Origin of the sequence: Pseudomonas sp. R25(2017), from assembly GCF_002112565.1 — a bacterium.
Taxonomy (GTDB): Bacteria; Pseudomonadota; Gammaproteobacteria; order Pseudomonadales; family Pseudomonadaceae; genus Aquipseudomonas; species Aquipseudomonas ekonensis.
Window position 1 is genome coordinate 57,672 of record NZ_NEHZ01000010.1, and the last position, 56,873, is coordinate 114,544.

The window sequence follows — 56,873 nt, forward strand, 5'->3', positions numbered from 1 at the left end:
CCACAGCAACTCGACCCTCGCCGACAGCAGCGCGACCGGCCAGGACAGCGTCGCCATCGGGCCGTTGGCGAGCGCGACCCTTGCCAACGGTGTGGCGCTGGGCTCCAACTCGTCCGCCACGGGCGCGACGTTGGGCAACGCAGCTTATGGCGTCGGCGGGACGGCGACGGCGGGTGGCGAAGTGAACATCGCCAATGGCGCCGACGGCCGTCGCATCACCGGCCTCGCCGCCGGCTCCAGCGCAACCGATGCCGTCAACGTCAGCCAACTGAACAAGGCCGGGCAGGACACCGCGACCGCGTTGGGCGGCGGCGCAGCGTTGGATGCAAATACCGGAACCTGGACGGCACCAAGCTATTCCACCAACAGCATCAGCGCCACAGGCGCCAACACCGGCCCATTGGTCAGCAACAACGTCGGCGCGGCCCTGAACAACCTCAACACCAGCGTGACCAACACGGCCGCCGTGGCTGTGAAGTACGACGATGCTGCGACCAAGACCCAAGTGACCTTCAACCCGGCCGGCACAGCGGTGAAATTGACCAACGTCGCAGCCGGTGCCCTGAACGCCACCAGCACAGACGCCGTTAACGGCTCGCAACTGTTCGCGACCAACCAGACTGTCGACAGCCTCGTCAACAACGGCGCCGGCATCAAATACTTCCACGGCAACTCGACCCTGGCCGACAGCAGCGCGACCGGCCAGGACAGCGTCGCCATCGGCCCGCTCGCGAGCGCGACGATTGCCAACGGTGTGGCGTTGGGTTCCAACTCGTCCGCCACCGGCGCCACGCTGGGTAACGCCGCTTACGGCGTCGGTGGCACGGCAACCGGCGGGGAAGTGAACATCGCCAACGGCGCCGACGGCCGTCGCATCACCGGCCTCGCCGCCGGCTCCAGCGCCACCGATGCCGTCAACGTCAGCCAACTGAACAAGGCCGGGCAGGACACCGCGACCGCACTGGGCGGCGGCGCAGCGTTGGATGCGAACACCGGTGCATGGACGGCACCGAGCTACTCCACCAACAGCATCAGCGCCACAGGCACCAACACCGGCCCGCTGGTCAGCACCAACGTCGGCGCAGCGCTGACCAACCTCAACACCAGCGTAACCAACACCGCTGCCGTGGCCGTGAAGTACGACGATGCAGCGACCAAGACCCAAGTGACCTTCAACCCGGCCGGCACGGCGGTGAAATTGACCAACGTCGCAGCCGGCGCCCTGAACGCCACCAGCACCGATGCGGTGAACGGCTCGCAGCTGTTCGCAACCAACCAAACCGTCGACAACCTGGTCAACAACGGCGCCGGCATCAAATACTTCCACAGCAACTCGACCCTGGCCGACGCGCAAGCCAACGGCCAGGACAGCGTGGCGATGGGCCCGGGCGCCATCTCCGGCGGCATCAACAGCATTGCGTTAGGCAATGGCGCCACCGCCAGCTTCGCCAACAGCATCGCCTTGGGCGCAGGCTCGTCGGCGACAGGTTCCACGCTGGGCAACGCCGCCTATGGCGTCGGCGGGACGGCGACGGCGGGCGGCGAAGTGAACATCGCCAACGGTGCCGATGGCCGTCGCCTCACCGGCCTTGCCGCCGGCTCCAGCGCCACCGATGCCGTCAACGTCAGCCAACTGAACAAGGCCGGGCAGGACACCGCGACCGCGCTGGGGGGCGGCGCAGCGTTGGATGCGAACACCGGTGCATGGACGGCACCGAGCTACTCCACCAACAGCATCAGCACCACGGGCGCCAACACCGGCCCGCTGGTCAGCAACAACGTCGGCGCAGCGCTGACCAACCTCAACAACAGCCTGACCAACACCGCCGCCGTGGCCGTGAAGTACGACGATGCAGCGACCAAGACCCAAGTGACCTTCAACCCGGCCGGCACGGCGGTGAAATTGACCAACGTCGCAGCCGGCGCCCTGAACGCCACCAGCACCGACGCGGTGAACGGCTCGCAACTGTTCGCGACCAACCAGACCGTCGACAACCTGGTGAACAACGGCGCCGGCATCAAGTACTTCCACAGCAACTCGACCCTGGCCGACGCGCAAGCCAACGGTCAGGACAGCATCGCGATCGGGCCGCAATCCATCGCCGCCGGCGTCAATTCATTCGCGGCCGGTTCCGGCGCCAGCGCGAGCGCGGACGGTGCTCTCGCGCTGGGCCGTCTGAGCCAGGCGCAGGTGGCGGGCGGTATCGCGCTGGGCGAAGGTTCGGTCGCCGACCGGGTCTTGGCACCGACCACCGGCTCGATTGCCGCCGGCGCCGGGACGATCATCTACGACACCTCGGATGCCACCTTGCTGGGCTCGGTGTCGGTGGGCAAGGCCGGCAGCTACCGGCAGATCACCAACGTGGCGGACGCCACCGAAGACCACGACGCCGTGACCCTGCGCCAGCTGACCGGCGCGATGGGCTCGCTGAGTTCGACCGGTACGCTGTACTTCCACGCCAATTCGACCAACCCCACGGACTCGCTCGCCAGCGGCGCGGAATCGGTCGCCGTCGGTCCCGGCACCGTGGTCAACGGTGACAACGGCATCGGGCTCGGCAACCAGGCCAATGTCAGTCAGGCCGCCGCCGGCGGCATCGCCATCGGCCGCAACACGCAGGTGCTGCTGGCGTCCGGCATTGCGGTGGGCAGCGCGGCTCAGGCGGCGGCGGAGCAGGCGGTGGCGCTGGGCGCCGGCGCCAATGCCAGCCATGCCATGAGCGTGGCGTTGGGTTCGAGCTCGCTCACCACGGTCGGTGCCGAGACGGGCTACAGCGCCTATCGGCTGGCCGGCCCGCAGACATCGGTCGGCGAGGTCGGCATCGGCACGGCCCTGGGCAGCCGCAAGATCACCGGGCTGGCGGCCGGCACGCAGGACAACGACGCGGTCAACGTGGCCCAACTCAAAGCGGTCGGCGACCAGGTCGACCAGAACACCACGGACATCACGAACCTGGGCGGACGAGTCGGCGGGCTTGAAACCCTGATCGGCGCGGGAGGCGGCATCAAGTACCTGCACGTCAACTCGACCCGGGCAGACTCCAGCGCCACGGGCACCGACGCCATGGCGTTGGGCGCCCAGGCCCAGGCGTCGGGCACCGGCTCGGTGGCGGCGGGCAGCGGCGCCACGGCGACCGCCGCCGGCAGCGTTGCCCTCGGCAGCGGCGCCAGCGATGGCGGACGCGGTGCCGAAACCTACAGCGGTCAGTATTCCGGGGCGAACAACGTGACGTCGGGCACCGTATCGGTGGGCAATGCCGCGACCGGCGAGACCCGCACGGTCAGCAACGTCGCCGACGGCAAGAACGCCAACGATGCGGTCAACGTGCGCCAACTCGACGGCGCGGTGGCGGAAGCCAAGCAATACACCGACGACTCCATCGCCAACCTGGGGGCCAACGCCGGTCAGCAGGACGGCCGCATCACCTCGGTGGAGGGGGATGTCGCCAACATCAAGAACGGCACCGACGGCATGTTCCAGGTGAGCAACGGCAGTGCGGCAGCCAAACCCAAAGCCACCGGCGCCGATTCTCTCGCCGGGGGCGCGGGGGCGGTGGCGTCCGGCAAGAACAGCGCGGCGGTCGGCACGCGGTCCCAAGCCAGCGGGGAGAACTCGGTGGCACTGGGCAACGGCGCCAAAGCGTCGGCCAGAAATGCCACGGCGCTGGGCGCCAACTCGGTGGCGGACCGCGACAACAGCGTTTCGCTCGGCAGCAGCGGCAACGAGCGCCAGCTCACCAACCTCGCGGCGGGCACCCGCGGCACGGATGCGGTGAACCTCGACCAGCTCAACAGCAGCGTGGCGGACATCACCGCCAATGCCAATGCCTACACCGACTCGCGCTACATGGAACTGAAGAACGACCTCAAGCAGCAGGACGAAATCCTCAGCGCGGGCATCGCCGGTGCGATGGCGATGGCCAGCCTGCCGCAGTCGTATTCGCCGGGTTCCAGCATGACGGTGGCCGCTGCGGGCACTTATCGCGGCCAGTCGTCGCTGGCCTTCGGCGTATCGCATATGTCCGCCAACGGCCGCTGGGTGACGAAGCTGCAGGGCAGCACCGACACCCAGCGCAAGGTCGGGGTGGCGGTGGGCATCGGTTATCAGTGGTGACCCGCAGATGGGTCTTGTGCAGGTCATGATCAAACTCTTGAGGCAACAACCATGAACATGAAATCCGTTTTCGTCGCCATTCTGATCCTGCTCGTGGCCCTGGCCGGCTACGACAAGTTCCTCAGCGGCAAGCCGGCCGACGCGCCGCGCATCTGGTTGCGCACGCCGGCGCTGCCGGTGATCCAGGAGGCGGTCTTCCAGCTGTCGCCCAGGTTCGACGAGCCGCGCCAAACCCTGATGATGGAGCAGCTTTGCGGGCTGGCGCGCGGCGAGGCGAAACAGGAACAGGTCAACGCGTTCCTCACGCAGCAGGGGATCGACGCGCAGACGTTGCCCCGGCAGGGCAGCCCGCTCTCGTTGCTGATCAACGGCGACCGGGCCGGACAGGCCTCGGCTTGCGCGGCGTACCTGGCGACGACGGTGCTGTCGACCGTCAACGTGGCCGAGTTCATGCGCCCCGTCACCGTGCCGGCCGCCAACGGCCAGCCTGAGAAGTCGTCGCTGCAGATAGACAACGCGCTGCTGACCTCGACGCTGGCGGTGAAACTGGCAGTGGCGCGGGCCAATGCCGATGTCTTCGCCTTGATCGCCGTGGAGCTGCAGCGCAGCCCTGGCCTGACGATCCCGCAGTACCGCGAACAGGCCGGGCAGCTGTTTGTCCGCCTGGCCCCGACGTACCTGCAACGCATCAAGGAACAGCTGCCGCCGGCGAACACCCAGTACAAACTGCTGCAGATGGACGACAACCGCTTTGTGTTCAGCAGCTCGGTGGGCAGTGTCTTCGAGTTCGGCCGCAACGGCCTGATCCTGAGTCAGGGCGGCATCGTCTGGTACGGCAAGGGGCGGTTGATGGGGCAGGAATATCCGTTGCAGGTGGAGTGCTTTTCGGCCGCCGTCAAAGGGCTGCTGGCATCGCCCGCGGCACCGCTGACCACCTCGATCCAGTGAGGGAAACATGACCCAGATCAACGATCCAAAGGCAGGTTTTGCGGAGGTGGCGGGTGGCTGAGACAGTCGACAGATTCGTGCTGCGGTTGCCCGAAGGCCTGCGCCAGACGCTGAAACGCATCGCGAAGCAGAACCAGCGGAGCCTGAACGCCGAAATCGTCTCCCGCATGGAACGCTCCCTGGCGGGGCCGCGCGGCCACGATTCCGATGACGAAAAGAGACAGGCTTTGCTTCGTGCATTCTTTGATCACACGGACGAGGTCAATTAGGGAGCAGGGCAGGGACGGGCCCGCTCAAAGCGAGGCCTGATCCAGAAACCTGCTGATCTCGCGCGAGTAGGCGCCGGGGTGCGAGAACCTGAACATGTGGCCGCTGCGCGGCAGGATGACTTCCTGCGAGCCCTGTATGCCCTTGAGCAGGATCCCGGCGGCTTCCTCGCCGATCAGCTTGTCTTCCTCGGGTGTCAGGATCAGCGTGGGCACGTCGATGTTCTTCAGCAGGTCCGTGTAGTTCACCTGTTCGATGGAGCGTATGCGGTTGACGTAAGCCTTGTGGGGGGTCTCCTTGAGGAAGAACGCGCGGCTCTTTCGGGCCGACCAGGGAATCTCCCCCTCCTTGTCGAACGACGACGCCAGTTGGGCGGCGTGTATCCGCAGGGTCGTCTGCCGGTAAAAGGGCCCGGGGAAGAACGGCGCCAACGCCGCCAGCGCCTTGAGCAGGGGCGAGGTGATCGGGCTCTTGGCGAACCCGCCCGACAGCACCAGGCCCTTGAGCCCTTTCGGGCGGCGCGTCGCCACCGCAATCGAGGAGACCGCGCCGTAGGAATCGCCCACCAGCACGTAGCTCTTGAGATCCTTCACCTGGTCGACGATGAAGTCGGCCAGTGTCTCCAGTTCGCGCACGTCGTCCGGCAACCGAAGGGTGCGCATGGGGCGATCCTGCAAGCCGCTCAACTGGTCCAGTTGCCACGGAGCTCCGGCGAAACAAGGGATCATGACCAGGGTAGGCGCGGTGTTCATGGGGCACTCCAGGCGGTTGAATGAACGGCAACCGGACTCTAGGAGAACCGAGGCCTGCGATCCAATGGCATCGGCGCAGCAACTCGATGCACGGGATGCATCACGCCGGCGAGGCTCAACCGGCGGTCAGCAGCTCGGTCAGCCACTCGATGGCCGGCTCGTTGGCGCGCCCTTGCGCCCGAATGACGAACACCTCCCAAGCGGGCAGCGTCGCAGGCAACTCGAACAGGCTCAGTTGCGCCGCCTCCTGCATCTGCAAGGCGACCTGCTCGGCCACCACGGCAATCGACTGCGAAGCACCGACCAAGAAGGGCACCGCCAAAAAGTTCGGGCAGGTGACGCTCACCTGGCGGGTGTGGCCCAGAAGCTCCAACGCCTCGTCGACCGCGCCCCGCGCATCGCCCCGTGGCGAGACCAGGATGTGCGGCAGGCGGACAAAGTCCTCCAGTTCCATCCGCAGCGTCTTGCCGCGCTTGACCAGCGCAGGGTGCCCCTGGCGCGCGATGCCGACGAAGCGCTCCTGACGGACCCGCCGGCAATCGAAGCGCTGCGGACGCTGGGCAAAGGAGCCCGAGCCCAGCACGATGTCGGCCTCGCCGGCGTCCAGCAGGCGCAGGGCGGATTCGGCGTCCGCCGGCCGAAGCTTCAGCACGAGGTGCGGCGCCGCAGCCTGAATCCTCTCCAGGGCCGGGGCGATGACGGTCACGACCGCGTGATCGGTCGCCGCTACGGACAGGGTCGCCTGCAAACGGCCGGGATCGAACGGCCCCCGTGGGCTGGCCACCAGCCTGATCGATTCAAGCACCGCCAGCACCCTCGGCATCAGCTCGATGGTCAGCGGCGTCGGCGCCATGCCGCGGGGGTTGCGGATGAACAGCTGATCGTCAAACGCGCCGCGCAACCTCGACAAGGCGTGGCTGGTGGCGGACTGGGACAGGTTCAACCGTTCGGCTGCGCGGCCCACATGCCTTTCGGCCCACAGCGCCTCCAGCACGACCAGCAGGTTGAGATCGAAACGCGTCAGGTCCAAGGGCTTCATGCGGGGCGTCAACCTCTTCGTTATGGGTTACACGGACGGGGCAGCGACGGGCGCGTGCCGGGCCATCAGCTCGACGGCCCAGTCGATGAACACGCGCAGTTTGGTGCTCACGTGCCGGTTCGGCGGGAACGCTAGGTACAGCGGCATGGGGTCGAGTGTCCAGTCGGTGAACAGCTGGACCAGTTCGCCGCGTGCGTGATGCGCCTGGGACATGTAGTGCGGCAACCACAGCACGCCCATGCCGGCCAGCCCGGCCGCCAGATAGGCATTACCGTCGTCGACCGCCAGCGCGTAGTGGCCGTGCACCTCGACGGACTCGTCGCCACGGCGCAGCGCGTAGGGCACGACCTTGCCCTTGCGGGCCCAGATGAACCCCACGATGCGGTGGCGAGCGTCTTCCAGCTCAAGCGGATGCCCCGGCACGCCGACGCGCTCCAGATAGCCCGGTGCCGCGAACACCCCCAACTGCAGGTCGCCGACCCGCCGGGCAATCAGCGATTGATCGGTGAGTTCGCCGCCGCGTATCACGCAGTCCACGTTTTCATCGATCAGGTCGACGATCCGGTCGCTGACGCCCAAGTCGATCTGGATATCGGGGTACTGCGCGTGGAACTGCGGAAGCGCAGGCACCAGGATCATGCGGGCCAGGGGACTGGGGACGTCGATCCGCAGCCGGCCCCTGGGCGATGCGGAGGCGGTGGACAGGCTGGTTTCGGCGTCGTCCAGGTCGGCCAGCAACCGCACCGCGCGCTCGTAGTAGGCGGCGCCGTCGGCGGTCACGTTGAGCTTGCGCGTGGTGCGGTTGATCAGCCGGACGCGCAGCCGCGCCTCCAACTGCTGAACCAACTGCGTCACGCTGGTCCTGCTCATGTGCAGCGTTTCCGCAGCCTTGGTGAAGCTGCCGGTGTCCACCACGCGCACGAACGCTTGCATCGCATCAAAACGGTCCATGGGGGCTCCGGTGGATTGTTTGGAATCTGAAAACAGTGATGGTCAAGATTGCCCGTTTATCCGCCGAAGGCGCCACCGTAACGTTGCCCCATCGTTGAAAACAGGGTCGCTCAGGCCCTTGATGGAGAAAGTCGATGGCAACACGCAATGTAGTTTTCCCCGCCGGCCGCCAGGCGCTGTACGAGCGCAACCGCTACTCGCCGGCGATCCGCAGCAATGGCTTGCTGTTCGTCTCAGGGCAGGTGGGTAGCCGCGAGGACGGCACGCCGGAACCTGACCTGCAAGCCCAGATCCACCGCGCGTTCGCCAACCTGAATGCGATTCTAGCAGCGGCAGGTTGCACCTTCGACGATGTGATCGACGTGACCGTCTTCATCGTCGACCCCGAACACAAGTTCGAAGCCATCTGGGAAGTCGTGCCCGAGTACTGGGGCCAGGCACCCCATCCGACGCTGACGGCGGTGGGGGTGACGTGGCTTTATGGGTTTGATTTCGAAATCAAGGTGATCGCGAAGTTGCCGGAGGCTTCGACGTAGGCGTGAGGAAGGCGCTACAGTTCGCTCTTTCATAGGGAGTGAAACATGCGAATTCTGTTAGGAGTAGTGGGCGCGCTGTTGTTGACCGGTTGTTCGACGATGGAAGAAAAACGGGCAGAAGGGCCCGCGCGCAGTTTCACGAGCAACAAGGACGCAGCGACCGTCGCCGAATGTTCGCTTTTCGCCTGGCAGAGCCAGAAGTGGGCGGGGGTGATTCATGAGGTCACTATCCAGCCGCTTCAGGGTGGCGGTAAAACGATTGTCAGTGTCGGACAACCAGAGTTCGCTGATTTCATCCCGACGGCCACGGGCTCCGAGGTGAAGGTTTACTTCGTGGCGAACATCTTCGAAACGCGGCGCGACCGGAGGGCTGAGGCGATTCGAGGGTGTTTGTGAGGGGGGCTGAGGAGGGTGACGAGCTTTAGGTTTGCAGATCTGGCTAGGTGAGAGGTTTTCAGAGTGCCAGACATGACAAAGCCCTGAGTGATCAGGGCTTTGTTGTATTGAGGAGGATGGAGGCGAGGGGAGGCGGACTTGTGGGGGGGGGCGGTCTTGGGTCGATCTTGACTGGTAGCAAACGGCCAAAAGCGGTCAATCTTGTGTTTTATAAAGAGAGACAGTCGGTCATCAACGACCTGTAGCACCCTAGGAAATTGCGTTTTCTGCATACGTTCGAGTCGAGTTTTTCTGTTTGATTTTAGGCAGATTTTTTTGACAACCTGCAATTTAAGTCCACTCTTGATATACGAACGAGGCGATGGTTGCTTCACTCGTACAGGAGAGTCTAATGCCATCGTGCATCAGGTGATGTCCGTGGAACAATATATTGAGTACATAATTTACGGTGTCTCGCCCGAAAAGGATTGGACTGATTATGCGGCGACGGTAATTGCCTTAGCGGCGGTTTGCTTTACGATCTACCAAGTTATGCAGCAGCGAAGGCACAATAGATTGATGGTGACTCCAAATCTTGATGGGGTTACTCATGAGGATGTACAACAAAATTCCTATGTGTACACGATAACCAATAATGGCGTGGGGCCGGCGATACTTAAATCGGTTGAGTTGTATTTTGATGATGTTTTGATGGCCCCTGAAAAGTTGATTTCTGACATGGTTGTTGAGATTTTTCCCAGTCTTCCTCGTGGTAATTTTGGTCATCACGTAGTCGCAGTTGGGTCATTTATACCTGTTGGAGCTGTGATAAAAATTGTAACGATAAGCTGTATGGGGGACTTAACACCAGATGAGGTGAAAAAGACGCTGTCGAAGCGCACTAGGCTTGTGCTTCAGTATGAGTCGATCTACAAGGACGTTTTTTATTTTGACTCTAGTGTCGACTGATCTCGTAGTTTGAGTGCGTTTGGTTTTGACTTTAGGCCGACGGATGGATGCTCTAATCTGTAAAGGATGAGGGGGACGGATTTATTTTCTTCACTCCAAACGTCCGTTTCTAGCCGAAAGATGCCATTCACCCCTTACCAACAAACCCCCGAACCGCCCCAACCACCACTCCAGGCGCTTCCTCCATCAACCAATGCCCCGCCCCAGGAACCACCAGTTCCTTCACATCGACAGCGGCATTGCGCATCACAATCGCCTCATTGGCCCCAAACGATTTCTCCCCACCGATGGCCAACACCGGCATCGTCAGTTTCGCCTTCATCACCGGTTCGTTATCGACCGCATCCTGGCGGATGGCGCGGAACTGGGCGAAGGCAGCGTGCATGGTGCCGGGGCGGGCGTACAGTTTGGCGTAGTGCTGGCGAATGCCTTCATCGACCTTGGCCGGGTCGCCGGCGAATTCGTTCCAGAAGCGGTCGAGGTAGATGCGTTCGCGGCCGGCCACCAGGCGCTCGATGTCCGGGCCGCCGAAGTCGAAGTGCCACAACATGGGCGAGCGCACGATGTCGTTCCACGGCGCGATGCCGGGGACGGGGGCGTCCATGACCACCAGTTTGTCGGTCAGTTGCGGGTAACGCGCGGCATAGGCGAAAGCGACCATGGTGCCGATGTCGTGGCCGATGATCACGGCGTTCTTGATGCCGAGCGCGGTCAACACGGCATGCACGTCGCCCGCCTGGGTTTTCTTGTCGTAGCCGCTCTCCGGCATCGACGACAAGCCCAGCCCGCGCAGGTCAGGCACGACGACGGTGTGATCCTTGGCCAGGTCGGCGGCCAGCGGCGCCCACATGTCGCCGGTGTCGCCGAACCCGTGCAGCAGCACAACGGCGGGGCCCTTGCCACCCACACGCACATGGATTTTGGCGCCTTCGACCGCGATGTCCTGCGTCTTGAACGACGCCGGAAACGGCGTCACGTCGGCAAGCGCTGGGAGACTGACGACAGACAGCAGGGATGCGATCAGCAGGGCTCGGATCATCGCGGGTGCTCCAGGTTGGAATGGGAGGAGCGTAGTCCTGTTTACGATAAATGCATGGGTGAGGGGAGTCGTTCGTCAACTGCGGACGAATTGCAGGGCGAGTACGCGGGGTTATGAATTCTGTGTGGATCGCCAGTGCACGAAAGGAGTTCGCGAAGCGATTGCCGATTCGGAGGGCGAATAAAAAGGGCCAGCCTGTTCAGGCCGGCCCTTTCGGTGCGCTAAGGCAGCAGATCAGCGATCGTTCTTGGAGGACGAATCCGCCGCGTTGTCCAGGCCCTTGGTATTGTGGGTTCCCGGTGTGGTATCGGAGATCGCCGTTGCCTTGGAGAGGCCACGGGTATCCTTCGAATGAGCTACGGACGCAGTCGTCGCGCCATGCCCTTTGCTGTCGTTCCTGGCAGTGCCGCTGTGCTTGCCGCTCACGCCGTGGTCGCGGGTGGCCTTGCCAGCATGGTCGATACCTTCGACCTTGCCATTGCGCTTCGCACCACGGATGCCGGAGGTACCGTCGGACGGGGCACTCGTATGGCCAAGAGCGCCTTTGCCCTTGCCGTTGCCGTGACCATTGCCATCGCCGTCACCGCCGCCATTATCGCCGCTGTGGCCGGCACTGTTGCCGCCGCCATGACCACTGCCATTGCCACCACCGCCGTGGCCACCACCATTACCGCCACCGCCACCGCCACCATTGCCCCCGGCATAAACCGAACCAATCGGCGAGAGGTCGGCGGGCAGCAAAGCCGTGGCGCCAAACGCGAAAGCACAGACTGCTGCAACAACCAGGGTTTTCTTCATGATCGATACGCCTCCAGGGGCGGGGGTTGAGATCCCGGTCTGACTGCACTAAAGCCTCTTTGTTCGGGGCTTTCCGACGAAGTGAACTCGCTCAGGTGCCCACTTCGCTACTGCTTACACAGTGTTGACTTGAAAGGGGACGGCTCCATTCTCAGAAAATAGAGCCGTCCCCTTTTTACCCATTACTTTTTTTGGACTGTTCCGCCCGATAGCGTCCTGACTGTCCTTTTACTCCCACGCCCTTTGCTGCGAACATTTTTGCACTGACCCAGCCCTGGATAAGAAAAAGATGGATCTTGCTGTCGAGTTTCCCGAGTTCTTCCTGACCAATTGCACGCTGCGGCGGATTTATCGCAATGACGTCGAGGCGATTTTTGCCGGGCTTTCCAACCCCCAGGTAGTTGCCCACTACGGCGTGTCTTACGACAACCTCGAAGCGACGGACGAGCAGATGCGCTGGTATGACGCGCTGCTGGAAGAGCACCGGGGCATTTGGTGGGGCATTACCTTGCCGGGGCGTAACGAACTGGTGGGCGCCTGCGGTTTCAATGATTGGTCACACTCCGATCGCAGCCTGGAAATCGGCTATTGGCTGATGCCGGAACACTGGGGACGGGGGCTGATGCGAGACTGTCTGTCCACCATCCTCCGCTTTGCTCTGAGTCGCCTCGGCGTACACCGCATCCACGCAGATGTTGAGCCGGAGAACCTCGCCAGCACACGTTTGCTGGAGCGGCTCGGCTTCGTGTTGGAGGGAACCCTGCGGGATGTGGAATACAAGAACGGGCGCTTCCTCAGCCTGCACCAGTACAGCCTGCTGGCCACTGACCCGGCGGGGCGAGCTTTGCTGGAGGACGACACACCGACCCTTCGCCCCTCCCGGGGCGCTGATGCGCGGGCGCTCAGTGCTTTGGCTCAGCGCAGCAAGGCCCATTGGGGATACCCCGAAGCCTGGATGAAGGCATGGGAGGCCGCGCTGACGTTCCACCCCGGGCAAATGACCGGCCACTACGCGGTGCTGGTCGCAGTGGATGGCCGGCTACTGGGCTTTTATGGGCTTGAGAACGGCGAGGACGGCTGGCAGTTGGAACATTGCTGGGTCGACCCGCAGTCTATGGGAGGTGGTCACGGACGGCGCCTGGTGGGGCATGCTCTGGCTGTAGTGCGAGGGCTGGGCGTGAGCACTCTGGCGGTAGAGTCGGATCCGTCGGCTCGGGGCTTCTACGAGCTGCTCGGTGCACGGTATGTGCGCGATGTGCCACGTCCAGTATGTGGCGAGCCCCGGTATCTGCCGATCCTTAAGTGGGAGTTCAGTGACTAGACCTCATTGAAGAGTAACGGGTGCAGGTCGATGGGTTGCTGGCAGGCCACTCGCCGTTTGCTGCACCTTATCAAACACAACCATCGTCTCAACCTCTCTCACCGCCGCGCAGACAACTGCTGCGGCGCCAAAAACGCATCATGGAAATAATTGCGAAACGCATGCATCGCCGGGCTGAACGCCTGTTCGCGGTGCCACGCCAAGCCGACGCTCATCGGGGTGACTTTGTCGGTGATGGTCAGGGTTTCGATGCGTTTGCCTTCCAGCGACCAGGGGCGGTGCACCAGATCCGACAGGATCGCCACGCCGCTGCCGTTGGCGACCATGCTGCGCACGGCTTCCACTGAGCTGGTGCGGACGCGCACGTTGGGTTGTTGGCGGGCATTTTCCCAGTAGCGCATGGCGCTTTGTTCGGCCTCGTCGACGGTCAGCAGAATGAAGGGTTCTTTCGCCACATCGGCCAGGCTGACCGCCGAGCGTTCGCACAGGGGATGGTGGCTGGGCAACCATAACCGGCGTTCGGAATTGAAGAGTGTCTCCGAGACGATGTCCGGGTGGGTGAGGTTGGCGGTGAGCACCACGGCCATGTCAAAGCGGCCTTCGAGCAGGCCTTGTTCGATGGCTTGACGCTCCTGTTCGTGGACTTCGATGGTGACGTCGGGATGCCAGTGTTCCAGCCGTTGCAGATGGTGCGGCAGGAAGTAGCCGAACACCGTGTAGCTCGCTGCCAGGCGCAGCACGCCACTGGCGCGGATGTCCGGCAGCGGGCTGTTCAAGGCGTCGTCGACGCTGCGCAGAATCACGTAGGCCCGGTTCAGAAAGTGCCGCCCGGCGTCGGTCAGGCTCATGCCTTGCGCCGAGCGCTGGAACAGCAACGTGCCGAGTAGGCCTTCCAGTTCCTTGATCGCCGTGGTCACCGCCGACTGGGAAATGTTCAGGTGAATCGCCGCCTGAGAGATCTGCCCGATCTCGGCGGTGGCGACGAAATAGCGCACTTGGCGCAAGGTCAGGGACATGGGCACTCCGGTCGACGAGGTCGCAGTTTCAGGCTATCTGTTTTTCAGAAGATGACCTATCTGTTAATAGATCTTCCCAAGGGGTGATCGAGAATCTACTTTGACCTGCATGAAGTCACAAGCGTCAGGAGTAAGCGTCATGCAAGCAGTAGATTTCAACTCGGACATGGGTGAAGGCTTTGGCCCATGGACCATCGGCGACGGTGTCGACAACGAACTGATGGGCTTCATCAGCTCGGCCAACATCGCCACCGGTTTTCATGCCGGCGACCCGGGCACCATGCGCCGCACCGTCGAACAGGCCAAGCGCCTGGGCGTGGCCATCGGCGCGCATCCGGGGTTTCGCGATCTGGTCGGTTTCGGCCGTCGGCACATCAACGCACCGGCTCAGGAACTGGTCGACGACATGCTCTACCAGTTGGGCGCCCTGCGTGAACTGGCTCGGGTTCAAGGCGTGGCGCTGCAACACATCAAACCCCATGGCGCGCTCTACATGCACCTGGCGCGGGACGAGGAGGCGGCGCGTCTGCTGGTGGAAAACCTGCAGCGCCTGGAGCCGGACCTGCTGCTGTATTGCATGCCGGATTCGGTGATCTGGCGGGTCGCCACAGAACTCGGCCAACCGGTGATCCGCGAGTTCTACGCCGACCGCGAATACGACCTCAGCGGCTCCATCGTCTTCACCCGCAACGTGCGTGCCTACGACCCGGAGCACGTCGCCGCGCGCGTGTTGCGCGCCTGTCAGCAAGGCGTGGTGCGCACGGTGGAGGGTGAAGACCTGGCCATCGAATTCGATTCCATCTGCCTGCACAGCGACACCCCGGGTGCCCTGGCGCTGGTCGAGGCCACGCGCAAGGCGCTCGACAACGCCGGGATCGAGGTGCGCGCACCACGCTGATCGCCCGCGAAAACACCTGGCACACAGACGCCAGCGTTGCCCCATCCATGGATTTTTTGCCTGCCTTTCTACAACTATTCCAAAAGGAACAGACATGGCCGAACACACTGTAATCACCCCGTTGCCCGGGACCTTCTATCGCAAAGCCACGCCGGAATCGGCGAACTACGTCGAGCCGGGCGCGCAGGTCAGCGCCGACACGGTGATCGGCCTGATCGAGGTCATGAAGCAGTTTTCCGAACTGACCGCCGGGACGGCCGGTCGCCTCAGCGCATTTCTGGTGGAAGACGGCGATCCGGTGGAACCGGGTCAAGTCATCGCAACGCTCGACGACGAGTGAGGGCGTGATCATGACCCAAGGTATTCATAAATTGTTGATCGCCAACCGTGGCGAAATTGCGGTGCGGATTATTCGCGCCGCCAGGGAGCTGGGGATTCCCACTGTGGCCGCGTGCAGTGAAGCGGACGTCGATTCCCTCGCCGCGCGCATGGCCGATGAGGTACACGTCCTCGGCCCGGCGCGCGCCGATAAAAGCTATCTGAATGTCGAAGCCTTGCTCGGTGCTTTGAAAGCCACAGGCGCCAACGCGGTACACCCCGGTTACGGCTTTCTCTCGGAGAACGCCGATTTTGCCGAAGCAGTGGTGGCGGCCGGGGCGATTTTTGTCGGGCCGAGCGCCGAAACGATCCGACGTATGGGCGATAAAGCCGAAGCCCGGCGCACCGCGCAAGCGGCGGGGGTGCCGGTGGTGCCGGGCTCACCGGGTGAGCTGTTTGACGTCGAATCGGCACTCAAGGCTGCCGAAACCGTTGGCTTCCCGCTGCTGATCAAAGCCTCGGCCGGTGGCGGCGGGCGGGGCATTCGCCTGGCGGAAAACGCTGCGCAACTGGCTGAAGAATTTCCCCGTTCCCAGCGCGAAGCCCAGGCTGCGTTCGGCAACGGCGCGGTGTACCTTGAGCGGTTTATCGGTCAGGCCCGGCACATTGAAGTGCAGGTGTTGGGCGACGGTCAGCACGCGGTGCATTTGTTCGAGCGTGAGTGCTCACTGCAACGTCGCCGGCAGAAAATTTTCGAGGAAGCGCCGTCGCCAGTGCTCAGCCAACAGCAACGCGAGATCCTCTGCGCGAGCGCCGTGCGCCTGACCGAGTCCTTGGCCTACAAGGGCGCCGGCACTCTGGAATACCTGTATGACGATGCGACCGGCGAGTTCTTCTTTATCGAGATGAATACGCGGATTCAGGTCGAGCACCCGGTCAGCGAGTTGATCACCGGCATCGATCTGGTCCAGGCCATGTTGCGCATTGCTGGCGGCGAACCGCTGGGTTTCAAGCAGAGTGACATTCAACTCAACGGCGCCGCGCTGCAAATGCGCTTGAACGCCGAAGATCCGCAGCGCGACTTCTTCCCGAGTCCCGGTCTGGTCGAGGAACTGATCTGGCCGCAGGGCGAAGGCATTCGTGTCGACACTCACCTGTATCAATACTACCGCGTGCCGCCTTACTATGACTCGTTGCTGGCCAAGTTGATCGTGCACGGTGCTGACCGCGCCGAAGCATTGCGTCGGGCGAGGGCAGCGGTGGAACAGACCACACTGTCCGGCATGGCCAACACCCTGACGCTGCACAGCGAATTGCTCGAGCAAGCGTGGCTGCACAGCGCCGATTTCCACACCGGCACCCTGGAAACCTGGCTGGCGGCGCGCCGCCGTGGAGGTCAAGCATGAGCACGCCAATCCGCTACAGCTTCGGTGCCGATGAGCATCTGTTTGCCGAAGTCAGCGACAGCATGTCCCTCGACGCGTTCTTCAAGGGGCTGGCCGTCACCCGCGCGGTGGAGCGTCTGGCGCTGGATGGCGTGCTTGATGTGTGCCTGGCCAACGCGTCGTTCCAGATCCGTTTCGACCCGGACCGCATCGCTCCGCACACCTTGCTGGAAGCGGTGAAAGGCGCCGAAGCCGAGGCCGTTTCCGAGCGTACGCTGCAGACACGGATCATCGAGGTTCCGGTGCTGTACAACGACCCCTGGACCCACGAAACCCTGATGCGTTTCCGCGACCGGCATCAGGACCCCAGCGCCACCGACCTTGAGTACGCCGCACGGATCAACGGTCTTGCGGATGTCGAGGCGTTCATCGCCGCCCACAGCGGCGCACCGTGGTTCGTCTCGATGGTCGGCTTCGTGGCCGGGCTGCCGTTCATGTTCCAGATGGTGGAGCGCGAGCGCCAGTTGCAGGTGCCGAAGTACCTGCGGCCACGCACCGACACACCGAAGCTGACCCTCGGCCATGGCGGATGCTTCGGCTGCATCTACTCGGTGCGCGGTGCCGGTGGTTATCAGATGTTCGGCGTCACGCCGGCACCGATCTACGACCCGCATCAGACCCTCGCGTACTTGAAGGAACACATGGTGTTTTTCCGCCCGGGGGACATCGTTCAGTTCAAGCCGATCGACCGTGACGCCTACGACCGCGCGGTCGCTGAAGTGGACGCCGGGCGCTTCGATCTGCGGATTCGTCCGGTGGAGTTTTCCCTGGACGCGTTCCTCGCCGACCCGATCGGCTATCCCAAGTCGTTGCAGGAGGTGCTGGCATGATCAAGGTACTCAAACCCGGCCTGGCGACTTCGGTGCAGGATCAGGGGCGCGAAGGCTATTACCACCTGGGCATCCCGCCTTCGGGGGCGCTCGATCAATACGCCTTGAGCGCGGCCAACCAACTGGTCGGCAACCCCGCGAGCCTGGCTGCGCTGGAGTGCACGTTGCTCGGGCCTGAGCTGGAGTTTCAGCAGGACGCGCTGGTGGCGGTCTGCGGTGCGCACATGACGGCGCGTGTCGACGGTGTGGAAATGCACCATGACACGGCGTTCGAGGTGAAGGCCGGGCAGGTGCTGCGTTTCGATTTTCCGAAGGCCGGCGCCCGGGCTTATCTGGCGGTGGCGGGCGGCATCGATGTGCCGGTGGTGCTCGGCAGTCGTTCGACCTATGCGTTGGGTGGGCTGGGTGGCTTTGCGGGACGCCGACTGGTCGCCGGCGACGAATTGCCGATCGGCACCGCCAGCGGCAAGGGCCGAGCCGGGGCCAGCCTGCCCATGGCGCTGCGCCAATCGCTGGGCGGCGAAATCACCCTGCGCGTCGTGCCGGGGCTGTATTACGAGCGCCTGAGTGACGCCGCGGCGAAGAGCTTTTTCGCCGAGCCATGGACGGTGGGCTCGGAGGCCGACCGCATCGGCTATCGCTTCAAGGGCGGCAGTGCGCTGAGCTTCCAGCCCCGCGAACAGCCGTTCGGCGCCGGCTCCGATCCGTCGAACATCGTCGACAGTTGCTACCCGATCGGTTCTATCCAGGTGCCGGCCGGGCTTGAGCCGATTGTCCTGCACCGCGACGCGGTGTCCGGTGGCGGCTACGCGATGATCGGCACGGTGATCAGCGCCGACCTCGACTTGATCGGCCAGATGCAACCCAACCAGAAGGCCCGCTTTGTCGCGGTGACCCTCGAAGAGGCGCTGGAAGCGCGACGTTCCTATAAGAAAAAACTCAGCTGCCTGAGCAAGCTGTTCCCTTCCTGATTCTGCCCGCCGCATCGCGCGGGCCCTGCCAAACGGTGAGCCAACGCCGCACTCCGGTGCGGTGACGGCTGCCCGCGCTTCAACCTTTGACTGGTTCTGGAGTTCACGCATATGGCCGCTTTATCGCAATCGAGTCAAACCGGGCAAGACCCGGCCCATCATCCCGTGCCGGCCGAAGCGCGCATGGGGCGACTGTCGCTGACCATGGCCTGGTGGGCGGTGTGCAGCGCGATGTTCTACATCGTCGTCGGCGCGTCGCTGGCGCTGTCGTTCGGTGCGCGCAATGCGCTGATCGGCATGGTGCTGTCGGTGATCAGCTACGGCTTGGTCAACAGCGTGCTCAGCCGTTTCGCGATTCGCAGCGGCTTGTCGGTGGCCTTGTTCTCGCGGCTGTTGTTCGGCAGCACCGGCGCCAGCCTGGCGACGCTGATCTTCTTTTCCACGGCGATCTACTACGCGGTGTTCGAAGGCTCGGTGATCGCCGTGGCGCTCAATCACCTGTATCCGCAACTGATCTATCCGCTGGCGGCCCTGGCCGTGGTGCTCTACAGCGTGCCGATGATCCTCGGCAGCGTACAGCACTGGCTCGACAAGCTTAACGGCGTCTTGCTGCCCGTGTATCTCGGCGGTCTGCTGGTGGCGGTGGGGCTGTCGGTCAGCCGTTATGGCTACCAGCCGCAATGGCTGGATTTCGGCCCGGCCACCCCCGACGCGTTCGGCTGGTGGCACTGCTTCGTCGCCTACATGGGCGTCTGGATCCTGATGCTGTTCACCTTCGACTACGCGCGTTTCGGAAAACCTGAAGACGCCGACTACCACGGCCGCTGGAACTTCGGCATGCCGTTCTACGCGGTGACGTTCTTGCTCAACGGTGCGGCGGGGATCTACCTGGTCAGCAGCATTCCCCATGACGGCGCGCTGAACGAAGTCTCGGTGGTGATGGCGATCCTGCAGTTGATGGGCCTGTGGGGGTTGCTGTTCGTCTGGGCCACGCAAACCCGCATCAACACCGCCAACTACTACCTGGCTACCTTGAACATGCAGGCGTTCTTCGGCCGTTTCGGCGTACGCGGTTCGTACCTGAGGTGGGCATTGGTGGTCGGGGTCGTCGTCTACGGGCTGATGCTGGCGGACGTGTTCGCCTACCTTCTGAAGGCGTTGGCCTATCAGGGGATTTTCGTGGTGGCTTGGGTCGGTGTGGCACTGGCGCAGATTCTCTGCGGACGCAATGATGCGGCGGCGCTGGAGCGAGTGGCGGCATTCAATCCGGTCGGGTTGAGCGCCTGGTTCGGCGCGACGGCGCTGGGGCTGGCGTTGATGTTTGCCGGTGGTGGACTGAGCAGTTTTTCCGCGCCGGCGACGGTGGTGGTGGCGTTTGCTCTGCAGGTGGGGTTGGCCCGGCGAGGCCGATTGCGGCTAGGGCTGGCGGAGTAGTGTTTTGCAGTCATTTATCGCTTAACCGCGTGTTCCAGAAACGAGAAGACGCAAGTCACTGGGCGCTGGCGCGACTTCACTTCACCGAGGGCAAAGGTGTCCAGTGGAAGTTTTTGTCCCGGTAGATTCTCTGGCATCCGGGGGAACGTAAGGGCGCCGGGTCACTCACAGATAATGTTGGTTTGCGATCGATAAAGGCAGAAGAAATGGCGCAACTGATTGATCTACTGCAATGGCCGGCCATGTTGCTCACCGTCGCAGCGGCCTGGTGCACCGGCTCGCGTCAGTCAGGATATCGGCGAATGGGCTTTTGCTTCTTCATCGGCAGCAATGTGTTGTGGGTGGTATGGGGCTGGCAGGTCGACGCATGGGCTTTGATCGTGCTGCAGTTCTGTCTATGCGCCATGAATCTGCGAGGCTGGAAAAAAAATACCCCAGGGAAGAACCCTGCCTGAGCCGGTTCAGCTCAGGCAGGCGCCGTGTCCGATGAACTACGGCGTGGGGTCGCCACCGGTGACGCCGAAGGTTTCACCTGTGATGTAGCTGGACTCCTGTGAGGCCAGCAATACGTACAAAGGTGCGCACTCGGCGGGTTGTCCTGGGCGTTTCATCGGTGTGTGTTCACCGAAATGCGGGATCTTTTCCGGAGGCTGGCCACCGCTCGGTTGCAGAACGGTCCAGATGGGCCCGGGCGCAACGGCGTTGACGCGTACGCCCTGATCGATCACTTGTTCGGACAGCGCTTTGGTGAAGGCAACGATAGCGGCCTTGGTCGTCGCATAATCGAGCAGGGTCGCCGACGGATCGTAGGACTGGATCGAGGCGGTATTGATGATGGTTGCGCCCGCAGGCAAAAGAGGCAATGCCGCTTGGCACAGCCAGAACAACGCGTAGACATTGGTCTTGAACGTTGCGTCGAACTGTTCGGTACTGATTTCGTTGATGTTTTTTCTAGCGACTTGCTTGCCGGCAATATTGACCAGGATATCCAGACCGCCGAGCTGTTCGTGCGCTTGGCGAACCAGGGAGCGACAGAATGCTTCCTCCGTGATGTCGCCAGGCAGGGCGATGGCCTTGCGCCCCTCGGCTTCGATCAGGCCGACTGCCTGTCGAGCATCCGGTTCTTCGACCGGTAGATAATTGAGGGCGATATCTGCACCTTCCCGGGCAAAGGCAATCGCCACCGCACGGCCGATGCCGGAGTCGGCCCCCGTGATCAGGGCCTTGCGGCCTTTCAGCCGGCCAAAGCCTACATAGCTTTTTTCGCCATGATCCGGCTCTGGACGCATGTCGCTGTCCAGCCCTGGGGCCTCTTGGGTCTGGGCCGCAAACCCCGGTCGCGGATATTGAGTTTGTGGATGCTGCATCTCGTATTGGTTCATGGGTCACTCCAAAAAGAACAGGAAGAATTCCCGCTACGTGAACGTTGGAAGGGGTGCCCCAAAGAAAGGTTTATTTTCATTGTTTTTTGATGCGACGAACGGGCGCACAGTTGACGGATGAATCGCGAAAGGCCCTGCGTTTGCGGCGCAACAGCGATAAAACTGACGGCTTGGACGGTCCTGCGGGCCCCATGACTTTTACAATCATGCTAATTGAGTGAGCACGTCGCCCAAACGCAAAGGAATACAAGATGAAGTCGACTCCGAAACGCCCCAGCTCCCTGCCGCAACGGGAAGGCGTTACACCTAGTCATTTGTCGTTCCCGGTCGTTGGAATCGACGCTTCGGCGGGCGGCCTCAATGCATTGAAAACCTTCTTCGAACAGATGCCTGCCGACAGCGGTCGGTAGCCACGTGGCGATTGACCTGTTTTTCCGTGATCTGGCTGATGCGCACAAGGACCATGCCTTCTGCATCGTGCTGTCCGGGTCCGGCAGCGACGGTGCCGTCGGACTGTCGCGGATCAAGGAACAGGGTGGCGTGACCCTTGTGCAGACACCGTCGGACGCCGAGTTCGACGGCATGCCGCTGGCGGCCATCGCGACATCGATGGTGGACGTCGTGCTGCCCGTCGCCGAGATACCCCAGAAGATCCTCGAACTGTGGCGCAACTCGCAAACCATAACGCTGCCCGCACCGCATGACATGCCGACAGACACCCCCCGGAAAAGAGCAGGCGGTCGCCGAGCAAACGCTGCAGGATATCCTGCTGTTGCTGCGCAACCGCACGGGGCATGACTTCAAGCACTATAAGCGCGCCACAGTGCTGCGGCGCATCGAGCGGCGCCTGCAAGTGACCGCGCAACCGGACCTGCCGACGTATTTCAGTTAACGCCTCAACTACCCGCAGCTGGCGGACGACGCGACCTCGGTGTTCGAGTCGCTGAACATGATGGAGCGAGAGGTCAGCAGCATCGATCACCGTTGGTACATCGCGCGCCTGTTGCCTTACCGGTCCAGCGAAAACCACATCGACGGCACGGTGCTCACGTTCATCGATATCACCAAGCGCCGAGAGGCCGAAGAAGACCTGCGGCTGGGCCAGGAACGCATGAGGCTGGTGGCCGAGAGCACGCACGACTTCGCGATCATCATTCTCGATGAGCAGGGCCTGATCACTGACTGGAACACCGGTGCCGAGCTGATTTTCGGTTACAAGAGCACTGAGGTCATCGGCGTCTATTACGACCTGCTGTTTTCGTCGGAAGACCGCAAAGCCGGGGTTCCCGAGAATGAATTGCGTCAGGCCCGCGAGCACGGGCGATCCTACGCGGCTGGAGCAGATCATCTGGAATCTGCTGCACAATGCGCTGAAGTTCACCTCGCAGAACGCCCGTATCCAGATCATCCTGGGTGTCAACGACGGCCACGCGCGGCTGCAGATCATCGACAACGGCATCGGGCTCGCGCCGGCGGACATCGAACATGTCTTCGACCTGTTCAAGCAGGCCAAGCCGAGAACGGGCACCCATCAGCGCGATGGCTTGTGCATCGGCCTTTCGCTGGTTCGCCAACTCGTGCAGGCCCATGAAGGCTCGGTCAGCGTCAAATCGGCGGGGCTGGGCCACGGTTGCGCGTTCACCGTCTTGATTCCGCTGTCGGACCAGACGATGGATGTCGATCAGAATGAACCCAAGGCCGAGCAGAAAGGGCGGCTCAAGGGGCTCAAAGTGCTGCTGGTGGACGACTCCCCGGAAGTCGTCGATGTCATGCGCATGTTGCTTGAGATGGAGGATGCGCGGGTCAACTCTTTCAGCGAACCCTTGCTGGCCCTGCGCAACGCCACGGATGAGCACTATGACGTCATTTTGTCCGACATCGGCATGCCGGTCATGGATGGGCATGAGTTGATCCAGGCGTTGCGTCAGACCAAATTGCACAAGTTCACCCCCGCGATCGCTTTGACCGGGTACGGCGTTGCGGCGCAAGTGCAGAAAGCCAAGACAGCGGGTTTCGATCGGCATTTGAGCAAGCCGGTGCAATATGAAGCGTTGGTGGAAGCCATCGAGGAACTGTGCAGCAGCATGTTGAAATGAGTGTGGCTGGCGTGTCTCTTCAGCGGCAAGGCTTGCGGGGGACGAGCGCCGATGCGCCCCTTGTCTCCTGGAGCAAGTGATCCACCACTTGCGCCAGCGCGAGCGGCGTCGGCAGCCTGTCGCTCAGCGCCTGTCGGAAGACCTTCCGTTGGCGGTCCGCACTCGTGCCGGCGGCGACCATCTCGCGCGCCTGATCGAAGAGGTCAGGCATCTGCAGGCGCTCAGCGGTCGCGCCCATGACGTGTTCGGCCTGTTCCAGCCACTGCCCGATGGAAACAGTCCGCTCGTGGCCTTCGACGAGAAACGCGCCCAGCAGGCCCGAGCGTTTTGCTCTCCAGCGGTTTTCCTCAAGCAGGATCCGTGAGGTCGGTGTGTACGAAGTGCCTGGTCGTTCCTGCTCCAGGGCGTGGGCGACCAGCAAACGATAGAGAGAGGCGAGTGTGAGGGCGTCGGCCAGGCAGGGGCACGCGTCGGTCATGCGCAACTCCAGCGTGGGGTACCTGGCGCACGGGCGTATCGCCCACCAGCACTCGCTGGGCCGTTCGATGACGCCTGTGCGCGAGAGCAAGGCGATGTGGGCATCGTAATCGTCCTGCCCGGCAAACAGCGGCGGGATGCCCATGCGCGGCCATTCATCGCACAGCGTCTGGCGGAAACTCATGTAGCCGCTGTCCGCGCCGTCCCAGAACGGTGACGAACAGCTCAAGGCCAGCAGCAGCGGCGTCCAAGGCAAGACTTCATTCATGACGCGTATCCGGTCGACGTGACCAGGCACCTCGACATGCACATGCAGCCCCGATAAAACACTACGTCGCGCAACATGGGCGTATCGGCGGAAGATCTGCCGGAAGTGTTCTTCATCGGTCGCCGTTTGCCCGCGCCAATCGGCGAGCGGGTGACTGCCGGCGCTGATGGCGCCCAATCCATACGGCAACAGGCTGCTGATCAAGGTCTCGCGGGCGCCGGCAAGGTAATCCGTCGCCTGGCCCAACGTATTGAACGTCGGCGAGGCGACCTCGATTTGTCCCTGGAACATCTCGAACGCGAAGTGTTCGCCGAGCGCGTCCCGGCATGCCTGGACTGCCTCACGGCATGGCTGGCCCACCATGGCGCGGGACGCGAGGTCAGTGATGAAATACTCCTCTTCGATACCGAATCGCGGGCCTTCGCTCATGACCATGCTCCTCGCGGTACGCCAATCGGGTGCCTAGCGGTAATCGTCACCGGCGATCGCACGCAGGTACGCCTGATCGGCTTCGATGCGCAGGTCTCGCCATTCTTCCCAGCTCACGATTTGCCGACGGTGCATCTCATCGCACTGGCGCAACAACTCATCGTGGTAGTCATTCGGGCAGTCCATGCGCAATGCCTGGTTGTCCAGTGCGCGGTGCCAGCGGTCGAGTGCCTGAAGCTTCATCTCTTGTGTGGCGGTCAGCTGGTGGTTGAAGGCGTGCATGGCGAAGCTCTTCCACGGGGCGTTTCAACGTTGAGCACCGGCCTCGCCATGGGGTTCAGCGAATCCGACAAAGGGCTGCCGACCGTTCAGCCTTTGCTGTGTTCCGGTGAAGAAGGGCCTTTGGTGACACCTCGGGGGCCGGAGATGCCCCAGATGACCGCCCCCAAGATCGGCAGCAGCACAAGCGCCGACCACCAGACCTTGCTCAGCGTATGGCCGTCGCTTCTGAACACGCTATTGATGATCCACAGATCGAGCAGAAGGACGATCACTGCGCCGCCGATCAGAAAGTATGTGGTTTCCATGATGCACCTCCATCGGTTGTAGAGGTTTTGGGTGAGACGGCGAACAAAGGTTCAGCCGCAATGACTGCCGGACGCGATCGTTCGGTGTCCCGTTGCCGCTCATGCAAATAAAAGGAATTTTCCCTGTCGCATTTTCTCTTTTGTTTAAGACGTTCGATCTGCAGCCTTCACAGGGGAAACAGCTCCATGACATCGATAGAGTGCCTGAGCACCGTGCCTGCCGCGCTTCACGAGAGGCCGAACCGTCCGAACCATGAGATCTACGCAAGACTGCTCACGGACGACCCCGAGGCGGGCGCCATCGCCCAAGCCTTTTTGCAGCCGCATTTGGCGGCGGCCGGCGACATGGCCGATGAGTTGCCGGCCGATCCCGAGCAACTCCTTCACTGGTCGCAGGCCCGCTGCGCCGCCGTCGCGGCGCAGTACGCGAGTTATCTGGCGTCCCGGCAGGCCGGAGAAGGGCGCCGCTACTTTCGGAACACCGCCCATGCCTTGTACTTTCTGCAGCATGTCGGGCCGACCAAGGCCGTTGATGGCGCCTGGTTGGCGGGGGTGCTGCACCATTGGCAAGACGTCCGTTTCGATCACTTGCAAGCGATCTATCTTGAGGAACTGGGCGAGGGCGTGCCCAGGCAGAACCATGTGCTGATCTATCGCCAGCTGTTGGCTGAGCACGGTTGTGACGACCTGTCCGACCTTGGCGACGAATACTATCTGCAAGGTGCGATACAGCTGGCGTTGGGGCATGGCTGCGACGCGTTGTTGCCTGAGGTCATCGGTTACAACCTGGGTTACGAGCAATTGCCGCTGCATCTGTTGATCAGCGCTTATGAGCTGCGCGAGCTCGGTATCGACCCGCATTACTTTCGCCTGCATGTGACCATCGACAACGCCAGCACCGGGCACGCCCGCCGCGCCGTGAAGGCTCTGCAGGACTTGCTGCCGGCGGGGGAGCAGCGGGCCGCCTTCTATCGGCGCATGAAATCGGGCTATCGGCTGAACGACCTCGGGCCCGGTTCCACGGCGGTGATCCAGGCATTCGACTTGAAGCGCGAGGCCCTGGCGATGCTGGAGCGCAAAGCCGTGTTCGGGCGACACATGCATTCCGATTACTGTCGGATCGAAAACCGCACCATCAACCAATGGCTGGCGACGCCGGGCCAGATGGAAGCCTTTCTCGATGCGTTGATCCGCAAAGGTTGGATCAAGCGCGGCGAGGATCCGACCCAAAGCCGCTTCTGGCGACTCATCGACGGCAGCCCGGCGGTGATGTTCGGCGTGTTCAGCGTCTACGAAAAACAGCTGTTGCATGATTGGATCGCCGACGGCTGGCAGGACGGCAACCCGCGCGCCGGAGGGGCGCGCAACCCTACCGGTGAGGACATCGGCCAGGTCAGCGACAGCGAGACCCTTACCCTGCACAAGACCCTGCAAGCGCAATCGCCGCTTGAACAGATGAACACGTTGATCCCCTGGCTGGCGCCGCAACGTCACTGGCGCCCGGCAGGGCTATTCGCCACCCGCCGATTCATGCAGCTGCGCAAAGCCTTGCGCTGAACATTCAGGAGGTTCCATGACCGCGCAACAGCGGATCGATCGCGAATTGCTTGAGCTGGGCATGCACCTGCGCCAAAGCGGTTACCGGTTCATCACACCGACGCCCTTGACCCACGAGCGGGTCATGCAACGGGCGCAAAGGCCCTTGGCGAAGGATCAGCGCGACGTCTTCGGCTGGTCGATGCCCTTCGACAAAGGGTTGTTTGCGGCCGACCGGTTTCAAGCGCTGGAGCGCGCAGGCATTTTCGAACAGCAAGGCTCGCTATGGCGCAGCACCGTGCGCTGGTCGTCGTTGAATGACCTGCTGTTCGTGCATTCGGCCTATCCGACCCGCCAGACCGATGCCGTGTTTTTCGGTCCGGATACTTATCGGTTTGCCCGGGCCATCGAGGCGCACCTGCAACGGCGGACGGCACCGGTGACGCGCGCGGTGGACATCGGCTGCGGCGCCGGCGTCGGCGCGGTATTGATCGCCCGGGCGCGGCCGCAGGCCCAGGTGGTCGCGGTGGACATCAATCCGCGCGCGTTGCGCTTGACCGCCGTCAATGCCGGGCTGGCCGGCACCGACAACATTGCGATTTACCACAGCGACCTGCTGGCCAGTGTCGAAGGTCGGTTTGACCTGATAGTCGCCAACCCCCCTTACATGAACGACCCGCAGCAACGTGCGTACCGTCACGGCGGCGGAGCCCTGGGAGAGGCGCTGTCGGTGCGTATCGTGCGTGAGGCGCTAGCGCGCCTGAGCGCGGGCGGCACGCTGCTGCTGTACACCGGCGTGGCCATGGTGCGCGGTGCGGATCCTTTTCTGGACCGGATCGAAGCGTTGTTCGACAGTGGTTTCAGCTGGGCCTATGAAGAGCTGGATCCGGACGTCTTCGGTGAAGAGCTGCTCGAGCCCGGCTATGGGCAGGTCGAGCGCATTGCCGTGACGCTGCTCACGGTCACCCGCAACTAATCGAAACTTCGCCGGCCGCGGGGCTGTCGAGACCTTTACACCTCCCGGGTTCGCCTGCACTGCATGCGTGCCGGGGAAGCCATGCGCAAAGGGGACAGCGAGGGTGAACATGACAGTCACAGTGGGCGATTACCTGGTCGAGCGGCTCAGCCAATGGGGCGTGACACGAATTTTCGGTTATCCGGGGGACGGCATCAACGGGGTCTTCGGCGCGTTGAGCCGTGCGCGGGGCAAGATCGAATTCGTGCAGGCCCGACATGAAGAAATGGCCGCGTTCATGGCCTCGGCCCATGCCAAATTCACCGGAGAACTGGGCGTATGCATCGGCACCTCCGGCCCCGGCGCTTCGCACTTGATCACCGGCCTGTACGACGCCCGGCTCGATCACATGCCGGTGCTGGCGATTGTCGGGCAGCAAGCGCGTACGGCGCTGGGCAGCCACTATCAGCAAGAGCTGGATCTGGTGTCGATGTTCAAGGACGTCGCCGGTGCTTTTGTGCAGCAGGCCTCGGCACCTGCCCAAGTGCGGCATCTGCTGGATCGCGCGGTACGCACGGCGATCGGCGAGCGGCGCGTGACCGCACTAATCCTGCCGAACGATTTGCAGGACATCGAATACAAGGCGCCGGCGCGGGCGCACGGCACAGCGCATTCCGGGGTCGGCTACTGCAAGCCGAGAATATTGCCCTACGACGCGGATCTGCAGAACGCGGCCCAGGTGCTGAACGCGGGCGAGAAGGTCGCGATGTTGGTGGGCGCCGGAGCGCTGGGGGCAAGCGATGAAGTGTTCGCGGTTGCCGAAAGGCTCGGCGCCGGTGTGGCCAAGGCTCTGCTGGGCAAAGCCGTGTTGCCGGACGAGTTGCCGTGGGTCACCGGCAGCATCGGCTTGCTGGGCACCGAGCCGAGCTACCGGTTGATGATGGAATGCGACACCTTGCTGATGGTCGGCTCGGGGTTTCCGTATGCCGAGTTCCTGCCGAAGGAGGGGCAGGCGCGCGGGGTGCAGATCGACGTGCAGCCCGACATGCTCGGCCTGCGCTATCCGATGGAGGTCAATCTGGTGGGCGACGCTGGCGAGACGCTCGCCGTGCTTGCGCCGTTGCTCGAACACAAAACCCAGCGCAAATGGCGCAAGAAGATCGAGGGCTGGCGCGCCGCTTGGGAGAAAACGCTCGAGAAGCGCGCCATGGCCAAGGCCGATCCGGTCAATCCGCAGCGGGTGGTGTACGAGTTGTCCCCGCGCCTGCCCGAGCAAGCCATTGTCACCAGCGATTCCGGCTCCTGCGCCAACTGGTTCGCCCGCGACCTGAAAATCCGCAGAGGCATGAAGTGTTCGCTTTCCGGCGGCCTGGCCTCCATGGGCGCGGCCGTGCCCTATGCGATCGCGGCAAAGTTCGCCTTCCCGCAACGCCCGGTGATTGCCCTGGTGGGCGACGGTGCGATGCAGATGAACAACATGGCCGAGCTGATCACGGTCGCCAAGTACTGGCGGCAATGGGAAAGCCCGCAATGGATCTGCGCCGTGTTCAACAACGAGGACTTGAACCAGGTCACTTGGGAGCAACGGGTGATGGAAGGCGATCCGAAGTTCGAGGCTTCGCAGGACATTCCCGATGTGCCGTATCACCTGTTTGCGATTTCCATCGGCCTCAAAGGCATTTTCGTCGATCGCGAAGAGGACGTGGCGGCAGCCTGGGAGCAGGCGTTGGCGTCGGACGTACCGGTGCTGATCGAGTTCAAGACCGATCCGGACGTGCCGCCGCTGCCGCCGCACATCAAGTTGGAGCAGGCGAAGAAATTTGCCGCCACCTTGCTCAAGGGGGATGCCGACGAAGCCGGCGTCATCGTGCAAACGGCCAAGCAGGTACTGGGCGCGGTATTGCCCGGCAAAGCCAGATAGCGAGGTCGACCTCGGCCCATGGACACCCTCGGTTCCGCTCTCATGGCCGCGCGAATCCAGTTCGCGGTCACCATCGGTTTCCATATCGTGCTGGCGGCCTTCACCATTGGCCTGGCGAACTGGTTGATGGTGCTGGAGGCGTTGTGGCTCAAGAGCGGGCGCGAGACCTATCTGGACATCTACCGCTACTGGCTCAAGGTGTTTGCCTTGACCGTGGCGGTCGGCACTGCCTCCGGCCTGATTCTGGAGTATCAGTTCGGTCTCAACTGGTCGCGGCTGTCGGTCAAGGCCGGCGATGTTCTCGGGCCGTTGATGTTCTACGAAGTCCTCGCGGCGTTTTTTCTCGAGGCCGGCTTCCTCGGCATCATGCTGTTCGGCTTGAAGAAGGTCGGCCCGCGTCTGCATTTTTTCGCCACGTGCGCGGTGGCGGCGGGGTCGTTGATCAGTGCGTTCTGGATTCTCTCGGCCAACTCGTGGATGCACACCCCGGCGGGTTTTTCCCATGGCCCGGACGGTCGGTTCATTGCCCAGGACTGGTGGGCGATCATCTTCAATCCTTCGTTTCCCTATCGCCTGACGCACATGACGCTGGCCGCCTGCTTGGGCACCGCGACGCTGGTGGCGGGGTGCAGCGCCTGGCAGTTGCTCAAGGCCGCCGGCAACCCGCGGGTGCGCGTGCAGTTATCCATGGCGATGTGGGTGTTGACGGTGCTGACGCCGGTGCAAATCGTCGTCGGCGACTTGCATGGCCAGCACAGTCTGCAGGTGCAGCCGCAGAAAGTGGCGGCGATCGAAGGTTCATGGACGCGTCCCGCCGAGGACGCCGGCGAGCCGCTGCGGCTCTTCGCCTGGCCGGACATGAGTGAACGACGCAATCGCTGGGAGCTGGCGATCCCGCGCATCGGTTCGCTGTACCTGACGCATGACCTGAGCGGAACCATCGCTGCGCTCGACGAGTTCGCGCCACAGGACATTCCGCCGGTGGCGCCGGTGTTCTTTGCGTTTCGGCTGATGGTCGGCCTCGGGCTGTTGATGCTCGGGCAGGGGCTGGCCAGTCTGCTGCTGCGCCGGAATAAGCGCTTGTACCGTTCTCGCCGCTGGCTAGGGGCTTGCGTGCTGATGGCGCCGGCAGGTTTCCTGGCCATGCTCAGCGGCTGGACGGTGACCGAAGTGGGGCGTCAGCCGTTCACCGTGTATGGGCTGCTGCGCACCGCCGACAGCCTGTCATCGGTGTCGCGGGCGCAAGTGGTCGGGTCGACCTGGCTGATCCTCGGGTTTTATCTGGTGGTGTTCGCGATCGGGCTTTGGGTGTTGCTGCGCCTGTTGCGTGATCCCCCGGACCGCGGCGAGCCCGGGCCGCAGCCGACGCTGCCCGACGAAACCGGGCACTCCTGAGGACGTGTGGCCATGGACACTGAAGTGATGACACTGTTGTGCGCGGCGGCTCTGGCCTTTTCGATCTTGAACTACGTGCTGCTCGATGGCACCGACCTGGGCGTCGGCGTGCTGCTGGGGTTGACCCGCCGAAGCGACCACCGACGGACGATGGCCGTCAGCATCCTGCCGATCTGGGACGCCAATGAAACCTGGCTGGTGCTCGGTGGCGGCGGGTTGCTGGCGCTGTTTCCGCTGGCCTACGCGATCCTGCTGCCGGCTCTGTATCTGCCGTTCATCCTGATGTTCCTGGCCTTGATCCTGCGCGCGGTGGCCCTGGAGTTCCGGGATCATGCGCCGAGCGAGCGGCTCAAGCGCGCGGTGGACGGCGTGCTGCTGGTCGGGTCGCTGTCGGCGAGCGTGGGGCAGGGCGTGGTGCTCGGCGCGCTGGTGCAGGGCGTGCCGCATCAGGGCGGGCAGTACAGCGGCAATGGCTGGGAATGGCTCGGGCCGTTTCCGTTGTTTTGCGGCCTGGTGCTGGCGTGCGGCTATACGTGGCTGGGGGCGTGCTGGCTGTACTGGCGCACTGTCGATGAACTGCAGCAGCGTTGCGCGCATCAAGCGCGCGTGCTGGCGCTGGTGACGGTCGGGCTGTTGGGGGGACTGGTGGCCTGGACGACCACGTTGCACGGGCAGTATGCCCAGCGTCTCGAATCGCCGCTGATCGCGCTGCCGGCGGCGTCGGTGCTCGCCGGTCTGCTGGTGGGCTTCGCCGCGGGCTTTCGCAGCCGGTTTCAAGGCATGCCGTTGTTCGCGGCGCTGGGTGTCTTTGTCCTCGCGTTCGGATTGATGCTCGTCGCGCTGTACCCGCTGATCATCCCGCCCGGGTTGACCCTGCAAGCGGCCACGTCGAGCACCGGGAGTCAGGCGTTCATGCTGGTGGGGTTCGCCGTGCTGGTGCCGGTCACCCTGATCTACAACACCTATGGTTTCCGGGTTTTCAGCGGAAAAATCCATGGGGCCTCGCCACGTTGAGCACGTTCGTCGAGTCGTTGACTTCACGCTCAACGTGAAAAATTGTACGTAAGAATTTTATATGTACAGCTTTTTCCAGTGCCTTTTAGCTTTCCGGCAGACTTTCTGAATTTTTCCACACGAGCCCTCTCACTTGTTATGAGCGCAGGGAGAACCTCAGGAGCCAGGCAAGGGGCTCAGTAACCCTGCACGCGCCTTATGGCGGCCGAACACCGCCCTGACGTAGAAAAGGGAGGCAAGCGATGAGCGAGGAAATCCTGCGGCCGAGCACCAGCCATGCGTGGGACGATGAGATTGCGCGCAACACCGAAATGTTTCGCGACGCGGATCTTCTGGAGGAGCAAGCCTACCGGATCATCGACGCCGGAATGGATGAGCCGCAAGTGTGGAGCCGCTTCTCCGAAGCCAAGGCCAGGGCCGATGCCAAGCGCACGGAAGCTTACCGGGACTGGATGCGCATCAAGCGGGCGATGATGAACAAACCGGATCACCGCTGACGCCAGGGGGGCGCTGGCGGGGTGCTGTCCCGGACCGCCAGCGTGAGCCGATCATCGGACGGTGCAGGTCAGCGATGAAGGTCTCGCGAACCCACTGGCTTGCGCTCCGCTGATCCGGAATGCGCAGTGCCGAGTGAACTCGCTGGGGCTGAGTCCTTCGGAATCTGAAGAGGCACTTCTTCAATTCCAACGCCAGAGGATTCCACCATGCGAGCAATGACGTACCACGGCGCTCATGACGTCAGAGTCGAAACAGTACCGGATCCGATCATCGAGGCACCGGATGACATCATCCTTCGGGTGACGGCCACTGCGATCTGCGGTTCGGATCTGCACCTGTACCGGGGCAAGATCCCGACCGTCGAACACGGCGATATCTTTGGGCATGAGTTCATGGGCATCGTGGAGGACACCGGCCCCGCCGTCACCGCCGTGCAGCGTGGGGATCGGGTGGTGATCCCGTTCGTGATTGCCTGCGGCGACTGTTTTTTCTGCCGGCAAACGCTCTACGCAGCGTGCGAGACGACCAACACCGGTGCAGGTGCGGCCATGAACAAAAAACGGATTCCGCCGCCGGCAGCGTTGTTCGGTTACAGCCGGATGTACGGTGGCATTCCCGGCGGGCAGGCGGAGCTGGTGCGGGTGCCGAAGGCCAACACCGGACCGTTCAAGGTGCCGGGAACCCTGACGGACGAGAAGGTCCTGTTCCTGTCCGACATACTTCCGACCGCGTGGCAGGCCGTGATCAATGCGGATCTGGGGCAGGGGGCGAGCGTTGCGATCCACGGGGCAGGACCGGTGGGATTGCTCAGCGCGGCCTGCGCACGGATGCTGGGCGTCGAACGCATTTTCATGGTCGATCACCATCAGTACCGACTGGACTACGCGCGACGCACCTACGGCGTTATCCCGATCAACTTCGATGACGACGATGACCCGGCGGATACGATCATCAGCCAGACGCCCGGCAACCGGGGTGTGGACGCCGCAATCGATGCAGTGGGGTTCGAGGCCAAGGGCAGCGCCACCGAAACCATGCTGGCCACGCTCAAGCTCGAAGGCAGCAGCGGCAAGGCGCTGCGGCAGTGCATCGCGGCGGTGCGTCGGGGCGGCGTGGTCAGCGTGCCGGGCGTGTATGCCGGGTTTATCCATGGTTTCCTGTTCGGCGACGCCTTCGACAAGGGCCTGACCTTCAAGATGGGCCAGACCCACGTGCAGCGCTATCTCCCCGAGTTGCTGGGGCATATCGAAACGGGCCGGCTGCAGCCGGACGCGATCATCAGCCACCGGCTCTCCCTCGAGCAGGCGGCGGAGGGCTACAGGATTTTCGACAAGAAACAGGAAGACTGCCGCAAAGTCATCCTGACGCCGGGCGCCGGCGATGTGCCGCCGGCCGTCTGATCAAGCAGACCCGTGGCGAAAACCCTCGCCACGGGACAACTCAGCGGGAGAAGGTCATGAAAACAATCTGTGTCTGGGTAGGTCTTTGCTCGGTTTTGCTCTTGCAGGGCTGTTTTGAAGGTTCGAACGATGCGCCGAACAAGGACGGCGACAAAAGCAAGGCTTCCTTGCAGATCCAGAAGGACAAGGCCGCCGAACAGGATCGGTGATTGATTTCGCGGATACGCGGGCGCAACTCAAGCGTACCTGCGAAGGTCAACCGGACAGCACTCTCTTCGGGAAACCGCCATGTCGATTGCCAAAGACACTGTCGATTATCTGCGTACGCATTCGCTGATCCTGACCACCGCCGAGTCCTGTACGGCCGGCATGATCGTGATGGTGTTGTCCGAAGTGCAGGGCAGCGGCGACCTCATCGAATGCGGTTACGTCGTGTACTCGCCCCAGGCCAAGCGACGCCTGCTGCATGTCCGCGCGGCAACCATCTCCCGGTTCAATCTGACCAGCGTCGAGGTCGCCCGCGAAATGGCCGTGGGGGCCTTGCGCGACAGCACGGCGAATGTGGCGGTGGCGACCACCGGCATTTTGGGGCCGGACGACGTCGACGGCATTCCCGCCGGTACGGTGTGTTTCGCCTGGGCCTTTCAGGCGGCGGACAGACAATGGGTCTTCAGCCGCGAGATGCACTTCTCGGGCAGCCGTTGCGAGGTGCAGGCCGCGGCCACGGAGTTCGCGCTGATGGGGGTGCGGCGATTTCACCGCTGTATGGCGCAAGACGACGAGGGGGCTGCTCATGAGTGACGACGGCGACCATCCGGATCTGCGTAGCCGGCAGGCGCCGATCCGTGAGGACATGGCCTATCAACTGAAGGTTTGGCGCTTCGAGCGCTGCGGCTGGTATGTCCTGGTGCTGTTGGTGCTGCTGGGCCTGGCGGGACTGTTTTCCCGAGGGATGATCAGCTCCCGGGAGGTGCGCTCGGCGGACGGCAATGTCCGGGTGGGGTACGAGATGTTCCATCGCAACGGCTCGACCAACTCGATGAAGATCAGCATGGCGGCGGCGCCGGAAGCAACCGTAGAGCTGGAGCTGACCGGTGACCTGCTCGAGGGTTTCAGCATCGAGACCCTGCAGCCGGAACCGGTACGCAGCCGCAGTTCGGCCAACGGTCTGCACCTTTGGTTGCAGGCGGATACGCAAGGGGAGCTCAGCCTTTACCTGACCCTGCGCGGTGACGGTCTGGGCTTGTTCCGCAGCCATATCACTACGCCGGGTTCCGACGGTGTGACGCTCGTCCAATTCATTTTTCCATAGGTGCCCCATGGACTCGGTCTTGCGTGCGGCGGCGATGTATGTGGCCCTGATGGTGCTGTTCAAGATTGCCGGCAGGCGTTCGCTGGCGGAGCTGACGACATTCGATTTCGTGTTGCTGATGATCATTGGTGAGGCCACTCAGCAGGCCTTGCTGGGGGACGATTTCTCTCTGACCAATGCGATGCTGGTGATCGTGACGCTGATCGCCATCGATGTGGGCTTTTCCCTGCTGAAACAGCGCTCGGCTCGGGTGTCACGGCTGATTGACGGCGAACCGACGATCATCGTCGAGCACGGCAAACTGTTGCACCGCCGCCTGCGGCACGCGCGGCTGGTGGAAGCGGACGTCATGGAAGCGGCCCGTTCCAGTCAGGGCATCGAGAGGATCGAACAGATCAAGTTTGCGATCATCGAGCGTAACGGCAAGATCTCCGTCATTCCTCAAGAGTCCGGCACGACATGAGCACGTTTTCCTTCGCCCGTTCATCTGTTCGGCCGCACTCGGCAAGCCTCGCGGCTTCGAACCTGTACGGCCCGGATTATCCGGGGCTTCATGGGTGAGGTGGTTATGTCTACCGATTCGAGTTTCGAAGACCAAGCGCAAGGTTCTGTTCCCTCCAAACCTGAACCCGGTACGGAGGAGCCGACACTGGATCCTGAGGATCCCGACAAGTACGACCCGTTGAAGAATCCACCGGATGATCGTCCGCAGGACTGGCGGGATCCGGCTGAAAGGGTCACGCCGGAAGCGGATGAGCCGACGCCGCTTTCGGATGACAGACGATAAGCGAAACCCGGCCTCTGGCCGGGTTCTTGTGTGCGCCATTCGTCCATTGCGCTGCACTTGCGGCGCCCCGTGGCTTCTCACCTCTATGCACGGAATTCCCGCGCCGCAGCCGGAGAGGCATGATGGACATTGACGAGAACGCACCAGGCAATCAATCGCAGCAGGCCGTTACCCGCACAACGGACAACGAGACCGGGCACGATCCGGGACGGAGTGAACCGCAACCGCCGTTGCCGCCGGATGACGAAGCTCCGGTCGACGAAGACATGGCCGACGTCGATGCCGCAAACGCGGTAGCGACAGAGCATCCCGAACCGGGAAGCACGGGCGCTCTCGGCGGCGCCGGCAAGCCTCACCGGAACCCCGAGCGCAGCGGCGACGTAGAGACACCCCGCGGCATGCCTGCCAGCGATCCTGAATCGGGTGCCTGAAGCCCAGGGGGAGGAGGGAACACCCTGCCGATCACCGATGAAAGGGGTGATCGGCATTTCAAGCCAATTGCACTGAGCCGTTCGCCTTTCACAACAAGGCCCTCGTCTATGCTTGACGGGTGTCAGAGATCCCGCAGTCGCCATTTCAGAACAAATAGGAATAAATGACTCGACCGAGTTTGCCTTCCACGCCATCCTCGTTGCGGTCAACAGCTTCCCCATAGGTCAGCTTGATCGAGGCGTTCCTGGAGAGCGTAAGACCGGCCGTCACCCCCAGTGATAAGGATCGCTGCGCATTGTCGTCATTCTCTCCGTCCGTGCGGGTTTCGCCGCCACGCCAGAACAGCATGTCCGCCGACATCCAGAATGGGCTGGCGAAGTTGTGGGTGATGTGAGCCTCACCACCGTACAACGGTGCTTGGGACTTGCGCCTGGCACCGTAGGGCGAATGATTGTCGCTGTAGAAAATCACGGCCGGAAGCAGTTCGAAGGTGGTCAGCGATGGATCCAGCCAGGAGTTGCCCAGCGCATAGGACATGGGTGCCCCCAACTGCCAAGCGTAGCGGTGGGTGCCCAAGTTGACGGCTTTGTTCGAGTCGTACTCACCGGTGGGCAAGAATACTTTGCCGAGAATGCCGAGGGAAAATCCCGGGCGATACTTCACGTACTCCTCGACGGACAATGCCGGCGACCCGATCAAGCCGAACGCCACCCCCAGTTGCGCATCGCCAAGACCCGAGCTGGACGTCGAAAGCGATTGCCTTGGCAACTCCACCGTCGCCTCGACCTCTCCGAACGGCAGCACACCGAAAACAGCGGTGGCATGCCCTGCAAGATCCACGACCTCGGTGTACTGCAGAACGCCGACATTGACATCGACTTCGCTGCCGCGGATGACCGACCCAGGCGCAGCCGACTGGTTACCGCGGGTGGCAATGCCGTGAACGGTCAGCATCTTCGTGCCGACAGGCGCCAATTGATAGGCACGAGCGCCGTCATCGGCGGCTTGTCCTTCACATGACATGCCCAGCAACAGGGAAAAAAAGACGCAATGTTTGTTTGGGTACAGAGACATGGAATGGTCCGGGCGACGGTTGTGCATCACTGGGCAGGTTGCGCTTCAGGAAACTTCCATTGCCCATCGAGGACTTCAGGGCGAGGCCGATACAGGCGCACGACGTAGTTCCAGCCGGCGGTGACGGGCAAGCAATTGGGCGTCGTGGCCTGGCATGCGCCGAACTGAATGGTGTAGGCGCCGTCCCTGTCGGGCTTGGCGGTGAGGTTGTTGAGCGAGTACGCGCCCAGCGCATTTTTTTCGAAGTAGCCATTGCGGTCGTAGACGCTCAATGACCAGAAACCGTCCACGGGGACATTCTTGACCGTCAGCTTGTAGGGCGTGCGGCCGTCATTGTGCTCCGGGAACACGCTGACGTATTTGGCCGCGTAATCCGGGTTGCCTCCCCAGCCCGCGGCCGTGCCCATCAGATGCGCGATCGGGTTGACCTCCTCGCGGGTGCCGAACATGTGCGGTCCGCCGCCGAACGAGGACAATGTCTCTAGGGTCTGGCGGACTTTTGTCTGTGAAGCCGCATCCCAGGCCACGGTTTCGTATCGGCCTTTGTTGGCCTGTTCGACACCAATGGCGTCTTGTAAGCGCTGAGCGGCCTTGACGTCGTCCGGCTGCCCTGCGTTGACCAGCGTGCGCACGACGATAAATACGTATCGGGTGCCAACCTTGTCCCGGTCATAGGTATGACGCCCTGGGGTATAGGTCACCTCGGTGGTGTAGTGATCCTGGGAAATCACCTGCAGTGACATGAAGCGCTTTGCGGCCTCGGGCAAGGTGATGCTGACGGGCCCTGCGTCCAGATCGAAAACCCCTGAGGTGTACAGGGTGTCGCGGTTCATCCTCACCACGGTCTGCTTTTCGATTGCGGTCGGTTCGCGTTCATGTATCAGGGCACCGAACCCGCCTTTCTCGACGGTTCTCTTAAAGTACAGATCGGTTTCTGCACGGATGAAGTTGAACGCGTCGACTCGCACGGCAGGACTGTCGTCCGCCGATACGGCCAGTGAACACAAGCAGAGCGCCATGCAGGTGAGGGCGCGGGGGGAGACAGGTTTGCGCATGGATCTTTCCTTGAGAGCGGAGGGGCGTTCTTATCGGATTGCGATGGTCGCAATTGCTCGATCCGGAGCATCGGCGCTGCCGGTGCCTGACCACCAATCCTCAACTGACAAAAAATGTACCGCCCGCAGGATCGCTTCCATCCGAGGTTCAATCCGTCGTACGGATAAAAGGCGCCGGCCTTGCCGGGAGGCAACGCCGGTCGTCTGCAAAGGGCAGAGCGATCAGCCGAGCCTGATCAGCGTCGGACCGTCCCAGCGCAGCTCCTTCATCAAGCCGCGTGGCTCGTAGGCCCTCACCATCAACCAGAAAAGATCGCCCTTCTTGACCGGCAACCAGTTGGCGCGCTTGTCCGCGCCCGGATCCTCGGCCTGGACATAAATATCCAGGCTGCCGTCGCTGCCGTATTTCAAACCGGCCGTGCGATCTCCGATGGCATAGCGGTGGATCGGGTTATCGATGACCGTGTATTTGGCGGTATAGGCGTGCAGCGACCAAAAGGCTTCGGCATCGGGTATCTGGTCGGCGGAAAAATGCAACGTGTAACGCACGTCACCGTTGAGCAGGGCGCCGGAGCCATCCTTCTGCAAGACGTGGTAAGGGTTTTCGGTCACGGGCAACGCCACTGTACCGGCCAAAGCCACTGAAGCCCGATACAGGTAGTCGTTGTCATGGAAGTAGCCCAGGGTCCGTTTGGGCAGCGTCCAGCCGTTGGCGGTATGCATTCCGGCCAGCGCCCGCGATGCCTGAATCACCGTCTGGCGTCCATCCTGCTCGGCGCGCTTGAGGCCTCTCTGGACTTCGGGGGAGAGGTGCTCGAAACCATGCTGCCCCTGGGCCAATGCAAGGCTGGCAAAACGGTTGACGAGGGTGGCGTCTTCCATGGGTGGTGGGCATTCCTGCCACATGTCCTGCAGGATCTTGAAATCGGCCAGCGGGTCTTCCGTCGGCAATGGCGGGCGAGGTAGCTCGGCTTCGACCCCGGGAACGGAGTCCGTGCCGGCCAGAAAGTCTGACAGCGGCGCGACGACGAAGCGCTGTTGAAAGTCGATGACCTTCAGACGGTCTTGTTCGTTCGCAAAGAAGATGCGCATGACATTGAACGTTTGCGGGATCTTCGCACGGACAACCAGATCGATATCGACAGGCAGCATGCCGTTCCAGTCAGGGCCGACCACCGCTACACGTCCGCCCTGGGGCAGGCTGCGCCGGCTCGGAAGACCGAAGGTCGACCCGAACAGATCGCAGAACTGAACGCTCCAGTAGCGATCGTCCATGCGGGGAATGGTGACGATGTAAGGCTGCGCGCGCAGGTCCAGCCATAGACTGGAATACAACGTATCCGTTTGCGGCGCACCGGCGATGTCCGGTGTCACGGGCACATTGCGGTGCAGCCATTGCCCCCAGGTCTGGCGAACCCGCATCATCGGGTCGCCATCCATCATGCGCGAATAGCGCAGGCGTGCGAAATAGATCAACGGATAGCCATAGACATAGGCTTGCATGCCCAGTTTGTAGGCTGCCTCTTCGTCCAGTGCCGCCGGGCTGGTCCAGAGCGGTCCGGCCGCGAGACCGGTCGACAGGCCGGTGGCCCCCAACACAGCCAGTGCCTTGAGCATGTCGCGTCTGCAGTACATCCCCGTGTGGGTGTCGGTCCAGTCATTCAGGCCCCAATGGCCCTCGGCTCGATTCGTGTTGTCCTGGGGGGCGCTGGCTGATTTATGCTTCATTTCTTTGATTCACCTGTTATTTTTGTTCTCGCATGAGGGGGATCCCCTGAGGCCGCGCAACGACGTGGCCCTGAAGAAACTTGCAGGCAACCGGTGAGCAGAGATGAATCCTTGGCTGACAAATAATTACCCCAATCACCGCGACCGCCTTTCGCTTTCGCCTTCGACGGTCATGGCGGGGATTCGCTTGTTGGAGTCGCGGGGAACATCGATGCAGGCGCTGCAGCAGCGCTGGAATTTCCCGTTGTCGGCATTGCGCCAACCGTATCTGCGGCTGCCGGCGTTTCTTTCGCGACACTTCTGGGAGTGCGCGCGAGCGTTGGACGATGACCCTGCCATTGGCGTGGCCGCCGCAAGGCCTGCGGACCTGGGCCAGTTGCTCGGCTTGAATTATCTGATGCAGCTGGCGCCTACACGCTTGGAGGCCCTGCACATGATGCAGCGCTTCTGGCCGCTGGTGGCCAGTCACCTCCAACTTCACTTCGATCAGCAACCCGGCACGCTGCGCTTCGAGTTGCAGGCCCCTGCAAAACTGCGACCGGCGGTGGAGGAGGTCGACTACTGGTGCGCCAGGCAGATCCATCATTTGCGCAGCTGGATATGCGCGCCGAACCCGATCATTGAGATCCACCTGCGGCGTCCGCCCCCCGTCGACGCTGGCCCTTGGCAGCGCCTGGCCGACAGGCCGGTGTATTTCGCCGCACCACGCGATGAAATGGTGCTGGACGTCGAGGCGCTGCAGTTCGAACGACCGGCAGGCCCGCTCAGCGTGCGCAAGGCCCTGGAAGAGTCCATGGATGACTACGCCTGCCAGACCGCCAAAGGCAGCTTGCTGGAAATGGCCAGCAGTGCCGTACTGCAGGAGCTGCGCACAGGCATCAATCTGGAAGACATGGCCGAACGGCTGCACATGACCGCTCGCACCCTGCACAGGGCATTGCTGCGCGATGGCTGGAGTTTCAGCGAGCTGATCGATATCCATCGACGCTACCTGGCCCATGACCTCTTGCTGGACAGCCCTCTGTCAATCGCCGAAGTCGCCGATCAACTGGGATACAGTGAAGTCAGCAGTTTCACCCGTGCGATTCGCCGCTGGTATGGCACCACACCCAGCGAGCTGCGTGACGGAAAGGGCGGGCAGGGTTAATTTTTTGTCGGTTGGCGCCTCACATGAATGCGCTCGCCGGTGCCAATCTTGGTGCTCGAGTATGGCAGTGAGTGTGTGATCGAGCGTCGCTGAGCAGCACCTGCCATTGACCTTGAACACCACTCTTATTGAGCGTCCCGTCGATCAGGCGGGACGCTTTTTTTTCGACCGCCAAACCCGTGCCCATGAGTTTCAGCCTTTCAGCCGATGTATCCCATACCACGCTGGCGACGGTGGCTCGCTGCATTGCCAGAGGACTGGAAGCCGAGTACGGCATCGACGCCAGCGCCGTGTTGCAGAGTGCCGGTTTCGCATCCGGCGCGCTGTCGACCGATGAGCAACGCATCCCTCTGCCCGATTTCAGCCAGCTGTGGGCGCTGTGCGTCAAACTCACCGCAGAGGAACAGTTCGGCCTGCGTATCGCCCGGCACATCGCGCCGGCGGATTTGTATGGCATCGATCTGGCGCTCTATGCGAGCGCAACGCTGGGTGAGGCGGTCCAGCGCTTCGCCCAGCTCCTCGTGCTGCTCACCACCGCCACCGAAGGCAGGGTGCAGCGCGATTGCAATGGTGACTGGGTGCTCAGTTATCACCTCAAAAGCGGTGGCGAACCCTCGGCGCCCGCCAGGGATTTTTTCATCTATGCGCAAATCCACCTGTTCGAGCGGCAGTGCCAAATGACGGCAAGGCGCTTCTTGCGTCGGATTGAACTGACCCGTGCGCACCCCGTCGACCCGACGCCATGGCAGGCCTTGGGCGTACCGATCCATTTTGGTCGCGGCCATGCTTCGATGGTTTTTCACGCCGACATCTGGGACAAGCCGATACTGGGGACGAACGCGAAATTGCTGGCGCAAGTCGAGCAGCCGATCCTGCGCCAACTTGCGCGACTGGGGGCACCTCTGCCGTTGAGTGCATTGCGCACTCGCTTGATTGATCGACTGGACCGGCCCTTGAGCCTGGAACAGTTCGCCGCCGATCTGGGTATCTCTCCACAGAGCCTGGAACAGTCGCTGGGACAACAGCACGTCACGTTCAGCCAGCTACTGGATCAAACACGCGAAGCGCAAACGCTGCATCTGCTGGCCATGCCGGGGTTGAGCCTGGCGCAGATTGCTTCGCGGGTCGGCTACAGCAAGGTAAGCAGCCTGATCAGGGCTTTTCGGCGCTGGAAAGCAATGACCCCTTTGGCTTACCGCAAGGCGCTGTTCAAACACTGACTTTTCGAACGGCCCGGGGCCGGCGCAGGCCCGGGCAGCTCACAGGACGCAGGCGGTCACTGATGCGCCCGTTGCCCAGCGACCAGATCCAGGCGCGGCTTGAGTGGGTCGGTCCCGACGACAGGGCCCTCATTAGTGAAATGCATCAGTCGATCGATCGCCGGATCGTGCCGGGGCCATTGCAGCCTGCCTGCACCATTGGGGTCGCCGCTTTTGCCGAATGCCGTCCAGTAGGCACTGGCAAGACGGCCCATGGCCTTGTCGTCGGCAGTGACGCCCTTGCCGACCAACGCAGCCGGCAAGTCAAAGGTGTAAGGAATCTCCAGGGCATGCAACGTACCCTTTTGTTTGCCGCGCAGGACTTCGGCGACATAGCCGAAGCGATACAACCAGACCGGTTGCCCTGACCTGGCCACTTCGTCCGCCAAGTGCCTGGCGGGTTCAATCAGCGTCTCGTCGGCCAGGACATCGCTCTTCAGTTCCTCCAGCGCTTGTTCACCGCTCGGGTCGTACAGCCGCCTGGCTTCATCGGAAGCCTCACCGAAACGCGCGAACAGTTCGTCCTTGCTCTTGGCATCGCCGATCCCCAGGTCTCGACTGTTGGCGCCGACCAGTACAGGCATCTTGGCCTGATGCCCCGCAGCCAGTGCTTGTTCCGGCGACTCGATGATCATGCGTCCATCGAGGATGGCGCCAGCGACGCCGCTGACGGGGACACCACGGGAAAGCCCGGCCATCACTTCAGACGCCGAGGTGCCTTGCACCAGTTTTTCTGCGGGCAGTTTGCGCAGCGCCGCCAGCGCTTGCGCACCGTCGCCGTGGATGCCTTGCGAGCGGGCGTAGTCCAGCGCGCGCTGCCTGGCCTGTTCAAGTGAGGTCAACGGCAGGGCCGTCATGCTGGCGGTCGGAATGCCGGGCGATTGCAGAATGGCGCGCTGAAACAGCCCTTTGGACAAAGGGGAGGTGAGATGCACCAGAACCGAACCACCCCCGGCCGACTCGCCGAAAAGCGTCACTTGCCCGGGGTCGCCGCCGAATGCGGCAATGTTGCGCTGCACCCATTGAAGCGCTGCCTGCTGATCGAGGAAGCCATAGTTGCCGTGCACTTCATCCGGCGCGTCCTTTTCTTGAGCGGGGTGCGCAAAGAACCCCAGGCGTCCCATGCGGTAATTCATGCTGACGACAATAACGCCCTGCGCGGCCAAGGCATCCGCCGGGTAGAGGGATGTCGCGCCATGAACCAGTACGCCGCCGTAGATCCATACCATCACCGGCAGTGGTTGGGTGCTGGCGGCGGCCGGTCGCCAGATGTTCAGGGTCAGGCAATCTTCCGACATGGCCACCTTGTCGACTTGCATGCACTCTGGACCGAAAGCGTCTGCGCTTCTCACGCCGTCCCACGCCTTGGGCGGTTGCGGCGCCCGCCAGCGCAATTCACCGATGGGGGGCGTGGCATAGGGAATGCCCTTGAAGCTGAGTACCTCTTGTTTGGCGACACCTTGCAGCAACCCGGTATCGACGCGCACCTGTTCAGGAAACGGTGGCTTGCCGGTTGCCGCCGTTGCCAGCAGGGGCAGCCAACTGCCCAGCAGCACCGGTGCGACCCAGAATGGAACTTTCATTTCCCTGTCTCCCTTGATTCAACCCGTTACTCAACTGCAGGTAGCGCAGTCGGCATCACGCATGCCTGGACGATAACGATCGAAATTCTGTAGGGCCTCAGACGCATACGCATGTCTTCAACTGACAAAAAGAATACTGAGAGCCGAATCGGCTGCCGTTAACCGATCTGTTTTCGGTAACTGAGCGGGGTGATGCCTTTCCACCGTCGAAACGCCCGGATCAAGCTGCTTTTGGAGCTGAAACCCACACGACTGGCGACCTGGTCCAGCGTCAGGTCGGGCAAGGCCAGAAGGTTGAGCGTCTGCGTCTCTCGGGTTTGATCAAGCAGTTTTGCAAAGGTGGTCTTTTGCTGGGCCAGGGAAAGGTTCACGCATTCGAAGGGCAGCGTCAGCGCGTCGGCCAGATGTTGCGGGCTGACTTCCTGCCCGAGTATTTCGGCCAGGCCTGCCCGCAATGCGCTGAGCGGTACAGGTGCACCAAGCCGGGCAAGGTGCTGCAGAATCGGCTGTTCAACTCGAACCAGCCAGTGCGCGTTGGCACCTGGCAGGGCTTTATCCCATGCCTCACGCTTGAAGACCAACGTTGAGCAAGATTGCCCGAACAGCACCTCAACGCCCAACTTCAGCCAGGGTATCGGGTCGGCCGGCCGGGAGCGGGGGAGTTCCAGTCTGCGCAGAAAGTCCGGGGCCTTTGAGGAGCATTGGCGTTCAAACATCTTCACGTTGTGATAGTTGAAACAATCCCGTGCTGCATCGGCCGGCACTCGCACACCGGTGAGGCGGGTTTCCATCCGCCAGTCCCCCCTGTCGTCCTGCGACAGGTGTAGTCGGGTGACAGTGGTGATCAATGGAAGGAAGAGCACGAAACGTCGCACGGCGTCGCCGAGCGTGGCGCTGGTATAGAGCGCCAGATCAATGCCGTACAGATCGGAGGGGGCAAGGCGCCTGGCAATCCGAATGCCGACGTTCGGGTCGCCGCTGAGTTCGGTTGCGCGCAGCCACAAGGGTGTGATGTCGGTCAGATCCATGCGCAGTTCGTTATCCTGCAGGATGGCCGGGTCGAGTCCCAGATCGATCAGTACGGGCAACGGATCGATGCCGTAGTCCGTCTCCAGGGTTTTGGTAATGGCGCGTGCGACCGACGCCAGGGTGGTTCTGGCACCTGGAGTCGGGGGTGGCGGGGTGGTCTCCATCACTGCGTCTACTGCCAGGGGAAAAAGGATCTCCAGCATGACGCGCCGCGCCTGTACGCGCAATCGGCAGGGGCTGCGGCCCGATTTCGGGCCGGCACCGGCTGCATGCACGGATCAGCCCCACAGCAATGTCCCGGTATGCCGAGAGCGCCATCCCACTCCGGGGAAACTATTTGTCAGCCAATGACTCATGCCTGCGCGTTGTTTGCTCGCATGGTTACAGCGGGGCATTCGCTTTTTGCGTTATTAGGACTATCGCCAGCACCTGCAAGTGACTGGCGGACGCTTGAGTGCCTCATCGCCAATAAAAAAATAACAGGTGAGTCAACACATGAAGCAAGTCTCAATCACCCGCAGAGCCCGCCGTCAAACATCGCTTCCTTATCCGCACCTGCTTGCATTGGGCGTTGCCATCGGCAGCCAGTCTGTCAATGCAACAACCTGGCAGGTCAACGATGATTGGGGGCTGACCACTAACACCACACTCAGTCTGGGCACCAGTTGGGCGCTGAAAAATGCCGACAAGTTCCAGATGACGGCCGCGGATGCAGCCACTATCGGGAAAACCGGCACCGGCGTTAACTACAACGCCGATAACGGCAAGCTCAACTTCAGCAAGGGCGACACCCTCTCGACGGTGTTCAAAGGGTTGACCGACTTCGATCTGAACGATGGTTCGCAGGGCGCCTTCGTTCGTTTCAAATACTGGTATGACCATGCCCTGGAGACAGGCAACGGTGACTACGAGAAATTCAATGATTCCGGCTGGCAGGACCTCGCCCGATTCAAAGGATTCGAAGTACTGGATGCTTATGTCTGGAAGGACTTCAACATTGCCGACCATTCGTTGAACGTCAAATTCGGCAATCAAGTGCTGAGTTGGGGCGAGGCATTGTTCATTCAGAACGGTGTCAACGCGATCAACCCCCTCGACGTCTCGGCCTTCAACCGGCCGGGGGTGGAGCTCAAGGAAGGGCAGTTGCCCGTCGAGATGATCAGCTTCAACTTTGACTTGAGCGACTCGGTCAGCCTGGAAGGGTTCTGGCAGTACAACTTCCGTCCTTCGGTATTCGATGGTTGCGGCACCTTTTTCAGTATTGCCGACAACCTGCAGGAAGGCTGCCAGAACAACTACATGATCGCCGGCGGCACCGGCACCACGGCCCAATCCCTGCAGGACTTCAATCCCGCAGCGGGTGCCGCCAACGCGCAGCGTGAACGCTATCTGCGACGCACGTCCACGGACTACCCCAGTGATACCGGCCAGTACGGCCTTGCCATGCACTACACCATCGAGTCGTTGCATGATGCCGATCTGGGGCTGTACTACATCAACTACCACAGCAGGACTCCACAGCTTCAGGGCGTCATTGCCCGCCAGGCGCCGGCGGGGGCCAACGTCAACATCAATACCGGCGACTACTCAAACGTCTACCCCGAGGACATCCGTCTCTTCGGCGCCAGCCTGAGCGGCATCATCGGCACCACCGCCACCTTCGGTGAACTGAGCTATCGGCCCAACATGCCGCTGGCCTACAACGGCGCGGATTTCGTCGGACTGCTGGCGGGTTCGAACACCACGCCGATCCTGCCGTTGACGCCTGCGCAACTGGCGGCGGCCCGAGGTTCCGAAGTCGACGGTTATGCGCGCAAACCGCTTTGGCAGTTCAGCCTTGGCGCGGTCGACACCCTTTCCAACGTCATGGGGGCCAACCGCCTTTCACTGGCGGGAGAGGTGGGGTTCAACTGGATCGATGACATGGATGGGGAGCGTTTCGGTCGCGCCGGCGGCTACGGACGTACCTTGCCCACCACCGGTGTCGCCACTTCCTGCGTCGGTGCCGGCGCTGGCGGTCTGAACGCCGCGCAAGTCGCGCAGATGAATGCCGACTACTGCAACACCGATGGCATCTATACCAACTTCTCTTGGGGGTATCGCCTGCGCGCAGGTCTTTCCTATGAGGAGTTTCTGCCGGCAACGGTCATCACCCCCGCCATCAACTGGCGACATGACGTCGAGGGCTATGGCCCCAATTTCCAGGAAGGTCAACAAGCCGTGGGTCTGACATTGACCTTCGACTACCGCAACGATTACTCGCTGGAATTTGCCTACAACGAATTCCTTGGAAACAACAAATTCTCCACCATCGATGACCGCGATTTCGCCTCGGTGAATCTCAAGGTGAGCTTCTAATGAAAAACATCACACAGAAATTGCCGCTCGTTCTGGCCTTGATGGCCGCCTGCGCCATTGTCCAAGCCAAACAGAACGACCCTGGGTTGATCGGTGCGAAACTGACACCCATGGGGTCGGAGAAAGCAGGGAATAGCGATGGCAGCATTCCGGCCTGGACGGGGGGCATCGCCGCCAACGCGGCTCCCGTCAGCGCGAACGGCGACTATGCCGATCCGTTCGCTGCGGAGAAACCGCTCTATACCGTGACCAAGGATAATGTCGGTCAATACAAGAGTGTCCTGACGCCGGGCCAGGTGGCCATGTTCACGCGGTTCCCCGACTATCGCATGCCGGTGTATCCGACCCATCGTACCGCCACGATTCCCAAGACCGATCAGGATGAAGCGAAGGCTAACCTGGGTAAGGTCGAGTTGGCCGACAGCGGGTACGGCCTGAAAAACTACAATTTCGGGATTCCCTTTGCAGAGCCCACTGAACCTTTGGAAGTGCTCTGGAACCATTTGACCCGTTATCGCGGTGGCTCTTTCGTTCGAGAGATCGCGTCGGCCACCGTTCAGGACCAAGGACAATCCACCGTTGTGACCTACAACCAGGTGGCTGCATTCCGCGACCGGATCAAGGATCTCGATCCCCAAGATAACCTGCTCTATTTCTATCGCGCGCAGACCTTGACGCCTTCGCGCTACGCAGGCGAAGTGACCCTGATTCACGAACCGATGAACCAGGTCACAGAGGCGCGTTCGGCCTGGCAGTACCTGCCGGGGCAACGCCGCGTACGCCGCGCGCCCACCGTCTCCTATGACAGCAGCGCGCGCTACAGCTTTGGCCAGATCACCAGCGACGGGACCGACGGCTTCAACGGAGCACCGGACCGGTACGACTGGAAGCTGATCGGAAAGCAGGAGTTGCTGGTGGGGTACAACGCCTACAAGTTGAACAGCAAATCCCTGAAGTACGCCGATCTGCTCAAGCCCGGGCATCTGAGTGCGGATCCGCTGCGTTATGAGAAACACCGCGTATGGGTCATCGAGGCAACACTCAAACCCGATGCGCGCCATGTCTACGGCAAACGCCGCTTCTACATCGACGAAGACTCGTGGCAGATCCTGGCTTCGGACATGTATGACACCCGCGGCGAGTTGTGGCGCCTGTTCGAAGCGCACTACGCGATGTTGTACGACGTACAGGTCCCGACCACTGTTGCCGAAACCACTTACGACCTGATTTCGGGGCGCTACGGGGTTTCCCAGATGACCAACGAGGTCAATCAGAAGGTCGCCTACGGTGCGCCGATGGTCAAAGCCGATTTCACGCCTGCGGAAATCCGGCGCCTGGGTAAATGAGTCGGCGCGAGCCCACCTGAGTGGGTTCGCCCATCTGTTGCTGGCATAGGGCGCGCGGGGCCGGTTTCCATGGATCAATTCCCGGAACTCCGAACCCGTGCTTCGATGCACGGCACCCACGACTTCGTGATCAAAGCCATGCAAGACGGTGCTGGGCCTATGTGCTCAGGGCGCTGTCGACATTCTGAAATGGAGTCTTATGCAATGAGAGCGATGTTACTCAATGGACTATTGTGGGCGGCAACTGTAGGCCTGACGGGTTGCGCAGGTTCGCAAGTGGACCCTGGCCAATACTCGGGATTTCTGCGGGATTACAGTCATCTGCAACCTGGCGATAGCGCGTCGGGCAAGCCCGTGATGCGCTGGGTCGATGCCCAGGCAGACTTTTCGACCTACACCCGGATCTACATTGAACCCAGCCAGCTTTATCCCGCGCCCATAACCACCGCTGTCATTTCCGGCCAGACACTGCAATCGATCACTCAGTATTTCGATGAAGCCCTCAAGCGCGAGTTCGGCAAAAAACTGAAGCTGGTCAACGCTCCGGGGCCCGACACCATCGTTATGCGTCCGGCCATCACCGCCGTGTCAACACATAACGAAGGCCTGAAGCCTTATGAGTTCCTGCCGCTGTGGTTTCTCGCCGCCACCGTGAACACCGCCGCCGGGGGGCGTGATCAGACAGTGGAAATCGCTACGGAGGCTTAGTTTCTCGACGGGAACAGCCACAGACTGCTGGCACAGGTGGTACGCAAAAGTACCGCGCACGAACTCGAGAATGACAAGCAGCGGCTAACCGTCAATGACGTCAAGTCAGCCATCGATGGGTGGGCCGGCGACATGCGTCAGGGTTACGAAAAGCTCAGGAGCGCAAGCCGCTAAGCGCGTTTGCGCTCGGATGGTCATTCGCCGTCCGCATTTTCTTATGAGCAATCCAATGAAAGAACGGGAGCCCTTGATCAGGCGAACTCCCTCTGCCCATCAAGCACAAGAGGATGTTTCTGTGCCATTTCGTTTTTATTTGAGCTCGCTCGCCATCGCTTTGAGCACTTGCTCTGTGCAGGCCGCAGACCCAGATGTCACTCAACAGATCAATGCGCTGGTCTCCCAGGACGAGCCGCATCTGATCGAAGTGTTCAAACACCTGCACCAGAATCCGGAACTCGCTTTTCAGGAGAAAGAAACCTCGGCGTTGGTGGCCAATGAGTTCAAGGCACGAGGTTTTGAAGTCAAGAGCGGCATCGGCAAGACCGGTGTGGTGGGCATTTTTCGCAATGGGCCAGGGCCTGTGGTGATGTATCGGGCCGACATGGATGCACTGCCTGTGAAAGAAACAACGGGGCTGCCTTACCAAAGCACCAAAAGCGCAAATTGGCTTGGGGATCCCAACCAGCCGGTGATGCACGCCTGTGGTCATGATGCCCATACCACCTGGCTGTTGGAGGTGGCGAAAGTCATGACCCAGCTCAAGGATCATTGGTCCGGAACCCTCGTGCTGGTGGCTGAACCTGCCGAGGAGATCATCGAAGGGGCCAACGCCATGGTGCAGAACGGCCTCTACGACTTCGCTCCCAAACCCGACGTCCTGCTGGCGGCCCATGTGTTCCCGGTTTATCCGGCTGGCAGTGTCGCGGTCCGTGAGGGCAAGCGACTGGCGGGCACCGATCAGCTCGACGTTGTGTTGCCTGGGGTGGGCGGGCATGGTTCGGCGCCGCACACGGCAAAAGACCCCGTCGTAATGGGGGCCATGGCGGTGATGGGTTATCAGACCATCGTCAGTCGCATGGTCAATCAGGCCGAGCCGGCCGTGTTGACGGTGGGCGCCTTTCAGGCGGGAACCAGCAACAACATCATTCCCGACAGCGCTTCACTCAAGCTCAATTTGCGTTGGTACGACGAGCGTGTCCGCGAGCGGATGATCACGGGTATCAAGTCGGTCAACACCGGTGTGTTGGACATGAACGATATGCCCGCCGAACGCAAGCCTGTGTACACCATGAAGGGGCACTCCACGCCGTTGGTCAACGACGCGGGGGCGACCGTCACTGTCCGTGCCGCCTTGGTGCGCCAACTGGGTGCCGACAAGGTATTGAACGGCTTGCCGCCTGCAATGGGGTCGGAAGACTTTCACATGCTCGCCACACCTTTTCCCGACACCAAAATCATGTTTGTCGAGGTGGGGGGAGGGCTCCCCGATGCCTATGCCAACCTGATCGAGAAAGGACTGGCGCCGGCCATGAACCACAGCCCGAAGTTCGTCGTCGAGCTACCGGCGATTGCAGCGGGTGCGCGGGCCATGAGCGCGACACTGTTGGCGTTTTTCGCCAAACCGCAATAGCCGCACGTTGTGTTGCCCGACTCTGGCTCTTTACCTGGTGAGGATCGCCAGGTTGGAGTCGGGTAAGTCTTCTACGCCATCTCAAATGCCTTTAGAGCATTTCGCAATGCAGTTGAGCGCAGGTCAGGCGCTCAGGGCTGCCGGGGACTCAACCCTCTGTGCAGCTATCGCCATTGCGGGCATGTAAATCCAGATTCAGGAATATAGAAATGAAATTAGCCAACACATCGAGAGCGATCCAATACGTGCTGGTTGCGATAGTGGCGACATTTTCAGGCCTGCTTTACACCTTCGTGACGCTCAAACAAGCCGCCCATGATGCACGCGAGGTCAGCGAGAGGCGTTATCAGTCCTACTTGCTGGCGGATGAACTTCGCCAAAGCTCCGACGATTTGACCCGCCTGGGGCGGACTTATGTAGTGACGGCCAACCCGGAGTACGAGCGCGAGTACCTGCAGATTCTCGATATTCGTAACGGGAAGGCTCCGCGTCCTGAAGACTATCACCGCATTTACTGGGATTTCGTCGCGGCGGGCAATGCGCAGCCTCGCCCTGATGGCGAGGCGGTGGCCCTGGAAACCCTGATGAAGCGGGATGGTTTCACGGATGATGAGTTCGCCAAACTCAAGGAAGCGCAGGCCAATTCAGACAAGCTTGTTCAACTCGAAGTCCAGGCGATGAATGCGGTCAAGGGCAAGTTCGTGGATGCCCAAGGCAACTACACCGTCAACGGCGAGCCTGATCTCGCGCTCGCTCGCACCTTGGTGCACAGCCCGCAATATCATGCCTTCAAGGCACAGATCATGAAGCCGGTCGATGAATTCTTCGGCCTGATGGAAGGGCGCACATCGCGGGCGGTATCACAGGCAAACGACGCGCTGAATTTTGCGCAGAATCTGTTTGTGGCGGTTCTGCTCATGTTGATCGGTGAGATCGGCCTGATGATTTACTTGGGGCGAAAACAAATCATCGAGCAGTTGGGCGGCGCCCCGGCCGAACTGGACCGTGTGTTGACGGAAATTGCGAGCGGCAATCTGGCCGTGGCGATTCACGATGCCCCGGAAAGGAGCGCCCTAGGCAGCGTGCGGGTGATGACCCGTACGTTGAGGACTCTGATCGGCGCCATTACCCAGACGAGTGAACAGTTGCGCGGTGCTGTGGCGCAAGTTGCCCAGGTGGTGGAAGAGACCGCTGCACGGGCGTCTCAACAACGGGAAATGACTGACCTGGTGGCCACTGCCGTGCATGAGATGGGGCTTACCGTTCAGGAGATCGCCCGCAATGCCAGTGGTGCGGCAGAGGCGTCGCAAGTGGCGCAAGCAGAAGCTCATCAAGCCAGCGGCATCGTCGGTGAGTCCACCGCGCACATCGAAAAAATGGCCGAGGAAATCGGAACAGCCGGTCACTCCGTCGGTGAGCTGGCCGAACACGTGTCGTCTATCGATCAAGTGCTGGCGGTGATTCGCGGCATTTCGCAACAGACCAACCTGCTGGCGCTGAACGCCGCCATCGAGGCGGCACGGGCCGGCGAGTCGGGGCGCGGATTTGCCGTCGTAGCCGACGAGGTCCGAACCCTGGCCGGCCGCACCCAGAACTCCACGGATGAAATCCAGCAAATGATCCAGGGCCTCAAGCAAGGGGCGGAAACAGCCGTCAGTTCCATGCGCGCTGGCCAGGCGGCAACGCAGACCGGCGTCGATGCCAGCCAGCGGACCAATCAATCGTTGGAGGCAATCGCGTCGCAGATCGAACGGATCAGCGACATGAACAGCCAGGTGGCGACCGCGACAGAGGAACAGTCCTCGGTTACCGAGGAAATCAATCGCAACGTTCAAGGCATTGCCGACCTGGCTCATTTCACCTCCAGTGAAACCCATCGCTGCCAGCAGGATTGCCAGACGTTGCGTCAGGTGTGTGATGAATTGACGGCGCAGGTCGGCAACTTCCGCCTGTAGGGGGCACATTCGATGTCTCAGCAGAAAGACGATGCCCCGAGTGGCCGACACAACGATGCTCCGATAGTCCTGGACCTGTCGCTGTTCGACGCCATCACTGATGCGTCGCCCAATACGGTTCTGGTCATCGATGAGCGCGGCATCATCCAGGCGGCAAGCCACTCGGTGCTGCATAACTTCAATTTCGCCCAAGTGGAGTTACTTGGGCAAAATCTCTCGGTCTTGCTGCCCGAAGCCTACAACCAGCGCCAGCCGACCTATCTTGAAAGTTTTCGCAATGCCAGCAGGCGCAGGGTCGTCGGCGGCGGGCGCGAGGTGCTGGGGCAGCGCAAAGACGGTTCCTATTTCCCCATGCAGTTCAACGTCAATGAATTCCAGCTGGGGGGACAACGCGCCTTCGTCGGCGTCTGCTACGACATCAGCGAACGCCATCGATTGACCAAGCGAATCACCCAATTGGCCACTTACGATGACCTGACCGGGTGCATCAATCGCCATCAGTTTGTGGAAATGCTGGAAAAAGCCTTGGGCAATTGCCAGCAGACCAACGGTCGATTGGGTTTGCTCTTCATTGATTTGGACGGATTCAAGAACATCAACGACAGCTACGGCCACGGAGTGGGTGATCGCCTGCTCAAACAGGTCGCCGAACGTTTGCGCCTGGCTTTGAGGGGCGGCGATATTTTGGGGCGAGTCGGTGGTGACGAGTTCGTGGCGTTCCTGTTGCTGAACGATGGCGACAAGGCCGAGCAGATCGCAGACCGCTTGATCAAAAGTCTCCAGCAGTTGTTCGACATCGATGGTGTGCCGCTGTTGGTCTCGGCCAGCATCGGGATCAGTCTGTTTCCCGAGCATGGCCGATCGGCGGACAAACTGATCAACGCGGCGGATATCGCGATGTACCGGGGCAAGTCCGACGGGGGCGGCGAAGTACGTATTTTCAGCCATGAGATGCGTGAGGAAAACGAGCGCAACTATCGACTGGTCTCTTGTTTGCGCGAAGCGCTCGAGCTTGGGCAATTCGAACTGCACTACCAATTGCAGTTCGATACGCGAACCTTCCTGCCTTCAGGCCTGGAGGCGCTTATTCGCTGGCACCATGGCGATACACTGTTTGCACCCGGCCAGTTCATAGCCATCGCGCAGAAATATCGCCTGATGCCCGCCATTACCCGTTGGGTCATTCGTCAGGCGTGCGTCGATAACGCCTGGCTGATCAAGTCGGGCATTCTGGATGTGCCGGTAGCGGTGAATGTTTGTGTGGATTCGTTCGTCGACGAGCAGTTCGTTGAGGTGATACAGCAAATGATCAAGGAGACCGGACTGCCACCCGAGAGACTGGTCCTGGAAATCACCGAAGACGTGGCCATGACGGGCGCGGAGCAGGCCATGCGCAATTCGCTGGCGTTTCGCCGCTCGGGCATTCGCCTGGCGATGGACGACTTTGGCACGGGGTATTCATCCCTTGGCCGCTTGCGTAGCCTTCAGTTCCACAAGTTGAAAATCGATCGATCCTTCGTGGCGATGCTGCCTGGCAGTACCGCCGATCAGGAGATCGTGCGCGCCATTCTCAGCATTGCCCGTGCATTGGGCATGCAGGCAATTGCCGAAGGTATCGAAACCCGCGAGCAACTGGCGTTCCTGCAGGCCGAAGGATGTCACGAAGGGCAGGGGTACTGGTTCGCCAGACCCATGCCGTTGGAGGCACTCATTACTTGGGTCGAAGGGCGGATTCAGTAACAGGAGGGTATTTCAGGGGAACCGTAGGCAAGCCGTTTGCGGGGACGTAGCGCTCAAACCGGGCTCTGGTGCTGGACAGCTGTGTGGGATGGGCCACTGAGTGGCCCTTCGTGAAATGGCTGAAAAGATGCGAAAACGATCCAGGGGGAAAGAATAGGATTCCTGAATGCCAGAAACGACAAAGCCCTGAATAATCAGGGCTTTGTCGTATAGAAGATGGCGGAGGCGATGGGATTCGAACTCATGGACCTGTTACAGTCGACGGTTTTCAAGACCGTTGCCTTAAACCACTCGGCCACACCTCCGTTTGCATTGCGGGCGCCATAATACCTGAATGAAACACACTGTCAAACTCTGTACATGGCTTGTTGCAGAGCGTCTGTTATCATCTTTGCGACTGAACGTTTCAAACCAACAGGAGTGTCGCCATGCGCGAACAGGATTACGCAGTTCACAACGGCGTGCAGGCCGAGCAGCTAGAAGTTAGCCGCGTCCTGCGCAACACCTACGGCCTTCTGGCGCTCACCCTCGCATTCAGTGGCGTGATGGCGTTCGTGGCCCAGCAGATGCGCGTCGGCTACCCGAACATCTTCGTGGTGCTGATCGGTTTCTACGGGTTGTTCTTCCTCACCAACAAGCTTCGCGATTCGGCCTGGGGCCTGGTGTCGGCGTTTGCCCTGACCGGTTTCATGGGCTTCCTGCTCGGCCCGATCCTCAACCGTTACCTGGGCATGCAGGGCGGCGCCGAAGTGGTCAGCTCCGCGTTCGCGATGACGGCCCTGGTGTTCGGCGGCCTGTCGGCCTACGTGCTGATCACCCGCAAGGACATGAGCTTCCTGGGCGGCTTCATCACCGCCGGTTTCTTCGTGCTGCTGGGTGCGACGCTGGCCAGCTTCTTCTTCCAGATCAGCGGCCTGCAACTGGCGATCAGCGCAGGTTTCGTGCTGTTCTCGTCGGTCTGCATCCTGTTCCAGACCAGTGCGATCATCCACGGTGGCGAGCGCAACTACATCATGGCCACCATCAGCCTGTATGTATCGATCTACAACCTGTTCGTCAGCCTGCTGCAACTGTTCGGCATTCTGGGCCGCGACGACTGATCGGTTATCGCGCAACCCTAAAAAAACCCGCTTCGGCGGGTTTTTTGTTGCCTGTGAAAACGCGCAGGCGTTATCAGTTGATGACGATGCTGCCGTCGGTGTGCTGCCGGTAGACCGTGTAAGGCAACAGCAGGGTGTCCAGCACCCCGGACGCCGCCGCATCGATCACTACGCCGAGCGGCGCGTTGCTGTGGTTGAAGGCATCGACGCCGTCTCCCAATTGGGCGTTCAACTGGCAGAAATCGAATGCCACGCCGCTGTAGATCCGCGGTACGGCCCCGCAATAGGTTTTCTTGTCCTTGAGGTAGTCCACGGACGTCTGGTCGGAACGCGCCACGGTCTGCACCGTTCCGCAGCCGGTGAGCGTCAACGCCGCCAGCGCCATTGCCAAGATTTTCATGCCGCATTCCTTCGCCTGAAAAACATCAATCTACGCTGATCCCGTCGGTAAAGCACTCAGTTCATCGGCGGCAATCGACGTTTCACTGGGGTTTTCTTGACGATGGCGGTATTGGTTTCCGCCAGGGTGTTGAGCCGGTCGAGCAGGGTGTCCAGCTGCTCCATCGAGCGTACGTGCAGGCGGGCGATGAAGCAGTCCTCGCCGGTGACCTTGTCGCACTCGGTGAATTCGGGGATCGACAGGATCTGCCG

Annotated in this window: 51 protein-coding genes, 1 tRNA gene and 3 pseudogenes (2 of these 55 cut by a window edge); 37 read left to right on the forward strand and 18 right to left on the reverse strand. The window is 61.8% G+C overall.

Features of this window, described 5'->3' with window-relative positions:
- The 3 genes in view from CAG31_RS28855 to CAG31_RS14775 are tightly spaced (at most 53 nt apart) and all read left to right on the forward strand, a layout consistent with a single transcriptional unit that may run on beyond the window.
- A protein-coding gene (locus tag CAG31_RS28855) for a YadA-like family protein (RefSeq protein WP_176244810.1) crosses the window boundary here: on the forward strand, positions 1-4,114 show its 3' portion. It extends 2,699 nt beyond the left edge of the window; the window shows 4,114 of its 6,813 coding nt (coding positions 2,700-6,813); its start codon lies beyond the left edge, outside the window; it ends in the stop codon at positions 4,112-4,114.
- Between the two features lie 51 nt (positions 4,115-4,165).
- The gene (locus tag CAG31_RS14770; protein ID WP_085582316.1) at positions 4,166-5,062 is read left to right on the forward strand and encodes a hypothetical protein; all 897 of its coding nucleotides are present in this window, start codon (positions 4,166-4,168) and stop codon (positions 5,060-5,062) included.
- Between the two features lie 53 nt (positions 5,063-5,115).
- Complete coding sequence (locus CAG31_RS14775; RefSeq protein WP_170930033.1) at positions 5,116-5,331, forward strand: Arc family DNA-binding protein; 216 nt, start codon at positions 5,116-5,118, stop codon at positions 5,329-5,331.
- Positions 5,332-5,355: 24 nt separating this feature from the next.
- Here the strand turns inward: CAG31_RS14775 and CAG31_RS14780 are convergent, their stop codons facing one another.
- The 3 genes from CAG31_RS14780 to CAG31_RS14790 all read right to left on the reverse strand — a co-directional run bounded on the left by CAG31_RS14780 (position 5,356) and on the right by CAG31_RS14790 (position 8,071).
- Positions 5,356-6,081, reverse strand: a complete 726-nt coding sequence (locus tag CAG31_RS14780) for an alpha/beta fold hydrolase (protein ID WP_085582320.1) — start codon at positions 6,079-6,081, stop codon at positions 5,356-5,358.
- 115 nt (positions 6,082-6,196) lie between these two features.
- Positions 6,197-7,120, reverse strand: coding sequence for a LysR family transcriptional regulator (locus CAG31_RS14785; RefSeq protein ID WP_085582322.1), 924 nt, complete (start codon positions 7,118-7,120; stop codon positions 6,197-6,199).
- A gap of 27 nt (positions 7,121-7,147) precedes the next feature.
- On the reverse strand, positions 7,148-8,071 hold the full coding sequence (locus CAG31_RS14790) for a LysR family transcriptional regulator (protein WP_085582324.1): 924 nt from the start codon (positions 8,069-8,071) through the stop codon (positions 7,148-7,150).
- A gap of 134 nt (positions 8,072-8,205) precedes the next feature.
- Here CAG31_RS14790 and CAG31_RS14795 point away from each other — a divergent pair, with 134 nt between their 5' ends.
- The 3 genes from CAG31_RS14795 (at position 8,206) to CAG31_RS14805 (ending at position 9,951) form a co-directional block, all read left to right on the forward strand.
- The gene (locus CAG31_RS14795) at positions 8,206-8,607 is read left to right on the forward strand and encodes a RidA family protein (RefSeq protein WP_085582326.1); all 402 of its coding nucleotides are present in this window, start codon (positions 8,206-8,208) and stop codon (positions 8,605-8,607) included.
- Between the two features lie 45 nt (positions 8,608-8,652).
- Complete coding sequence (locus CAG31_RS14800) at positions 8,653-9,003, forward strand: hypothetical protein (RefSeq protein WP_085582328.1); 351 nt, start codon at positions 8,653-8,655, stop codon at positions 9,001-9,003.
- A 417-nt stretch (positions 9,004-9,420) separates the two neighbouring features.
- Positions 9,421-9,951 carry a hypothetical protein gene (locus tag CAG31_RS14805; protein WP_139831431.1) on the forward strand — a complete coding sequence of 177 codons (531 nt, stop codon included), beginning with the start codon at positions 9,421-9,423 and terminating at the stop codon, positions 9,949-9,951.
- 127 nt (positions 9,952-10,078) lie between these two features.
- Here CAG31_RS14805 and CAG31_RS14810 read toward each other — a convergent pair whose 3' ends face one another.
- A complete protein-coding gene (locus CAG31_RS14810; RefSeq protein ID WP_085582332.1) occupies positions 10,079-10,990 on the reverse strand; it encodes an alpha/beta fold hydrolase in 912 nt (303 codons plus the stop codon).
- 234 nt (positions 10,991-11,224) lie between these two features.
- On the reverse strand, positions 11,225-11,788 hold the full coding sequence (locus CAG31_RS28590) for a hypothetical protein (protein ID WP_218189831.1): 564 nt from the start codon (positions 11,786-11,788) through the stop codon (positions 11,225-11,227).
- A gap of 289 nt (positions 11,789-12,077) precedes the next feature.
- On the opposite strand from CAG31_RS28590, the gene CAG31_RS14815 reads away from it, so the two are divergent.
- Positions 12,078-13,109, forward strand: a complete 1,032-nt coding sequence (locus CAG31_RS14815; protein WP_085582334.1) for a GNAT family N-acetyltransferase — start codon at positions 12,078-12,080, stop codon at positions 13,107-13,109.
- Positions 13,110-13,207: 98 nt separating this feature from the next.
- Here the strand turns inward: CAG31_RS14815 and CAG31_RS14820 are convergent, their stop codons facing one another.
- Entirely contained in the window at positions 13,208-14,125 is a 918-nt protein-coding gene (locus CAG31_RS14820) for a LysR family transcriptional regulator (RefSeq protein ID WP_085582336.1), read from the reverse strand.
- 139 nt (positions 14,126-14,264) lie between these two features.
- On the opposite strand from CAG31_RS14820, the gene CAG31_RS14825 reads away from it, so the two are divergent.
- From CAG31_RS14825 to CAG31_RS14855, 7 genes are all read left to right on the forward strand, one after another.
- Positions 14,265-15,023, forward strand: coding sequence for a 5-oxoprolinase subunit PxpA (locus tag CAG31_RS14825; protein WP_085582338.1), 759 nt, complete (start codon positions 14,265-14,267; stop codon positions 15,021-15,023).
- 94 nt (positions 15,024-15,117) lie between these two features.
- Positions 15,118-15,363 carry an acetyl-CoA carboxylase gene (locus tag CAG31_RS14830; RefSeq protein ID WP_085582340.1) on the forward strand — a complete coding sequence of 82 codons (246 nt, stop codon included), beginning with the start codon at positions 15,118-15,120 and terminating at the stop codon, positions 15,361-15,363.
- A 10-nt stretch (positions 15,364-15,373) separates the two neighbouring features.
- Positions 15,374-16,747, forward strand: a complete 1,374-nt coding sequence (locus CAG31_RS14835; RefSeq protein WP_085582342.1) for an acetyl-CoA carboxylase biotin carboxylase subunit — start codon at positions 15,374-15,376, stop codon at positions 16,745-16,747.
- Positions 16,744-17,616: an allophanate hydrolase subunit 1 gene (locus tag CAG31_RS14840; protein ID WP_085582344.1), complete on the forward strand. Its 873-nt coding sequence runs from the start codon at positions 16,744-16,746 to the stop codon at positions 17,614-17,616. The genes CAG31_RS14835 and CAG31_RS14840 overlap by 4 nt, the downstream gene beginning before the upstream one ends.
- Positions 17,613-18,587, forward strand: a complete 975-nt coding sequence (locus CAG31_RS14845) for a biotin-dependent carboxyltransferase family protein (RefSeq protein WP_085582346.1) — start codon at positions 17,613-17,615, stop codon at positions 18,585-18,587. Before CAG31_RS14840 ends, CAG31_RS14845 begins: the two co-directional genes overlap by 4 nt.
- Before the next feature lie 111 nt (positions 18,588-18,698).
- Complete coding sequence (locus CAG31_RS14850) at positions 18,699-20,021, forward strand: cytosine permease (protein WP_085582348.1); 1,323 nt, start codon at positions 18,699-18,701, stop codon at positions 20,019-20,021.
- Positions 20,022-20,227: 206 nt separating this feature from the next.
- Positions 20,228-20,476: a hypothetical protein gene (locus CAG31_RS14855; protein WP_085582350.1), complete on the forward strand. Its 249-nt coding sequence runs from the start codon at positions 20,228-20,230 to the stop codon at positions 20,474-20,476.
- A 36-nt stretch (positions 20,477-20,512) separates the two neighbouring features.
- Here CAG31_RS14855 and CAG31_RS14860 read toward each other — a convergent pair whose 3' ends face one another.
- Positions 20,513-21,403, reverse strand: coding sequence for an SDR family oxidoreductase (locus tag CAG31_RS14860; protein ID WP_085582352.1), 891 nt, complete (start codon positions 21,401-21,403; stop codon positions 20,513-20,515).
- Positions 21,404-21,808: 405 nt separating this feature from the next.
- Between CAG31_RS14860 and CAG31_RS28705 the strand changes: the two are divergent.
- Positions 21,809-23,499, forward strand: a pseudogene (locus CAG31_RS28705) (ATP-binding protein); the annotation flags it as partial.
- Between the two features lie 19 nt (positions 23,500-23,518).
- Here the strand turns inward: CAG31_RS28705 and CAG31_RS14880 are convergent.
- The 3 genes from CAG31_RS14880 to CAG31_RS14890 form a co-directional block, all read right to left on the reverse strand.
- A complete protein-coding gene (locus CAG31_RS14880) occupies positions 23,519-24,673 on the reverse strand; it encodes a carboxylate-amine ligase (protein ID WP_085582358.1) in 1,155 nt (384 codons plus the stop codon).
- Between the two features lie 33 nt (positions 24,674-24,706).
- Complete coding sequence (locus tag CAG31_RS14885) at positions 24,707-24,955, reverse strand: hypothetical protein (protein ID WP_085582360.1); 249 nt, start codon at positions 24,953-24,955, stop codon at positions 24,707-24,709.
- An 86-nt stretch (positions 24,956-25,041) separates the two neighbouring features.
- The gene (locus CAG31_RS14890) at positions 25,042-25,260 is read right to left on the reverse strand and encodes a hypothetical protein (RefSeq protein ID WP_085582362.1); all 219 of its coding nucleotides are present in this window, start codon (positions 25,258-25,260) and stop codon (positions 25,042-25,044) included.
- A 186-nt stretch (positions 25,261-25,446) separates the two neighbouring features.
- On the opposite strand from CAG31_RS14890, the gene CAG31_RS14895 reads away from it, so the two are divergent.
- The 13 genes and pseudogenes from CAG31_RS14895 to CAG31_RS28710 all read left to right on the forward strand — a co-directional run.
- Positions 25,447-26,817: an iron-containing redox enzyme family protein gene (locus CAG31_RS14895; protein WP_085582364.1), complete on the forward strand. Its 1,371-nt coding sequence runs from the start codon at positions 25,447-25,449 to the stop codon at positions 26,815-26,817.
- 16 nt (positions 26,818-26,833) lie between these two features.
- Positions 26,834-27,772 (forward strand): class I SAM-dependent methyltransferase, encoded by a 939-nt coding sequence (locus tag CAG31_RS14900; protein WP_085582366.1) that lies wholly within the window; start codon positions 26,834-26,836, stop codon positions 27,770-27,772.
- A 109-nt stretch (positions 27,773-27,881) separates the two neighbouring features.
- Positions 27,882-29,672: a thiamine pyrophosphate-requiring protein gene (locus tag CAG31_RS14905; RefSeq protein WP_085582368.1), complete on the forward strand. Its 1,791-nt coding sequence runs from the start codon at positions 27,882-27,884 to the stop codon at positions 29,670-29,672.
- A gap of 42 nt (positions 29,673-29,714) precedes the next feature.
- Positions 29,715-31,067 carry a cytochrome ubiquinol oxidase subunit I gene (locus CAG31_RS14910; RefSeq protein ID WP_256575559.1) on the forward strand — a complete coding sequence of 451 codons (1,353 nt, stop codon included), beginning with the start codon at positions 29,715-29,717 and terminating at the stop codon, positions 31,065-31,067.
- 12 nt (positions 31,068-31,079) lie between these two features.
- Positions 31,080-32,081, forward strand: coding sequence for a cytochrome d ubiquinol oxidase subunit II (gene cydB, locus CAG31_RS14915; protein ID WP_085582372.1), 1,002 nt, complete (start codon positions 31,080-31,082; stop codon positions 32,079-32,081).
- Between the two features lie 242 nt (positions 32,082-32,323).
- Positions 32,324-32,578, forward strand: a complete 255-nt coding sequence (locus CAG31_RS14920) for a hypothetical protein (protein ID WP_085582374.1) — start codon at positions 32,324-32,326, stop codon at positions 32,576-32,578.
- A 207-nt stretch (positions 32,579-32,785) separates the two neighbouring features.
- Positions 32,786-33,979: a zinc-dependent alcohol dehydrogenase gene (locus CAG31_RS14925; RefSeq protein ID WP_085582376.1), complete on the forward strand. Its 1,194-nt coding sequence runs from the start codon at positions 32,786-32,788 to the stop codon at positions 33,977-33,979.
- Between the two features lie 56 nt (positions 33,980-34,035).
- A complete protein-coding gene (locus tag CAG31_RS28440) occupies positions 34,036-34,188 on the forward strand; it encodes a hypothetical protein (protein ID WP_170930031.1) in 153 nt (50 codons plus the stop codon).
- A gap of 79 nt (positions 34,189-34,267) precedes the next feature.
- Positions 34,268-34,780, forward strand: a complete 513-nt coding sequence (locus tag CAG31_RS14930) for a CinA family protein (RefSeq protein ID WP_085582378.1) — start codon at positions 34,268-34,270, stop codon at positions 34,778-34,780.
- Positions 34,773-35,291: a hypothetical protein gene (locus CAG31_RS14935; protein WP_085582380.1), complete on the forward strand. Its 519-nt coding sequence runs from the start codon at positions 34,773-34,775 to the stop codon at positions 35,289-35,291. The genes CAG31_RS14930 and CAG31_RS14935 overlap by 8 nt, the downstream gene beginning before the upstream one ends.
- 7 nt (positions 35,292-35,298) lie before the next feature.
- Entirely contained in the window at positions 35,299-35,754 is a 456-nt protein-coding gene (locus CAG31_RS14940; protein WP_085582382.1) for a DUF421 domain-containing protein, read from the forward strand.
- Between the two features lie 105 nt (positions 35,755-35,859).
- Entirely contained in the window at positions 35,860-36,078 is a 219-nt protein-coding gene (locus tag CAG31_RS14945; RefSeq protein ID WP_085582582.1) for a hypothetical protein, read from the forward strand.
- 122 nt (positions 36,079-36,200) lie between these two features.
- Positions 36,201-36,392, forward strand: a pseudogene (locus tag CAG31_RS28710) (hypothetical protein); the annotation flags it as partial.
- 262 nt (positions 36,393-36,654) lie between these two features.
- On the opposite strand, the gene CAG31_RS14955 reads toward CAG31_RS28710, so the two are convergent.
- The 3 genes from CAG31_RS14955 to CAG31_RS14965 all read right to left on the reverse strand — a co-directional run bounded on the left by CAG31_RS14955 (position 36,655) and on the right by CAG31_RS14965 (position 40,367).
- Positions 36,655-37,584: a transporter gene (locus CAG31_RS14955; protein WP_170930030.1), complete on the reverse strand. Its 930-nt coding sequence runs from the start codon at positions 37,582-37,584 to the stop codon at positions 36,655-36,657.
- A gap of 26 nt (positions 37,585-37,610) precedes the next feature.
- Positions 37,611-38,639 carry a DUF1254 domain-containing protein gene (locus CAG31_RS14960; protein WP_085582386.1) on the reverse strand — a complete coding sequence of 343 codons (1,029 nt, stop codon included), beginning with the start codon at positions 38,637-38,639 and terminating at the stop codon, positions 37,611-37,613.
- Positions 38,640-38,861: 222 nt separating this feature from the next.
- Positions 38,862-40,367, reverse strand: coding sequence for a DUF1254 domain-containing protein (locus tag CAG31_RS14965; protein WP_085582388.1), 1,506 nt, complete (start codon positions 40,365-40,367; stop codon positions 38,862-38,864).
- Between the two features lie 103 nt (positions 40,368-40,470).
- Here CAG31_RS14965 and CAG31_RS14970 point away from each other — a divergent pair, with 103 nt between their 5' ends.
- A complete protein-coding gene (locus tag CAG31_RS14970; RefSeq protein WP_170930296.1) occupies positions 40,471-41,514 on the forward strand; it encodes an AraC family transcriptional regulator in 1,044 nt (347 codons plus the stop codon).
- 185 nt (positions 41,515-41,699) lie between these two features.
- Complete coding sequence (locus CAG31_RS14975; protein ID WP_139831376.1) at positions 41,700-42,734, forward strand: AraC family transcriptional regulator; 1,035 nt, start codon at positions 41,700-41,702, stop codon at positions 42,732-42,734.
- A 56-nt stretch (positions 42,735-42,790) separates the two neighbouring features.
- On the opposite strand, the gene CAG31_RS14980 is transcribed toward CAG31_RS14975, so the two are convergent.
- Together CAG31_RS14980 and CAG31_RS14985 are read right to left on the reverse strand one after the other, a co-directional pair.
- Positions 42,791-44,356, reverse strand: coding sequence for a carboxylesterase/lipase family protein (locus CAG31_RS14980; RefSeq protein ID WP_085582394.1), 1,566 nt, complete (start codon positions 44,354-44,356; stop codon positions 42,791-42,793).
- Positions 44,357-44,514: 158 nt separating this feature from the next.
- Positions 44,515-45,588, reverse strand: coding sequence for an AraC family transcriptional regulator (locus CAG31_RS14985; protein ID WP_176243879.1), 1,074 nt, complete (start codon positions 45,586-45,588; stop codon positions 44,515-44,517).
- 292 nt (positions 45,589-45,880) lie between these two features.
- Between CAG31_RS14985 and CAG31_RS14990 the strand changes: the two genes are divergently transcribed.
- The 6 genes and pseudogenes from CAG31_RS14990 to CAG31_RS15015 all read left to right on the forward strand — a co-directional run bounded on the left by CAG31_RS14990 (position 45,881) and on the right by CAG31_RS15015 (position 55,122).
- The gene (locus CAG31_RS14990) at positions 45,881-47,743 is read left to right on the forward strand and encodes a DUF1302 domain-containing protein (RefSeq protein WP_085582396.1); all 1,863 of its coding nucleotides are present in this window, start codon (positions 45,881-45,883) and stop codon (positions 47,741-47,743) included.
- Positions 47,743-49,089, forward strand: a complete 1,347-nt coding sequence (locus CAG31_RS14995; RefSeq protein WP_085582398.1) for a DUF1329 domain-containing protein — start codon at positions 47,743-47,745, stop codon at positions 49,087-49,089. Before CAG31_RS14990 ends, CAG31_RS14995 begins: the two co-directional genes overlap by 1 nt.
- A gap of 204 nt (positions 49,090-49,293) precedes the next feature.
- Positions 49,294-49,971, forward strand: a pseudogene (locus CAG31_RS15000) (DUF3313 domain-containing protein).
- Between the two features lie 121 nt (positions 49,972-50,092).
- Positions 50,093-51,427: an amidohydrolase gene (locus CAG31_RS15005; RefSeq protein ID WP_218189830.1), complete on the forward strand. Its 1,335-nt coding sequence runs from the start codon at positions 50,093-50,095 to the stop codon at positions 51,425-51,427.
- A 1,250-nt stretch (positions 51,428-52,677) separates the two neighbouring features.
- A complete protein-coding gene (locus CAG31_RS29010; RefSeq protein WP_371856662.1) occupies positions 52,678-53,382 on the forward strand; it encodes a methyl-accepting chemotaxis protein in 705 nt (234 codons plus the stop codon).
- Between the two features lie 12 nt (positions 53,383-53,394).
- Entirely contained in the window at positions 53,395-55,122 is a 1,728-nt protein-coding gene (locus CAG31_RS15015; protein WP_085582404.1) for a bifunctional diguanylate cyclase/phosphodiesterase, read from the forward strand.
- A 217-nt stretch (positions 55,123-55,339) separates the two neighbouring features.
- Here CAG31_RS15015 and CAG31_RS15020 read toward each other — a convergent pair.
- A tRNA-Ser gene (locus CAG31_RS15020) sits at positions 55,340-55,427 on the reverse strand.
- A 123-nt stretch (positions 55,428-55,550) separates the two neighbouring features.
- Here CAG31_RS15020 and CAG31_RS15025 point away from each other — a divergent pair.
- Positions 55,551-56,222, forward strand: a complete 672-nt coding sequence (locus CAG31_RS15025; protein ID WP_085582406.1) for a Bax inhibitor-1/YccA family protein — start codon at positions 55,551-55,553, stop codon at positions 56,220-56,222.
- A gap of 73 nt (positions 56,223-56,295) precedes the next feature.
- Here the strand turns inward: CAG31_RS15025 and CAG31_RS15030 are convergent, their stop codons facing one another.
- Together CAG31_RS15030 and CAG31_RS15035 are read right to left on the reverse strand one after the other, a co-directional pair.
- Positions 56,296-56,622: a YceK/YidQ family lipoprotein gene (locus CAG31_RS15030; RefSeq protein ID WP_085582408.1), complete on the reverse strand. Its 327-nt coding sequence runs from the start codon at positions 56,620-56,622 to the stop codon at positions 56,296-56,298.
- A 56-nt stretch (positions 56,623-56,678) separates the two neighbouring features.
- Positions 56,679-56,873: the 3' portion of an Lrp/AsnC family transcriptional regulator gene (locus CAG31_RS15035; protein ID WP_085582410.1), read on the reverse strand. Its footprint extends 243 nt past the window's final position; only the last 195 of its 438 coding nucleotides appear in the window; the start codon falls outside the window, past its right edge; the stop codon is at positions 56,679-56,681.

Excerpts from the sequence above, each read along its gene's own strand:
- CAG31_RS14770 (WP_085582316.1), top strand. The coding sequence starts at position 4,166 with ATGAACATGAAATCCGTTTTCGTCGCCATTCTGATCCTGCTCGTGGCC.
- CAG31_RS14780 (WP_085582320.1), bottom strand. The coding sequence starts at position 6,081 with ATGAACACCGCGCCTACCCTGGTCATGATCCCTTGTTTCGCCGGAGCT.
- CAG31_RS14785 (WP_085582322.1), bottom strand. The coding sequence starts at position 7,120 with ATGAAGCCCTTGGACCTGACGCGTTTCGATCTCAACCTGCTGGTCGTG.
- CAG31_RS14790 (WP_085582324.1), bottom strand. The coding sequence starts at position 8,071 with ATGGACCGTTTTGATGCGATGCAAGCGTTCGTGCGCGTGGTGGACACC.
- CAG31_RS14795 (WP_085582326.1), top strand. The coding sequence starts at position 8,206 with ATGGCAACACGCAATGTAGTTTTCCCCGCCGGCCGCCAGGCGCTGTAC.
- CAG31_RS14800 (WP_085582328.1), top strand. The coding sequence starts at position 8,653 with ATGCGAATTCTGTTAGGAGTAGTGGGCGCGCTGTTGTTGACCGGTTGT.
- CAG31_RS14810 (WP_085582332.1), bottom strand. The coding sequence starts at position 10,990 with ATGATCCGAGCCCTGCTGATCGCATCCCTGCTGTCTGTCGTCAGTCTC.
- CAG31_RS28590 (WP_218189831.1), bottom strand. The coding sequence starts at position 11,788 with ATGAAGAAAACCCTGGTTGTTGCAGCAGTCTGTGCTTTCGCGTTTGGC.
- CAG31_RS14815 (WP_085582334.1), top strand. The coding sequence starts at position 12,078 with ATGGATCTTGCTGTCGAGTTTCCCGAGTTCTTCCTGACCAATTGCACG.
- CAG31_RS14820 (WP_085582336.1), bottom strand. The coding sequence starts at position 14,125 with ATGTCCCTGACCTTGCGCCAAGTGCGCTATTTCGTCGCCACCGCCGAG.
- CAG31_RS14825 (WP_085582338.1), top strand. The coding sequence starts at position 14,265 with ATGCAAGCAGTAGATTTCAACTCGGACATGGGTGAAGGCTTTGGCCCA.
- CAG31_RS14830 (WP_085582340.1), top strand. The coding sequence starts at position 15,118 with ATGGCCGAACACACTGTAATCACCCCGTTGCCCGGGACCTTCTATCGC.
- CAG31_RS14835 (WP_085582342.1), top strand. The coding sequence starts at position 15,374 with ATGACCCAAGGTATTCATAAATTGTTGATCGCCAACCGTGGCGAAATT.
- CAG31_RS14840 (WP_085582344.1), top strand. The coding sequence starts at position 16,744 with ATGAGCACGCCAATCCGCTACAGCTTCGGTGCCGATGAGCATCTGTTT.
- CAG31_RS14845 (WP_085582346.1), top strand. The coding sequence starts at position 17,613 with ATGATCAAGGTACTCAAACCCGGCCTGGCGACTTCGGTGCAGGATCAG.
- CAG31_RS14850 (WP_085582348.1), top strand. The coding sequence starts at position 18,699 with ATGGCCGCTTTATCGCAATCGAGTCAAACCGGGCAAGACCCGGCCCAT.
- CAG31_RS14855 (WP_085582350.1), top strand. The coding sequence starts at position 20,228 with ATGGCGCAACTGATTGATCTACTGCAATGGCCGGCCATGTTGCTCACC.
- CAG31_RS14860 (WP_085582352.1), bottom strand. The coding sequence starts at position 21,403 with ATGAACCAATACGAGATGCAGCATCCACAAACTCAATATCCGCGACCG.
- CAG31_RS14880 (WP_085582358.1), bottom strand. The coding sequence starts at position 24,673 with ATGAGCGAAGGCCCGCGATTCGGTATCGAAGAGGAGTATTTCATCACT.
- CAG31_RS14885 (WP_085582360.1), bottom strand. The coding sequence starts at position 24,955 with ATGCACGCCTTCAACCACCAGCTGACCGCCACACAAGAGATGAAGCTT.
- CAG31_RS14890 (WP_085582362.1), bottom strand. The coding sequence starts at position 25,260 with ATGGAAACCACATACTTTCTGATCGGCGGCGCAGTGATCGTCCTTCTG.
- CAG31_RS14895 (WP_085582364.1), top strand. The coding sequence starts at position 25,447 with ATGACATCGATAGAGTGCCTGAGCACCGTGCCTGCCGCGCTTCACGAG.
- CAG31_RS14900 (WP_085582366.1), top strand. The coding sequence starts at position 26,834 with ATGACCGCGCAACAGCGGATCGATCGCGAATTGCTTGAGCTGGGCATG.
- CAG31_RS14905 (WP_085582368.1), top strand. The coding sequence starts at position 27,882 with ATGACAGTCACAGTGGGCGATTACCTGGTCGAGCGGCTCAGCCAATGG.
- CAG31_RS14910 (WP_256575559.1), top strand. The coding sequence starts at position 29,715 with ATGGCCGCGCGAATCCAGTTCGCGGTCACCATCGGTTTCCATATCGTG.
- cydB (WP_085582372.1), top strand. The coding sequence starts at position 31,080 with ATGGACACTGAAGTGATGACACTGTTGTGCGCGGCGGCTCTGGCCTTT.
- CAG31_RS14920 (WP_085582374.1), top strand. The coding sequence starts at position 32,324 with ATGAGCGAGGAAATCCTGCGGCCGAGCACCAGCCATGCGTGGGACGAT.
- CAG31_RS14925 (WP_085582376.1), top strand. The coding sequence starts at position 32,786 with ATGCGAGCAATGACGTACCACGGCGCTCATGACGTCAGAGTCGAAACA.
- CAG31_RS28440 (WP_170930031.1), top strand. The coding sequence starts at position 34,036 with ATGAAAACAATCTGTGTCTGGGTAGGTCTTTGCTCGGTTTTGCTCTTG.
- CAG31_RS14930 (WP_085582378.1), top strand. The coding sequence starts at position 34,268 with ATGTCGATTGCCAAAGACACTGTCGATTATCTGCGTACGCATTCGCTG.
- CAG31_RS14935 (WP_085582380.1), top strand. The coding sequence starts at position 34,773 with ATGAGTGACGACGGCGACCATCCGGATCTGCGTAGCCGGCAGGCGCCG.
- CAG31_RS14940 (WP_085582382.1), top strand. The coding sequence starts at position 35,299 with ATGGACTCGGTCTTGCGTGCGGCGGCGATGTATGTGGCCCTGATGGTG.
- CAG31_RS14945 (WP_085582582.1), top strand. The coding sequence starts at position 35,860 with ATGTCTACCGATTCGAGTTTCGAAGACCAAGCGCAAGGTTCTGTTCCC.
- CAG31_RS14955 (WP_170930030.1), bottom strand. The coding sequence starts at position 37,584 with ATGTCTCTGTACCCAAACAAACATTGCGTCTTTTTTTCCCTGTTGCTG.
- CAG31_RS14960 (WP_085582386.1), bottom strand. The coding sequence starts at position 38,639 with ATGCGCAAACCTGTCTCCCCCCGCGCCCTCACCTGCATGGCGCTCTGC.
- CAG31_RS14965 (WP_085582388.1), bottom strand. The coding sequence starts at position 40,367 with ATGAAGCATAAATCAGCCAGCGCCCCCCAGGACAACACGAATCGAGCC.
- CAG31_RS14970 (WP_170930296.1), top strand. The coding sequence starts at position 40,471 with ATGAATCCTTGGCTGACAAATAATTACCCCAATCACCGCGACCGCCTT.
- CAG31_RS14975 (WP_139831376.1), top strand. The coding sequence starts at position 41,700 with ATGAGTTTCAGCCTTTCAGCCGATGTATCCCATACCACGCTGGCGACG.
- CAG31_RS14980 (WP_085582394.1), bottom strand. The coding sequence starts at position 44,356 with ATGAAAGTTCCATTCTGGGTCGCACCGGTGCTGCTGGGCAGTTGGCTG.
- CAG31_RS14985 (WP_176243879.1), bottom strand. The coding sequence starts at position 45,588 with ATGCTGGAGATCCTTTTTCCCCTGGCAGTAGACGCAGTGATGGAGACC.
- CAG31_RS14990 (WP_085582396.1), top strand. The coding sequence starts at position 45,881 with ATGAAGCAAGTCTCAATCACCCGCAGAGCCCGCCGTCAAACATCGCTT.
- CAG31_RS14995 (WP_085582398.1), top strand. The coding sequence starts at position 47,743 with ATGAAAAACATCACACAGAAATTGCCGCTCGTTCTGGCCTTGATGGCC.
- CAG31_RS29010 (WP_371856662.1), top strand. The coding sequence starts at position 52,678 with ATGGGGCTTACCGTTCAGGAGATCGCCCGCAATGCCAGTGGTGCGGCA.
- CAG31_RS15015 (WP_085582404.1), top strand. The coding sequence starts at position 53,395 with ATGTCTCAGCAGAAAGACGATGCCCCGAGTGGCCGACACAACGATGCT.
- CAG31_RS15025 (WP_085582406.1), top strand. The coding sequence starts at position 55,551 with ATGCGCGAACAGGATTACGCAGTTCACAACGGCGTGCAGGCCGAGCAG.
- CAG31_RS15030 (WP_085582408.1), bottom strand. The coding sequence starts at position 56,622 with ATGAAAATCTTGGCAATGGCGCTGGCGGCGTTGACGCTCACCGGCTGC.